45 protein-coding genes, 1 tRNA gene and 2 pseudogenes (2 of these 48 running past the window's edge) are annotated in these 56583 nt (G+C 72.9%); 27 read left to right on the top strand and 21 right to left on the bottom strand.

The window, feature by feature from the left end; all coding sequences use genetic code 11:
* The 5 genes from ACIP5M_RS06005 to ACIP5M_RS05985 all read left to right on the top strand — a co-directional run.
* Positions 1-65, top strand: partial view of a flavin reductase gene (locus ACIP5M_RS06005; RefSeq protein WP_401192463.1) — the final stretch only. It extends 1735 nt beyond the left edge of the window; 65 of the gene's 1800 nt are visible here — the last part of the coding sequence; the start codon falls outside the window, past its left edge; its stop codon occupies positions 63-65.
* Entirely contained in the window at positions 62-2182 is a 2121-nt protein-coding gene (locus ACIP5M_RS06000) for a prolyl oligopeptidase family protein (RefSeq protein WP_401192460.1), read from the top strand. Before ACIP5M_RS06005 ends, ACIP5M_RS06000 begins: the two co-directional genes overlap by 4 nt.
* A gap of 24 nt (positions 2183-2206) precedes the next feature.
* Positions 2207-3472, top strand: a complete 1266-nt coding sequence (locus tag ACIP5M_RS05995; RefSeq protein ID WP_401192457.1) for an ATP-grasp domain-containing protein — start codon at positions 2207-2209, stop codon at positions 3470-3472.
* 130 nt (positions 3473-3602) lie between these two features.
* Positions 3603-4490, top strand: a complete 888-nt coding sequence (locus ACIP5M_RS05990; protein WP_401192455.1) for a sigma-70 family RNA polymerase sigma factor — start codon at positions 3603-3605, stop codon at positions 4488-4490.
* A 70-nt stretch (positions 4491-4560) separates the two neighbouring features.
* Positions 4561-5085 carry a gluconokinase gene (locus ACIP5M_RS05985; protein ID WP_401193525.1) on the top strand — a complete coding sequence of 175 codons (525 nt, stop codon included), beginning with the start codon at positions 4561-4563 and terminating at the stop codon, positions 5083-5085.
* Between the two features lie 113 nt (positions 5086-5198).
* Here the strand turns inward: ACIP5M_RS05985 and ACIP5M_RS05980 are convergent, their stop codons facing one another.
* From ACIP5M_RS05980 to ACIP5M_RS05965, 4 genes are all read right to left on the bottom strand, one after another.
* Complete coding sequence (locus tag ACIP5M_RS05980) at positions 5199-6227, bottom strand: hypothetical protein (RefSeq protein ID WP_401192452.1); 1029 nt, start codon at positions 6225-6227, stop codon at positions 5199-5201.
* A 100-nt stretch (positions 6228-6327) separates the two neighbouring features.
* Complete coding sequence (locus ACIP5M_RS05975; RefSeq protein WP_401192450.1) at positions 6328-7659, bottom strand: cytochrome P450; 1332 nt, start codon at positions 7657-7659, stop codon at positions 6328-6330.
* Between the two features lie 250 nt (positions 7660-7909).
* Positions 7910-8761, bottom strand: coding sequence for a hypothetical protein (locus tag ACIP5M_RS05970; RefSeq protein ID WP_401192447.1), 852 nt, complete (start codon positions 8759-8761; stop codon positions 7910-7912).
* Positions 8762-8855: 94 nt separating this feature from the next.
* Positions 8856-12437 carry a S8 family serine peptidase gene (locus tag ACIP5M_RS05965; RefSeq protein WP_401192444.1) on the bottom strand — a complete coding sequence of 1194 codons (3582 nt, stop codon included), beginning with the start codon at positions 12435-12437 and terminating at the stop codon, positions 8856-8858.
* A gap of 193 nt (positions 12438-12630) precedes the next feature.
* Here ACIP5M_RS05965 and ACIP5M_RS05960 point away from each other — a divergent pair, with 193 nt between their 5' ends.
* The 3 genes from ACIP5M_RS05960 to ACIP5M_RS05950 all read left to right on the top strand — a co-directional run bounded on the left by ACIP5M_RS05960 (position 12631) and on the right by ACIP5M_RS05950 (position 16591).
* Positions 12631-14145 carry an MFS transporter gene (locus ACIP5M_RS05960; RefSeq protein ID WP_401192442.1) on the top strand — a complete coding sequence of 505 codons (1515 nt, stop codon included), beginning with the start codon at positions 12631-12633 and terminating at the stop codon, positions 14143-14145.
* Positions 14146-14211: 66 nt separating this feature from the next.
* Complete coding sequence (locus ACIP5M_RS05955) at positions 14212-14847, top strand: DUF6629 family protein (protein ID WP_401192439.1); 636 nt, start codon at positions 14212-14214, stop codon at positions 14845-14847.
* A gap of 91 nt (positions 14848-14938) precedes the next feature.
* On the top strand, positions 14939-16591 hold the full coding sequence (locus tag ACIP5M_RS05950; RefSeq protein WP_401192437.1) for a GMC oxidoreductase: 1653 nt from the start codon (positions 14939-14941) through the stop codon (positions 16589-16591).
* Between the two features lie 79 nt (positions 16592-16670).
* Here ACIP5M_RS05950 and ACIP5M_RS05945 read toward each other — a convergent pair whose 3' ends face one another.
* Genes ACIP5M_RS05945 through ACIP5M_RS05925 form a run of 5 tightly spaced genes read right to left on the bottom strand, consistent with a single transcriptional unit; the run spans position 16671 to position 20798 of the window.
* Positions 16671-17150, bottom strand: coding sequence for a carboxymuconolactone decarboxylase family protein (locus ACIP5M_RS05945; RefSeq protein ID WP_401192435.1), 480 nt, complete (start codon positions 17148-17150; stop codon positions 16671-16673).
* Positions 17147-18229 carry a dihydrodipicolinate reductase gene (locus ACIP5M_RS05940; RefSeq protein WP_401192433.1) on the bottom strand — a complete coding sequence of 361 codons (1083 nt, stop codon included), beginning with the start codon at positions 18227-18229 and terminating at the stop codon, positions 17147-17149. The genes ACIP5M_RS05945 and ACIP5M_RS05940 overlap by 4 nt, the downstream gene beginning before the upstream one ends.
* Before the next feature lie 56 nt (positions 18230-18285).
* The gene (locus ACIP5M_RS05935; protein WP_401192431.1) at positions 18286-18483 is read right to left on the bottom strand and encodes a DUF6126 family protein; all 198 of its coding nucleotides are present in this window, start codon (positions 18481-18483) and stop codon (positions 18286-18288) included.
* Positions 18484-18499: 16 nt separating this feature from the next.
* Positions 18500-19177, bottom strand: a complete 678-nt coding sequence (locus tag ACIP5M_RS05930) for a helix-turn-helix domain-containing protein (RefSeq protein ID WP_401192429.1) — start codon at positions 19175-19177, stop codon at positions 18500-18502.
* Positions 19178-19235: 58 nt separating this feature from the next.
* Positions 19236-20798 (bottom strand): ATP-dependent DNA ligase, encoded by a 1563-nt coding sequence (locus ACIP5M_RS05925; RefSeq protein ID WP_401192426.1) that lies wholly within the window; start codon positions 20796-20798, stop codon positions 19236-19238.
* Between the two features lie 171 nt (positions 20799-20969).
* Between ACIP5M_RS05925 and ACIP5M_RS05920 the strand changes: the two genes are divergently transcribed.
* A complete protein-coding gene (locus ACIP5M_RS05920) occupies positions 20970-23699 on the top strand; it encodes an alpha/beta fold hydrolase (protein ID WP_401192423.1) in 2730 nt (909 codons plus the stop codon).
* Complete coding sequence (locus tag ACIP5M_RS05915) at positions 23696-24568, top strand: ABC transporter permease (RefSeq protein ID WP_401192420.1); 873 nt, start codon at positions 23696-23698, stop codon at positions 24566-24568. Before ACIP5M_RS05920 ends, ACIP5M_RS05915 begins: the two co-directional genes overlap by 4 nt.
* 21 nt (positions 24569-24589) lie before the next feature.
* Here ACIP5M_RS05915 and ACIP5M_RS05910 read toward each other — a convergent pair whose 3' ends face one another.
* Complete coding sequence (locus ACIP5M_RS05910; protein ID WP_401192417.1) at positions 24590-25537, bottom strand: aldo/keto reductase; 948 nt, start codon at positions 25535-25537, stop codon at positions 24590-24592.
* Between the two features lie 111 nt (positions 25538-25648).
* Here ACIP5M_RS05910 and ACIP5M_RS05905 point away from each other — a divergent pair, with 111 nt between their 5' ends.
* Positions 25649-26158 (top strand): hypothetical protein, encoded by a 510-nt coding sequence (locus ACIP5M_RS05905; RefSeq protein ID WP_401192415.1) that lies wholly within the window; start codon positions 25649-25651, stop codon positions 26156-26158.
* Positions 26159-26174: 16 nt separating this feature from the next.
* Here ACIP5M_RS05905 and ACIP5M_RS05900 read toward each other — a convergent pair whose 3' ends face one another.
* Positions 26175-27992 (bottom strand): beta-galactosidase family protein, encoded by a 1818-nt coding sequence (locus tag ACIP5M_RS05900; protein WP_401192413.1) that lies wholly within the window; start codon positions 27990-27992, stop codon positions 26175-26177.
* Positions 27993-28186: 194 nt separating this feature from the next.
* On the opposite strand from ACIP5M_RS05900, the gene ACIP5M_RS05895 reads away from it, so the two are divergent.
* Positions 28187-29329, top strand: a complete 1143-nt coding sequence (locus ACIP5M_RS05895; protein WP_401192411.1) for a substrate-binding domain-containing protein — start codon at positions 28187-28189, stop codon at positions 29327-29329.
* A 102-nt stretch (positions 29330-29431) separates the two neighbouring features.
* On the opposite strand, the gene ACIP5M_RS05890 is transcribed toward ACIP5M_RS05895, so the two are convergent.
* Positions 29432-30241, bottom strand: coding sequence for a sugar phosphate isomerase/epimerase family protein (locus ACIP5M_RS05890; protein ID WP_401193522.1), 810 nt, complete (start codon positions 30239-30241; stop codon positions 29432-29434).
* Entirely contained in the window at positions 30238-31314 is a 1077-nt protein-coding gene (locus ACIP5M_RS05885; protein ID WP_401192409.1) for a LacI family DNA-binding transcriptional regulator, read from the bottom strand. Before ACIP5M_RS05885 ends, ACIP5M_RS05890 begins: the two co-directional genes overlap by 4 nt.
* 199 nt (positions 31315-31513) lie before the next feature.
* On the opposite strand from ACIP5M_RS05885, the gene ACIP5M_RS05880 reads away from it, so the two are divergent.
* The 5 genes and pseudogenes from ACIP5M_RS05880 (at position 31514) to ACIP5M_RS05860 (ending at position 36877) form a co-directional block, all read left to right on the top strand.
* Positions 31514-32665 (top strand): Gfo/Idh/MocA family protein, encoded by a 1152-nt coding sequence (locus tag ACIP5M_RS05880; protein WP_401192406.1) that lies wholly within the window; start codon positions 31514-31516, stop codon positions 32663-32665.
* Positions 32662-33819, top strand: coding sequence for a dihydrodipicolinate synthase family protein (locus ACIP5M_RS05875; RefSeq protein WP_401192403.1), 1158 nt, complete (start codon positions 32662-32664; stop codon positions 33817-33819). Before ACIP5M_RS05880 ends, ACIP5M_RS05875 begins: the two co-directional genes overlap by 4 nt.
* Complete coding sequence (locus ACIP5M_RS05870; RefSeq protein WP_401192401.1) at positions 33816-34661, top strand: sugar phosphate isomerase/epimerase family protein; 846 nt, start codon at positions 33816-33818, stop codon at positions 34659-34661. Before ACIP5M_RS05875 ends, ACIP5M_RS05870 begins: the two co-directional genes overlap by 4 nt.
* A 65-nt stretch (positions 34662-34726) precedes the next feature.
* Positions 34727-36337 (top strand): annotated as a pseudogene (locus ACIP5M_RS05865) (N,N-dimethylformamidase beta subunit family domain-containing protein).
* A 141-nt stretch (positions 36338-36478) separates the two neighbouring features.
* Positions 36479-36877: a VOC family protein gene (locus ACIP5M_RS05860; RefSeq protein WP_401192398.1), complete on the top strand. Its 399-nt coding sequence runs from the start codon at positions 36479-36481 to the stop codon at positions 36875-36877.
* Between the two features lie 751 nt (positions 36878-37628).
* Here the strand turns inward: ACIP5M_RS05860 and ACIP5M_RS05855 are convergent.
* On the bottom strand, positions 37629-38546 hold the full coding sequence (locus ACIP5M_RS05855) for an exonuclease domain-containing protein (RefSeq protein ID WP_401192395.1): 918 nt from the start codon (positions 38544-38546) through the stop codon (positions 37629-37631).
* Between the two features lie 591 nt (positions 38547-39137).
* A complete protein-coding gene (locus ACIP5M_RS05850) occupies positions 39138-39992 on the bottom strand; it encodes a DUF4231 domain-containing protein (protein WP_401192393.1) in 855 nt (284 codons plus the stop codon).
* A gap of 208 nt (positions 39993-40200) precedes the next feature.
* Here ACIP5M_RS05850 and ACIP5M_RS05845 point away from each other — a divergent pair.
* Both ACIP5M_RS05845 and ACIP5M_RS05840 read left to right on the top strand, forming a co-directional pair.
* Positions 40201-40968, top strand: a pseudogene (locus tag ACIP5M_RS05845) (restriction endonuclease fold toxin-2 domain-containing protein).
* A gap of 29 nt (positions 40969-40997) precedes the next feature.
* Positions 40998-41441, top strand: coding sequence for a hypothetical protein (locus ACIP5M_RS05840; protein ID WP_401192391.1), 444 nt, complete (start codon positions 40998-41000; stop codon positions 41439-41441).
* Between the two features lie 533 nt (positions 41442-41974).
* Here the strand turns inward: ACIP5M_RS05840 and ACIP5M_RS05835 are convergent.
* Positions 41975-42048: transfer RNA gene (locus ACIP5M_RS05835), tRNA-Trp, on the bottom strand.
* 459 nt (positions 42049-42507) lie between these two features.
* On the opposite strand from ACIP5M_RS05835, the gene ACIP5M_RS05830 reads away from it, so the two are divergent.
* Positions 42508-42945 carry a DUF4352 domain-containing protein gene (locus tag ACIP5M_RS05830; RefSeq protein WP_401192389.1) on the top strand — a complete coding sequence of 146 codons (438 nt, stop codon included), beginning with the start codon at positions 42508-42510 and terminating at the stop codon, positions 42943-42945.
* A gap of 24 nt (positions 42946-42969) precedes the next feature.
* Here the strand turns inward: ACIP5M_RS05830 and ACIP5M_RS05825 are convergent, their stop codons facing one another.
* On the bottom strand, positions 42970-43410 hold the full coding sequence (locus tag ACIP5M_RS05825) for a nuclear transport factor 2 family protein (RefSeq protein WP_401192386.1): 441 nt from the start codon (positions 43408-43410) through the stop codon (positions 42970-42972).
* A gap of 123 nt (positions 43411-43533) precedes the next feature.
* Between ACIP5M_RS05825 and ACIP5M_RS05820 the strand changes: the two genes are divergently transcribed.
* The 3 genes from ACIP5M_RS05820 to ACIP5M_RS05810 all read left to right on the top strand — a co-directional run bounded on the left by ACIP5M_RS05820 (position 43534) and on the right by ACIP5M_RS05810 (position 46763).
* Positions 43534-44106, top strand: coding sequence for a TetR/AcrR family transcriptional regulator (locus tag ACIP5M_RS05820; protein WP_401192384.1), 573 nt, complete (start codon positions 43534-43536; stop codon positions 44104-44106).
* A gap of 141 nt (positions 44107-44247) precedes the next feature.
* Positions 44248-45582, top strand: a complete 1335-nt coding sequence (locus ACIP5M_RS05815) for a glycoside hydrolase family 18 protein (protein ID WP_401192382.1) — start codon at positions 44248-44250, stop codon at positions 45580-45582.
* A 269-nt stretch (positions 45583-45851) separates the two neighbouring features.
* The gene (locus tag ACIP5M_RS05810) at positions 45852-46763 is read left to right on the top strand and encodes an aldo/keto reductase (RefSeq protein WP_401192379.1); all 912 of its coding nucleotides are present in this window, start codon (positions 45852-45854) and stop codon (positions 46761-46763) included.
* On the opposite strand, the gene ACIP5M_RS05805 is transcribed toward ACIP5M_RS05810, so the two are convergent.
* Positions 46750-47721, bottom strand: coding sequence for a PfkB family carbohydrate kinase (locus ACIP5M_RS05805; protein WP_401192377.1), 972 nt, complete (start codon positions 47719-47721; stop codon positions 46750-46752). The genes ACIP5M_RS05810 and ACIP5M_RS05805 overlap by 14 nt on opposite strands.
* On the bottom strand, positions 47718-48368 hold the full coding sequence (locus ACIP5M_RS05800) for a bifunctional 4-hydroxy-2-oxoglutarate aldolase/2-dehydro-3-deoxy-phosphogluconate aldolase (RefSeq protein ID WP_401192374.1): 651 nt from the start codon (positions 48366-48368) through the stop codon (positions 47718-47720). Before ACIP5M_RS05800 ends, ACIP5M_RS05805 begins: the two co-directional genes overlap by 4 nt.
* A 127-nt stretch (positions 48369-48495) precedes the next feature.
* Between ACIP5M_RS05800 and ACIP5M_RS05795 the strand changes: the two genes are divergently transcribed.
* Positions 48496-49299: an IclR family transcriptional regulator gene (locus ACIP5M_RS05795; RefSeq protein WP_401192371.1), complete on the top strand. Its 804-nt coding sequence runs from the start codon at positions 48496-48498 to the stop codon at positions 49297-49299.
* A gap of 187 nt (positions 49300-49486) precedes the next feature.
* Entirely contained in the window at positions 49487-51151 is a 1665-nt protein-coding gene (locus ACIP5M_RS05790; protein ID WP_401192368.1) for a sigma-70 family RNA polymerase sigma factor, read from the top strand.
* Between the two features lie 48 nt (positions 51152-51199).
* On the opposite strand, the gene ACIP5M_RS05785 is transcribed toward ACIP5M_RS05790, so the two are convergent.
* Together ACIP5M_RS05785 and ACIP5M_RS05780 are read right to left on the bottom strand one after the other, a co-directional pair.
* Positions 51200-52066 (bottom strand): RNA polymerase sigma-70 factor, encoded by an 867-nt coding sequence (locus ACIP5M_RS05785; protein WP_401192366.1) that lies wholly within the window; start codon positions 52064-52066, stop codon positions 51200-51202.
* Between the two features lie 32 nt (positions 52067-52098).
* Positions 52099-53025: an NAD-dependent epimerase/dehydratase family protein gene (locus tag ACIP5M_RS05780; RefSeq protein ID WP_401192363.1), complete on the bottom strand. Its 927-nt coding sequence runs from the start codon at positions 53023-53025 to the stop codon at positions 52099-52101.
* 159 nt (positions 53026-53184) lie between these two features.
* On the opposite strand from ACIP5M_RS05780, the gene ACIP5M_RS05775 reads away from it, so the two are divergent.
* Together ACIP5M_RS05775 and ACIP5M_RS05770 are read left to right on the top strand one after the other, a co-directional pair.
* Complete coding sequence (locus ACIP5M_RS05775) at positions 53185-54558, top strand: FAD-dependent oxidoreductase (RefSeq protein WP_401192360.1); 1374 nt, start codon at positions 53185-53187, stop codon at positions 54556-54558.
* 181 nt (positions 54559-54739) lie between these two features.
* Positions 54740-56583, top strand: partial view of a Helicase associated domain protein gene (locus ACIP5M_RS05770; RefSeq protein WP_401192358.1) — the 5' portion only. 592 nt of this gene lie beyond the right edge of the window; 1844 of the gene's 2436 nt are visible here — the first part of the coding sequence; its start codon is at positions 54740-54742; its stop codon lies off the right edge, out of view.

Raw genomic sequence — 56583 nt, 5'->3', positions numbered from 1 at the left:
GGTTCCACTCCCTCGGCCACGACGCCTCGGCCGCGCCGGGCGGACTCCAGAAGGCGGAGCAATGACCTCACCCCACCGGCTGCCCGACCCGCACACGCTCCCGCTCGCCTATCCCCCCGCGCCCCGCGACCCCCGGCAGGACAAACTCCACGGGCGCCTGGTCGAGGACCCGTACCGGTGGCTGGAGGACCCGGACGGCGAGGGGACCCGCCGGTGGTCGGCGGCGCAGCGCGAACTGTGCGACCGCGTCCTGGCCGGCCTGCCCGGCCGTGACGCGCTCCGCCGGCGCCTCACCGAACTGCTCGGCACCGGCAGCGTCGGCGCTCCCGTATGGCGTGGCGAGCGGCAGTTCTTCACCCGCCGCCTCCCCGGGCAGGAACGCGCCGTCCTGCTCACCGTGGAACCGGACGGTGCGGAACGCGTCCTGCTGGATCCGATGCGGCTGGACCCGACCGGCGACACCACCCTGGACGCGTGGCATCCGGACCAGGAGGGGCGCCGGATCGCGTACAAGATCTCCCGGGGCGGCACGGAGGAGTCGCTGCTCCACGTGCTGGACGTCGCGACGGGCGTGCTCCTGGAGGGCCCGATCCCGCGCGCCCGGCACTCGGCCGTCGCCTGGCTCCCGGGCGGCTCGGCCTACTACTACGTCCGCCACCTGCCCGGGCCCGCGGGAGAGGAGGACGGCGACGGTCCGGGGCGGCGCCGGGTCTGCCTCCACCGGGTGGGCAGCGACCCGGAGTCGGAGGACGTGGTGGTGTTCGGGGAGGGGCTCCCCGACTCGAACGACTACGGGATCCTGGTCAGCCGCGACGGCCGCTGGCTGAGCGTGGGGGCATCCCGGGGGACGGAGAACCGCAGCGACCTGTGGCTGGGCGATCTGTCGGCCGGCACGCCCGAGGCGCCGCTGTTCCAGCCGGTCCAGGTGGGCGTGGACGCCGACACCGGCCTGTACATGTGGCGCGACGGCCGGGCCTACCTGTTCACCGACCGGGACGCGCCGCGCTCGCGGCTCTGCGTGGCCTCCCCCGCCGATCTGGCGTACGGGTCCTGGCGCGACCTGATACCGGAGGACCCGGAGGCGGTGCTGACCGACTTCGCCATCCTGGACGGCCCCGAGCTGGACCGGCCGCTCCTGCTGGCCGGCTGGACGCGGCACGCGGTGGGCGAGTTCACGGTCCACGACCTGGAGACCGGCGAACGGCTCGGCACGGTGCCGACACCGGGCGCCGGTTCGCTCGGCGGGCTCTACGAACGCCCTGAGGGCGGCCACGAGGCGTGGTTCTCGTACACCGACGGCACCTCGCCGGGGTCGGTCCTGCGCTACGACGCCCGCCACGGCACCACCGGCGTCTGGGCGTCCGCCCCGGGCATGGTGGCCGTCCCGGAGGTGAAGAGCTCGCAGGTCGCCTATCGCTCCACCGACGGAACGACCGTGCGCATGCTCCTGGTCGAACCGCTCCACCGGACCGGGCCGCGCCCCGCGATCCTCTTCGGCTACGGGGGCTTCGGCTCCTCCCAGGTCCCCGCCTACGACCCCTCGGTGCTGGCCTGGGTGGAGGCCGGCGGCGTCTACGCCGTGGCCAACCTGCGCGGCGGCGGCGAGGAGGGCGAGGAATGGCACCGGGCCGGGATGCGGGAGAACAAGCAGCAGGTGTTCGACGACTTCCACAGCGCGGCCGAGGCGCTGATCGACGGCGGCTGGACCACGGCGGACCGGCTGGGGATCCACGGGGGCTCCAACGGGGGCCTGCTCGTCGGCGCCGCGCTGACCCAACGGCCCGATCTCTACCGGGCGGTGGTGTGCGAGGCGCCGCTGCTGGACATGGTCAGGTACGAGCGGTTCGGGCTGGGGCACCTGTGGTCCGCCGAGTACGGCTCGGCGCGGGACCCCGAGGAGCTGGGCTGGCTCCTGGGCTATTCGCCCTACCACCACGTCCGGGAGGCGGTGGAGTATCCGGCGGTGCTGTTCACGGTGTCGGAGAACGACGCGCGGGTGGATCCGATGCACGCCCGGAAGATGTGCGCCGCGCTCCAGCACGCCACCGGCGGGCGGGCACCGATCCTGCTGCGCAGCGAGGCGGAGGCCGGGCACAAGGGCCGCTCGACCACGAGGGCCGCCGCCCTGGCCGCCGACACGCTCGCGTTCCTCGCCTGGCAGACCGGCCTGGCTCTGCCGTGATGACCACCGATCCACGAGGTTGACATGAATGACAAGCCGACCCCGGCCGGCCGCCCGGTCGTGGCGATCGTCGACGCCTATTCCAGTGCCCGGTGCCTCGCGCCGCTCTTCCGGGAGCGGGGGTTCGACTGCGTGCACGTGCGGAGCGCCGCGACCGCGCATCCCGTGTACGAACGCAGCTTCCGGCCGGAGGACTTCGTCGCGGAGGTCGTGCACGGGGGCGATGCGGCGCGGACGGCCGCGGCCGTCGCCGCGCACGGCCCGGTGTGTCTGATGCCCGGCATCGAGAGCGGCGTGGAGCTGGCCGACGTACTGAGCGAGGCGCTGGGTCTGCGGACCAACGGAACGGCGCTGAGCACGGCCCGCCGGGACAAGTACCGGATGCTGGAGACGGTACGGGAGGCCGGTGTGCCCGCCGTGGGGCAGATCCTGGCCGCGGACCTCGGCACGCTGCTCGACTGGTACGCGAAGGCCGACGGCCGGGTGGTGCTGAAGCCGGTCAAGAGCGCGGGGAACGACGGCATCCACTTCTGCGACGACGCGGAGCAGGTCCGGGCGGCCTTCGCCGCGCTGATCGGCACCGACAGCGCGCTGGGCGCCCGCAACGGCGCGGTGCTCGCGCAGGAGTACCTGGTCGGCGGCGAGTACATCGTCAACACGGTGAGCCTGGACGGCAGGCACCACGTCACGGACATCTGGCGGATGCACCACATCAGCGCCAACGGGGTCCGTGACCTGGGCGTCAGCGCCGTACTGCTGCCGCGCCACGGCGCCGACCAGGATGCCCTGGCCGGATACACCTGCCGGGTCCTGGACGCGCTGGGGGTGCGCAACGGGCCCGCGCACAGCGAGCTGAAGCTGACCCCGCAGGGGCCGCGGCTGATCGAGACGGCCGCCCGGGCCTGCGGCGCCGACCTGCACGTGCCGGTGAAGGCGGCGATCGGGGAGAGCCAGCTGGACTGGACGGTGGACGCCTACGCGGACCCGGACCGCTTCCTCGCCCGCTGGGAGGAGGGCTACGAACTGGCCGGGCACGCGGGGCTCGTGAACATGGTCTCGCCCGCGGACGGCACGTTGCGCGGCTATCCGAGGATGGCGGAGCTGCGCGGGCTCGACAGCTTCCACGACATCGCCCTGAACGTCCGCCCGGGCGACCGGATCCACCGATCCGTGGACGACTGGACCTATCCCCTGCGCGTGTACCTCGTGCACGAGACGCCGAACACCGTGCTGCACGACATCCTGACCGCGCACTACCTGGACGGGGAGGGCTTCTACGACATCGTCTGACATCGTCTGGCCTCGTCCGTTCCCGGTCCGGCCCGGTCCGACCTCGCCCCGACGCCGTCAAGTCCCCCTCGCCGCAGCGGTTTTCCGATGATCTACCTTTGGGGTCCGCCGTGAGGAAGGAATGTGACGGGTGGACGAGAGCACGACCGGCCTGACCGAGCGCTTCGAAGAGCACCGCTCTCATCTGCGTTCGGTGTCCTACCGCATGCTCGGCTCGCTCAGCGAAGCCGAAGACGCCGTCCAGGAGACGTGGCTGCGCTTCCACCGCTCGGACACCGGCGACGTGGAGAACCTCGGCGGATGGCTCACCACGGTGGTGTCGCGCATCTGCCTGAACATGCTGCGCTCCCGCGCATCCCGCCGCGAGGAGGCGATGGAGGCGTATCCCACCGACCGGGTGGTCAGCCGGGAGGACACGGTCGACCCCGAACAGGAGGCGATGCTGGCCGACTCGGTCGGGCTGGCGCTGCTGGTGGTGCTCGACACGCTGACGCCGGCGGAGCGGCTCGCGTTCGTGCTGCACGACCTGTTCGCCGTGCCCTTCGACGAGATCGCCCCCATGATCGAGCGGACCCCGGCCGCGACCCGGCAGCTCGCGAGTCGCGCCCGCCGCCGGGTCAAGGGCGCTCCGGCCGTGCCGGACGCCGACCTGGCCCGTCAGCGGCGGGTGGTGGACGCCTTCCTGGCCGCCACCCGCGGCGGGAACTTCGACGCGCTGGTCGCGCTGCTCGATCCGGACGTGGCCCTGCGCGCCGACAAGGCGGTCGGACCCACCCCCCAGCCCGTCCTCGTCAGCGGCGCCGTCACGGTGGCCCGCGGTGCCATGGCCGCGATGCAACGGGCACAGTCCACGCAGCCCGCGCTGGTCAACGGCACGGTGGGCCTGGCGATGGCCCCGCTGGGCCGCCTGTTCCTGGTGCTCACCTTCGTCCTGAAGGACGGCCTGATCACCGAGATCGAGGTGATCGCGGAACCGGAACGGCTGCGCGAGCTCGACATCGCCGCGCTCGACGTCTGAGACGGACCGGCTTCATGGGCTTCACTGCTGTCTCACATGGACCGATGTCGACGAGGACAGCGAGGTGGACGTGAGCACCCAGCGCGTCATTGTGGTGATGGGCGTGGCCGGCACGGGCAAGACGACGGTGGGCGGCCTGCTCGCGGAGGCGCTGTCCCTGCCGTACGCGGAGGGCGATGCCTTCCACCCTCCGGCCAACGTCGCCAAGATGTCGGCCGGCACGCCCCTGCAGGACGCGGACCGGTGGCCGTGGCTCGACGCCATCGGTACGTGGATCCGCGAGCGGGCCGCGGCCGGCACCGGCGGAGTGGTCGCGTCCTCCGCGCTCAAGCGCGCCTACCGTGACCGGCTGCGCAGCGCCGCCCCGCAGGCGGTGTTCGTGCACCTGACCGGTGAGCGCCGGCTGATCGAGGAGCGGATGGCGGCCCGCACCGGCCACTTCATGCCCACCACCCTGCTGGACTCGCAGTTCGCCACGCTGGAGCCGCTCCAGGAGGACGAGTCGGGCATCGTCGTCGACGTGTCCGGATCCCCCGAAGAAATCACCGATCGGGCGCTGGCGGCCCTGCGCCGGCTCCCTACACCAGAGAACTGAGGAATCGGGCCTCTCCGTGATGCACGGGCTGCCCTCGGCCGGGGCAGCCGGCTTCACCCGGGCTGACCGGTGGGCCCGTCCGGCGAACGGCGGCCGGGCGCCGCAGGGCGCCTTCAGCGTTCGCCGAGTTGGGCTGCGGCGAGGGTGAAACCCTTCGCCGCGGCGGCGCAGCGGCCGGCGAGGACGTCGATCTCGGCGCGCAGGGCGCCGGCCTGGGGATCCCGCCGGGCCGGCGCCACCGCCGTCGCCCGCAGGCGCACCGCGTGGGTACGCAGCGCGGACGCGTGGCCGCGCAGGCTGTCGACGGCGCGCGGACGGGCGGCGGACGGGGGCGGCGGACCGGGGAACCGGGCACGCACCAGGGGGTGACCGGCGGCCCGGTCGGGCCGCGCCGGGTCTTGCGGGGCTTCGGGCCCGGCGGTCGCCTCACGCTCGCCGCCCGCTGCGTGCCGTGCGGGTACCGCGTCGTCGCCGGCGCCGTCGCGCACGCCCGGCCCGCGGTCGCAGAAGGCCCGGAAGGCGGCGCCCAGTCCGAGGAGCGGCTGGGCGGGCACGGCCCGGCCGGTGGCGACCTGCCAGCCGGCGTGGTCGTTGAAGGGGTTCGCGTCGGTCAGGGCGTCCCAGGCCAGGATGTCGGCGAAGGCCGGTGCCAGCAGCGTGAAGGCGTGCTCGGTGCCCCTCTCGCGCATGATGCGGCGGAACAGGCGGGCGGCCTCGGCCTGCCGGCCCTCCCCGACGGCCGCGAGGACCGCCGCCGCGCCCGGGTCCTCGAGGAGTTCGGGGCGGCTCGCTCCGACGGCCCGGATCCGGGTCCGGAGCCCGCAGACGGCGACGCTGATGGCGAGGCTCTCCCGGCCCGCGAGCAGCCCGGCGAGCCGGCCGGCGCGGGCCACGCCCCGGCCGCGCGGGGCCCAGCCGAGGCCCTCCGGGTCGGTGAGGGTGTGCAGCAGGGTCCGCCAGCCGAGCCGGCGCCCGCCGCCCCGGGCGAGGGCCACGGCGGGCAGGCGGGCCCCGAGGGCCAGCCCGGAGGCGTAGCGCGCGGCCTCGCCGACCGCGTCGGCGGCTTCGGCGAGTGCGCGGCACAGGTCGTCGAGCAGGTCGACGTCCGCGTCGGTGGACGCGGCGGTCGCGGCGTCGGGCATGGGGTCCTCGCGTGTTCGGCAGGGGTCGTCGGGTCGGGCCGGAGTCGTGTGGGGCGTACGGGCGTTGCGGCCCGGGGCGGTGGCGGGGGCAGGGCTCCGGTCAGCGGTGCGTGAGGGTGAGCCGGATGCCGTTCGGGTCGAGCGCGGTCGGCAGCGGTCCCACCGGGTCCAGGACCGGTCGGGTGGCCCCGATCCGGTGGCTGCGCAGCACCTCCGCGCAGAACGCGGCCGTCACCAGCAGGCCGAGTTCGTCGCCCGGGCAGCGGCCGCCGCCGTGCCCGAAGGGCGCCATCCGGGTGTCGTGGTCCGCGGCGGGGTTCTTCCACCGGCCGGGCACGAACACGTGCGCGGCCGGCACCCGTTCGGGGTCGCGCTGGTGGAACGCGACGGGCAGCAGGACGGTGGTGCCGGCCGGGCAGCGCACACCGCCCCAGTCCGTCTCGGCGCGGGTGACGCGGACCAGCTCAGGCACCACCGGGTAGAGCCGGAGGGATTCCCGTACGCAGGCCCGCAGCCGGGGCAGTTCGCCGCTCCCGGCAGCGCCCGCGGACGCTTCGGCGCAGGCCGCGTCCTGCTCGGCCGGGTGCGCGCCGAGCAGCAGGAGGGTGCGCAGCAGGGTGGCGGGGAGCGACTCCATGGCGAGTAGCCACTGGCGGGCCTGGCCGGCGGGGTCCTGGACGTCGGCCCGCGCCACGAGCGTGCCCGCGCCGGCCCGGCCCGCGTACTCCAGGATGCGGGAGCCGGCGAGGTCGTACGGGGAGCCCTTGCGCAGCCCCGGCCCCGGCCCGTCGGGGCGCGACCGTCTGAGCCAGGCGGCCAGCTCCTCGTCCTCGGCGGCGGCGTCGCCGAGGACGATCCGCCGGGAGGCGCGGCCCACGGCGTGGTGGGCGCGGTCGAGGTCGAGCGTGCCGGAGGCGGTCAGGTACCGGGCCTCCCCGGCCACGGCCGCGAGGACGCCGGCGGCCGGGGCCTCGGCGTCGATCCGGCGCCGCGGGGTCACGGGTTCGGCGTAGAACCGACACAGGTCGCGGGGGTCGAGGAGGACCAGGACCCGCTCGCCGGAGCGCGTGCGCAGGAGGACGGGTGCGTCGCCGTGGCGGGCGCGCAGGGCGCGCAACGCGGCGGAGGTGCGGGCGGGGCCGGACCGGGGCCGGCGCGCCCCGAGCAGGGCAGCGGTGCGCAGAAGGGATTCCCGTACGGATGTCCGCAGCCCGGGACCTCGCGCGCCCAGCGCCGGCACGGCCGTCGCGCGGTCCGCGAGCGGCGCCTCACCAAGGAACGCCCGACCGGCCACCCGGGACCCGTAGGCTGCCCACCGGTACCGTCCGGCGGGCGCGGCCGCGACCCCCCGCGCGGGCAGCCGGGTCCGGCCCGCGAGGGCCCTGACCCGGGCCCTGAGCCCGTCGAGGTCGACCCGTTGGAGCGTACGCATCCGTGGACCTCCGCAGCCGGAAACAACAACGGTCGGTGACATCGGGATCACCGTACGTCCGGCACGCGGGCTCCGCGCCCCGAGGCCCTTTCCCGGCGGGGTCGGTCCAGTAGTGACCGCCCATCCAGAGCCCGGGCACGATCTCGTCCCAGGGGGTGGGCGGGCCGGGTACCTCGCGGTCCCGCTGACGGGTCCGAGCCATGCGGCGCCACCTCCCGGATGCGGCCCTCAGGATGGCACGGTCAGCCCTTCAGCGGAGGCCGGTCGCGGGGAAGGCCCTGTCGCGGAAGGCCGTGCGGAGGCGGGGGTCCGGGGTGGTGGGGAGGAGGAGGGCCCAGCGGTGGTGCCGGGGGGAGATCCAGAGGGCCGGACCGGCGGGGGCCGGGGCGTGGTGGGACCAGGCCCCCTGGGGGGTGGGGTGCCAGAGCAGGCCGCGCGGCGGGGTGAGTTCACCGGTGCGGATGCGGAGGGACTCGGCCGTCCAGGCGCGGGTGATCCCGCCGGTGTCCGCCGGGGCGAGGAGGTGGCACAGGAAGCGGACGAGGTCGGCGAGCGGCGCGTGGAGGGTGCCGTCCGCGTAGCTGGTCCGGGTCATGCCCAGCGGGCGCCAGACGCGCGTGGCGGCCAGGTCGGCGAGGGAACTGCCGGAGAGGTGCTCGGCGAGGCGGGTGAGGGCGGCGGTCCCGTCGGCCCGGGTGAGGAGGTGGTGGGCGGTGGTGGTGCCGGGGACGCCCACCCCGTCGCCGCCGGAGGCGAGCGCGGCCGTGATTCCGGGGCCCTCCACCACGGCCGCCGCCCCGCAGGCGGAGGGCGGACCGGCGGTGCCGGCGGTGCCGGTCCCGCCCGCCCCGCCCGTGACCCCGTAGACGGCGAGGGGGGTGTGCAGCCGTAGCGCGCCCTCCTCCACGAGGGCGCCGATGGCGGGCCAGAGGGCGAGGACGGCGGCGAGCCCGCCGACGTCGAAGAGGGTGTCCCCGGCGGCCTCCGCGCCCGCGGACTGGGCCTGGATCCCCTCGGGTCCGCCGACCGCCCACACCGCTGCGGGGTCGGCGGACCCCATGAGGGCCCGGATGTCTTCGGCCTGGTCGCTCAGGAGCGTCATGGTCGCCCACGTTAATCAGGCGCCCACCGGTCCCCGGCGCGTCGGTGCGGAGTCGCCGCTCCGGCCACCCAAATGCGCCGGGGGACGGCACGAGCTAGCGCTGGTCGGGGCGGTCGGTCACCCGCAGGGTGTTCAGCTGCGGTTTGCCGGATCCGGCGTGCGTGACGAAACGGATGTTGAGCGTGCCGTCCGTCACCGTGACCGTGTAGGTGCGGGTCAGGGCCGTGTAGGTGCCTGCCTCCAGGGAGATGTCCAGGGAGGGGAGGACCTCCCTGCCTTCGGCCAGGACGTCGAAGACGCGCTTGTCCGGCTTCGTGGAGGAGAGCTCAGCGAAGCCCAGCTCCACCGTGTAGGTCCCGTTCGGCACGTTGTCGAAGCGGTACTCGTACATGCCCTCACGGGCGCTGCGGAACAGCTGCTGGTCGTCCGTGCCGGCGATGGTGCGGCCGGTGGACCGGGTGGTGCTGTTGCCCTGGTAGCCGTACGAGCCCGCCGTGTACTTGCGGTCCGGGGACCAGCCGTCGCCCAGGGAGTCCGTGCTCGCCGCACCGGAACCCGCGTCCAGGGCGACCTGGTACCGCGGGACGACGATCTTCACCGGGACGCTGAGGACCGGGGTCCGGCCGCTCGCCGAGCCGATCCTGAGTTCCGCGGTCAGGACCGTGCCCGGGGCGAGTCCGGCCGTGTCGACGGCGAGGGTGACCGGCTGCCTGGCCCCGGTCGGAAGGTTTCCGGCCGCCGGCGTGGCCGTCAGCCAGGCGGCGTCCTCGTTCACGGTGAAGGCCGTGTCCTTGCCGGGGTTGGTGAGCTCCAGGGTCCGGCTCCGCTTCTGGCCGGGCGGGAGGACGATCTCCACGGCCGGTGTGGACGCGGTCACCTTTCCGGTGCGCAGCGACTGCGTCAGGGGCGTCACGTCGGCGGCCTTGACCTCCAGGGCCGCGGTGACACCTTCGTAGTCGGCCGCCAGGAGGGAGATGGAGGTCGGGCCGGCCGGGCTCTGGACGACGTACCCGCCGTCCGCCGCCGTGGTCGCCGACACCACCGAGTCGCCCGTGCCGACGCTCACCGTGGCGCCCGCGATGCCGTTGCCGTCGTTCGCGTCGAGCACGCGGCCGGCCACGACACCGCTCTTGGTGGTGCGGAAGGCGATGGACAGCCCGTCCGTGATGACCGGAGTGTTGAAGGAGTACGCGAAGGCGTCGGTGCCGGTGGCGTTCTCCACGCCGACGGTGGCCGTGGAGCCGCCCTTGATCCCGGTGCCGCCCGTCCCCTTGTAGGAGTACGTGACGGTGCCGTCCTCGCCGATCGCCGCCGAGAAGGAGAACTTCTCGGCCTGCGCCGACCAGTGGGCCACCTCGCGCCACTCGATCACGTACCGGCGGTGCGGCGCGGTGCCGGTGACGGCCGTGAACACACCGGAGCCGCTGCCGGCGGCGCCGACGACCAGGTCGTCCCAGAAGGGGTAGAGGGCCGCGTTGGGCGTGGCCGTGCTCGGGATGTCCCCGTTGATGTCACCGGTGTGGTTGCCGCCGAAGCTGATGGTCCCGTTGGTCCCGATCCACGCCTGGCCGTACGTCTTCCCGTACAGCGGCAGCGGGAAGGGCAGCTCGACGCGCTCGGTGGTGTTGTCGCCGGTCAGGGCGAGCTGTCGGCTGCCCTCTTGGTACGGGCGGTCGCCGGTGGCGGAGCAGGCGTAGCCGTAGCCGTCCGTGCGCTCGGGCAGGTGCACCGTGACGGTGGTGTCCCCGGCGACGGTGGCCCGTGCGGTGCCGCCGGTGAGGCAGCGGGAGGGGTGGGTGGCGGTCACGTCGTAGGTGCCGTGCGGCAGGGTGACCTCGAAGCGGCCCTGCGCGTCGGTGGTCGCGGTCACGGGGGTGTCCGCGATGGTGACGGAGGCGCCCGCGGCGGGCCCGGCGGCCGAGGAGACCGTGCCGCTGAGCGTGCCGGAGGCCGCCCGGGTGAGGCTGAAGTCCCCGGTGGCGGTGGCGTTCTCGGTCACCGTGGCGGTGCTGGTCTGTGAGGCGTATCCGAACTTGGCGGCGGTCAGGGTGTACTCGCCCACCGAGAGGGAGGCGAAGCGGTACGTTCCGTCGGCCGCGGTGGTCGTCGTACGGTCGATCGGGCCGTCGGCGGTGACCTTGGCTCCGGCGACCGGTTCGCCGCCGGAGCGGACGGTGCCGGCGAGCGCGCCGATGGCGCCGCGCGGGGCGCCGTTCACCGCGGCGAGCGCGTCGAGCCTGCCTTCGCCGAAGACGTTGTTGTCGGCGGTGGTGCCCCCGCACTGGCTGCTGTCGGTGTCCTGCGCGGTGCCGTCCAGCAGGGCCTCGGTCTGCGCGAGGTCGCCTTCGAGGGCGGGCGCGGCCGACCAGAGCAGGGCCACGGTGGCCGCGGTGTGGGGGGAGGCCATGGAGGTGCCGGAGAAGGCCTCGTAACCGCCACCGGGGACGGAGGAGCGCACGTTCACGCCCGGGGCGGCGATGTTCGGCTTGACGGTGCCGCCGGGGCCCGCGCCGCGCGAGGAGAAGGAGGCGATGGCGTTGTTGATGTCGAAGGCGCCGGAGCTGTAGGAGCTCGCGTAGTCGCCGGGTGAGCCGCTGGTGGCACAGCCCGGGCCGGAGTTGCCGTTGGAGAAGGCGGGGAAGATGCCGGCGGCCCGCCATGCGTCGACGATCTGCTGGTACCAGTCGTCGTGCGTGGCGCTGCCCCAGGAGTTGTTGACGATGTGCGGGGCGAGGTCGGGGCGCGGGTTGCGGCCGTTCAGGTCGGTCGGGGCGAGGATCCACTGGCCGGAGGCGAGCAGGGAGGCCTCGGAGCAGGAGTTGGTCTCGCAGCCCTTGGCGGCGATCCACTTGGCGCCGGGCGCGACGCCGGTCTTGTTGGCGCCGCCGTCGTCGCCGACCATCGTGCCCATGGTGTGCGTGCCGTGGTCGTTGTTGTCGCAGGGGGCCGCGGTGGGGCAGACTCCGGCCGGATCGAACCAGTTGTAGTGGTGGTCGTAGGAGCCGTCCGCGCGCTTGCCGCGGTACTGGTTGCCGACGGCCGGGTGCGTGTAGTCCACGCCGCTGTCGATGTTGGCGACGACGATGCCCTCGCCGCGCACCCCCGTCTGTTCCCAGACCTGCGGGGCCTTGATGCGGTCGATGTTCCACTCGACGGCGTCGGCGGCGGCCTTCTCCCGGGTGCCGGCGGCGGGTTTGGGGAGGTCGACCTTGTCGTCGGCGGCGATGCGGGACACTTCGGGGCGCCGGGCGAGGGTTCCGGCGAGCTTCTCGGTGCCGACGACGCGGACGGCGTTCACGATCCAGTACGAGGTGTACTCGGCGCCGGCTCCTTCGAGGGCCTTGATCACGTCGGCCTGGGTGCGCGCGGCGTGGTCCTTCTTGGCCCGGTACACGGTCTCGGCCTTGGCGGCGCGGGTCTTCTGCCCGCCCGCGGCGGTGAGGTCGGCGGCGCTGTCGAGGTAGACCCAGAAGGCGGCCTTGGCCGACTCGGACGCGTCGAGCTGGGCGCGGAGCCTGGGTTCGATCTTGCGTTCGGCCGGGCTCGGGGAGGGGCCGCCACCGGGAGGATCCGCCGTCGGTGCGGCCGCGGCGGCGCCCGCGCCGATCGGCAGGAGCAGGACCGCGGTGAGGGCGGCGAGCGCCGCCCGTAAGGAACGCCTGTTGCGTGGAGCCACGTGTTGTCTCCTCGTACGCCGGGGGTGCGGGTTGTGCGGGAAGGGTGCGCGTGACGTGCGCGGGTCATGGTGAATGCGGGGTCATGTTCATTACAAGAGGGCCAATCGAGCCGAGGGCCAATCGAGCCGAGGGCCGCTCCGGGGCCGGCGGCCCCCGGTGGCCTTTCCCGGTCGGCCGGGCCAGCCTGAAGACATGACCGCGCCCCCCGAACCGCCCGTCACCCCCGCGGTCCCCATCGCGTCCGCGCAGGGCCGGTGGATCCTGCTGACCACCGTGCTCGGCTCGAGCATGGCCCTGCTGGACTCGACGGTGGTCAATGTCGCCCTCCCCCGCATCGGGCTGGATCTCGGCGCCGACCTGGCCGTGCTCCAGTGGACGGTCAACGCCTATCTGCTGACGCTGGCCGGGCTGATCCTGGTCGGCGGAGCGCTCGGCGACCGCTTCGGGCGGCGCCGGATCTTCGTCCTGGGCGTGGTGTGGTTCGCGGTGGGTTCGCTGCTGTGCGGGATCGCGCCGAACGCGGCGGTCCTGGTGGCCGCCCGCGCCCTCCAGGGCATCGGCGGCGCCCTGCTGACACCGGGCTCCCTCGCTCTGATCCAGGGCTCGATCCGCGCCGAGGACCGGGGGCGCGCCGTGGGCCTGTGGTCGGGGCTGGGCGGGGTGGGGGCGGCGGTGGGGCCGTTCCTCGGCGGCTGGCTCGTGGACGGGCCCGGCTGGCGCTGGGTGTTCCTGCTGAACGTGCCGCTGGCCGCGCTCTGCGTCCCGGTGGCGCTGCGCCACGTACCGGAATCACGGGACCCGCAGGCACGCGGGCGGTTCGACATCGCCGGGTCCGTACTGGGCGCGGCGGCGCTTGCGCTGCTCACGTACGCGCTGATCGAGGCACGGTCCGCCACGGCGCCGGTGATCGGCACGGCGGTGGGCGGCCTCCTGCTGGCCTGGGCGTTCGTCCGGCTCGAGCGGCGCCGGTCCGAGCCGATGATGCCGCCGGCGATCTTCGAGTCCAGGCTGTTCACCGCGGTCAACGTGGTCACCCTGTTCGTGTACGCGGCCCTCGGCGGATTCTTCTTCCTCGTCGTGCTCCAGCTCCAGGTGGTCTCCGGCTATTCGGCGCTGGCCGCCGGGGCGGCTCTGCTGCCGACCACCGCGCTGATGCTGCTGCTGTCGGCCCGGGCGGGCGAGCTCGGGGAGCGGATCGGGCCGCGGATCCCGCTGACCGTGGGACCGCTGCTGTGCGCGGCCGGGATGCTGCTGATGCTGCGGGTGGGGCCCGGGGCCTCGTACGTGCGGGACGTGCTGCCCGCGCTGGTGGTGATGGGCCTCGGCCTGGTGACGCTGGTGGCTCCACTGACGGCGACGGTGCTGGCCTCGGTGGATCCGGGCCGGGCCGGGCTGGCCAGCGGCATCAACAACGCCGCCGCCCGGGTAGCCGGGCTCCTCGCGGTGGCGGCGCTGCCGCTGCTGGCCGGAATGGGACCGGAGGCCTACCGTTCGGCGGCCGAGTTCGACGCCGCGTTCGGGCGGGCCATGCCCTGGTGTGCGGGGGCACTGGTGGCGGGCGCCGCCGTGGCCTGGGCGACCGTACGCACCCCCGCGCCGGGGGCCTGCCACCCGCAGTGCCAGACGCACTGCGCGGTGACCGCTCCGCCACTCGAACCCCCGCGCTCCCCTGACGCGCCCCCGTCGGGCTCGACGCGGAACGCCTGATGGGCGACGGGGCGACCCTGCGCTGGCCGCCGATGCGGCAGCCGGGCGCCGGGTAGCGGGGCCGGCATGTGCTGGAGCGCGGCGGCCGATCTGACGGCGGGCACGGCCATCGCCACCGCCGGACTCGTCTGCGTGGCCGGGGTGGTGCGCGCGCGGCGGCCGCGGGAGCTGCCCGTCGCCGCGCTGCCACTGCTGCTCGGCGCCCACCAGCTGGTGGAGGCCGCCGTCTGGAGTTCGGGCGGCGGCTGCTCCCCCGCCGCGACGGCGTGGGCCGTGATCGCCCTGCCGGTACTGCCCGTATGGGTGCCGTTCGGGGTGCTGGTCGCCGCCGCGCCGGAGGTCCGGCGCCGCCTGTGGGCGCCGGCGGCCGTCGGTCTGGCCACCGCCGCCGTGCTCGCGTACTGCCTCGCGACCCGGCCGGTGACCGCCGAGATCCGGGGCCACGCCCTCGGCTACGGCGTGAATGTTCCGTGGATGCCCGTGGTCCTGACGGGTTATCTCTTCGCCACGCTCGGCTCGCTGCTGCTCGCCGGGGACCGGTGGCTCCGGCTCCTGGGCGCCGTACTGGCCGCCGGGGCATTGGCCTGCTCAGCGCTGTGGCGGCTGGAATTCGCGTCCACCTGGTGCGCGTTCGCGGCGGTCGCCTCCCTGCTGGTCCTGGGCCGGGCCCGGCGCCCCGCGCCCGCTTCCCCTGTTACGTGATCGACCGAAAGTTACCTAGACGTATGTAGTGACTTCACGCGAGAGCGGCAGTAGAACTCGTTCCCATTCAGCCGAGAGTGAGGAACGTCACATGAGTGACACTGCCCTGCCCGGAAGAGATCCCAGCGGAGTTTCACGTCGGGGATTCATCGCTAGAACAAGTTCCATTCTGGGGGCGGTGGCCCTCGCGGGTCACATGGCCCCGGCCGCCCGTGCGCAGACCGCTTCCGCCGCTTCGCCCCCCATCGGGGACGGCGCCCACGTACCGGCCCTGGTCATCGGCACCGGCTACGGCGGCTCCGTCGCGGCCCTGCGCCTCGCCCAGGCGGGCGTCGCCGTGCAGATGATCGAGATGGGCATGTCCTGGGACACCCCGGGCCCGGACGGCAAGATCTTCCCGAAGGTGACCAGCCCGGACTACCGGTCGTTCTGGCTGCGCACCCGCACCAAGGCGCCGCTGAGCAATTTCCTCGGGTTCCCCATCGACAAGGACGTGCCGAAGTACACGGGCATCCTGGACGCCGAGGACTTCGCCGGCATCACGGTCTACCAGGGCCGCGGAGTCGGCGGCGGTTCGCTGGTCAACGGCGGCATGGCGGTCACGCCCAAGCGCGCGAACTTCAGCGCCGTCCTCCCGTCCGTGGACGCCGAGGAGATGTACGGGACCTACTACCCCCGGGCCAACGCCGGGCTCGGGGTGGGCATGATCGACCCGGCCTGGTTCGACACCGCCGAGTGTTACCAGTTCTCCCGCGTCGGCCGCAAGCACGCCCAGCGTTCCGGCTTCGCGTGGACCTTCGTTCCGGACGTGTACGACTGGGACTACATGAAGCAGGAGGCCGCCGGCAGCGCCACCAAGTCGGCCCTCGACGGCGAGATCCTCTACGGCAACAACCACGGCAAGAAGTCGCTGGTCAAGACCTACCTCGCCCAGGCGGCGGCCACCGGCAGGGTCACCATCTCGCCGCTCCACAAGGTCACTTCGGTCACCCCGGCGGCCGGCGGCGGCTACACGGTGACCATCGACCAGATCAACACCACCGGCGACACCGTGGCCACCAAGTCGGTGACCGCGGACCGGGTGTTCTTCGCGGCCGGCAGCGTCGGCACCAGCAAGCTCCTGGTCAAGCTCAAGGCCACCGGCGCGCTGCCGAACCTCAACGGCGAGGTCGGCAAGGGCTGGGGCGAGAACGGCAACGTCATGTGCGGCCGCGCCAACCACATGTGGGACCCGACCGGAAAGCTCCAGTCGACCATCCCCTGCTCCGGCATCGACAACTGGGACGCGGGCGGCGCGTTCGCCGAGGTCGCACCGCTCCCGACCGGCATCGAGACGTACGCCTCCTTCTACCTGTCGATCACCAAGAACCCGAACCGCGGCGAGTTCACCTGGAACGCCGCGACCGGCGCCGCCGAGCTGAACTGGCAGACGGCCTGGAAGCAGTCCTCCATCACGATGGCCAAGACCATCTTCGACAAGATCAACTCGAAGGAGGGCACGATCTACCGGACCGACCTGTTCGGCGGGAACAAGATCTGGAACGACACCCTCACCTACCACCCGCTCGGCGGGGCCGTCCTGAACAAGGCCACCGACAACTACGGGCGCCTGCACGGCTACACCGGCCTCTACGTGATCGACGGCGCGCTGATCCCCGGCAACACCAGCGTCAACCCGTTCGTCACGATCACGGCCCTCGCCGAACGCAACATCGAGAAGATCATCGCCACCGACCTCCGATAGGGCCGCGTCCTCCCCCCAGCGGCCGGGGCCGTTCGGATTCCCCGAACGGCCCCGCATCCACGAGCCTGCCGCCCGTCCCTCAGTGCCCCGGCAGCACGCAGACGCTGTCCAGGCCGAGCACGTGGTTGAGCCGGCCGAAGGCCAGCCAGGACCCGATGCTCATGGTCAGCTCCACGATCTCCAACTGGCTGTAGTGCGCGGTCATCCGCTCCCAGAACTCGTCGTCGAGACCGTGGTGGTCGAGGGTGTACCGCTCGGCGTACTCTGCCGCCAGCCGGGTGCGCTCGTCGAAGCGGTCCGTGGTGCGCCACTGCGTGACCGCGTCGGAGAACTCCTCCTCGACCTTCTCCCCGTCCCGGTCGGTACGCCAGTCCAGGCAGAAGACGCACCCGTTGATCTGCGCGACGCGCAGCCGGGCGGCCTCGAACTCCCGCAGGCCCAGGGTGGTGTGGGCGTACACCGAGAGGGAGAAGTTCGCGGCGGCCATCCCGATCCCGGGGACCATGTCGCCCCACACGTACTCGATCGGGTGCTGCCCTTCAGGGACGTCGATCCTCATGACTGTTTCCTTCCGAGTCTGCCGATGGCGGGACGCAACGGGATGTCGAGGGCGTCGTACAGTCCTGGTTTCGCCTCGGTGAGCCAGTCGATGGCGCTCACCAGGCGGCCGACGGCGGTGGCGTTGCCGCCCGCCGAGCGGTTCTCGCCCTCGTCGGTGGCCTCGATGGTGACCTCGATGCGCGGGCGGCCCTCGATGACGACCCGGTGGGCCCCGTCACCGCCGTCGGGCGGGGTGGGCCAGTCCGGCGCGCAGGAGGCGTGGATGCGGGTGACGTGCTCGATGACGATGCGGGGCTCGCCCCCGACGATGCCCTGCACCTCGAAGCGGATCGCTCCCTGGGTGCCGGCCTCGAACGCGCCCATCGTGCGGGTGGTCACCGTGGTGTCGAGCGCGCGCCGGTCCACCGTCTCGCGGATCTCGTCGAGTTCGACGCCGAGGGCCCGGGCCATCATGCGTATCTGACCGCCCCACACCATGGTCGGGATCGAGGGCATGAGCATCATCGGCTCGTACTCCATGGGGTGGCCCATGCCGACGAGGTGGCGGACGGAGTCCGGCTGGTCGTAGGTGGAGTAGTCGAAGATCTCCTGGCAGCGGATGGCGTCGATGGTGGTGCCCAGTCCGCTGAGCAGGAGCGGGAGCACGTCGTTGCCCCAGCCGGGGTCGACGCCGGACGCGAAGAGCGAGCCACTGCCCTCCGCGATGGCGGCCAGCACCGGATCGCGGAACTCCGGTGGTGCGCTGCGGTGGTCGTAGAGCGGGTAGAGCGCGGGGCTGACGACGACCGCGCCGGCCCGGATCGCCCGGGTGATGTCGGCGAGGGCCTCGTCGGGCCGGATGTCCCCGGAGGCGGCGTACACCACGGCCCGGGGGCGGGCGGCCAGTACGGCCTCGATGTCGTCGGTGGCGGCGACGCCCAAGGGGCGGTCGAGGCCGCCGAGTTCACCCGCGTCGCGGCCGACCTTGGCCGGATCGTGGACGATGACGGCGGAGAGTTTCAGCGCGGGATGGGCCTCGACGGCACGGATGGCCAAACGGCCGACGTTGCCGGTACCCCAGACAACCGTGGAAATCATGCGCGGAGGGTAGCGACAGGACCTGCATGTTTCCAGAGCCTGCCGGGACTCCTCGGCTACTGGTTCCGGGCGCCGAGGACGAAGAGGAGGTAGACGAAGAAGGCGAAGAGGTGACCGGCGAACAAGTAGGCGGTCAGCCGGATCACCAGACCGCGCGGAAACTTGGACTCGGGCTTGGACTCACGCTGGTACTCGGGCTCGGGATCGGCCTGCGGCGCGCCCTGGGAGTGGATCCGGGACTCGGTCGGGGACATGGCTACGGCTCCTCGCCTATCGGTGGTGCGTGGTGGTGGCGCCGCCGCCCAGGCACAGCCCGGCGAGGCTGCTCTGGAGCAGGGTGTGGACGAACAGCAGGTCGGCTCCGCCGGAGGCGGCGGCCGTGATGCGGTGCGGGGTGAGCGAGTCGAAGTGCGCGCTGTCCCCCGGCTCCAGCAGGTACTCGGCCTCCCCCAGGTGCAGCCGCAGCCGCCCGCCCAGGACGTACAGCCATTCCTCGCCGGGATGGACGCGGACCAGCTCGCCCGGGCCGCGGTCCTGCGGGACGTGCACGCGCAGGGCCTGCATCCCGCGCCCGGAGCCGCCCGCCTGCCAGTACGTCCACCCGTCGGCCTCGCGGGCTCCCGGTCCGCCGGCCCGTACGATGGGATCGGCGACGGCGGCGGTCTCGCCGAGCAGCTCGGAGACGGTCGTGCCGTAGGTGCGGGCGAGCGCGAGCAGCAGCGGCAGCGAGGGCTGGCGCCGGCCGGTCTCCAGGCGGGACAGGTGGGCGGGCGAGAGCCGGGCCCGTGCTGCGGCGGCCTCGAGGGTCAGTCCGGCGCGGCGGCGCAGGTCGCGCAGCTGCGGGGCCACGGTGGGCAGCTCGTCGACCGCGTCATCGGCGGCGGGAACGTCTCCGGGGCCGGGGGTGCCGGGGGCGTCCTCGGGGCCGGGGGCAGGACCGGGTGTCATGCCCCGATTGAGCCAGAGACTTGCCTGCCTGGCAATCCGTCTTGCCTCTGAGGCAAAATCAGGCGTCGTCCACGCCGGCTTCGGTGCCGCGACCGCCGTCCTGCCCCAGCACCGTCTCCACCGTGTCCGCCTGCTCGGCGCTCTTGTCCGGGCGGTGCCGGAGCACCCGCGCGAAGCGCAGGGCCACCCCGGCCGGGTAGCGCGGGGAGCGCTGCAGGCCGTCGTAGGCGATCTCCACCACCAGTTCCGGCCGTACCCGGACGGTGAAGCCGTCGTCCGAGACCGCCATCGCCCGGAGCGCCGCGGTCTGCCAGCGCAGCATCTCGTCGGTGAGCCCCTTGAAGGTCTTGCCGAGCATGGCGTACGTGCCGTCGGCGGCCCGGGCTCCCAGGTGCAGGTTCGACAGGAGTCCGGTGCGCCGCCCGTGGCCCCATTCGGCGGCGAGGATCACCAGGTCGAGGGTGTGTACCGGCTTCACCTTCAGCCAGTTGCGGCCGCGCCGCCCGGCCGCGTAGGCCGAGTCCAGCCCCTTCACCACGACGCCCTCGTGCCCGCTGCGCAGGGTCTCGGTCCAGAACGCCTCGGCTTCGGAGGCCTGCGCCTGCGGGTCCTCGACCGCCAGCCGGCGGACCCGGGCGTGCTCGGGGACGAGGGCGGCGAGCGCCTCGTACCGCCGGCGGACCGGAAGGTCGAGGAGCACCTCATCGCCGGCGGCCAGGACGTCGAAGAAGAAGGGGACGACCGGCAGCGTCCGCCGGGCGGCGTCGACGTCGATGCGCGAGCCGACCCGGCTCGCGATCTGCTGGAAGGGGACGGGGCGGCCGTCCGCCGAGCGGCCGATCACCTCCCCGTCCAGGATGAACCGCTCCCCTGGCAGCGAGCGGGCCAGCTCGGCCACTTCCGGCAGGCGCGCGGTGATCTCGTCGAGGGAGCGCGTGTAGATCCGTACGTCGTCCCCGTCCCGGTGCACCTGGACCCGGATCCCGTCGAGCTTCTCCTCCACCGCGCAGGGCCCGAGCGCGGCGAGGGCCTCGGCGACCGATGCGGCGGTGCCGGCCAGCATGGGCTGTACGGGCTGCCCGACGCGGAGGATGAAGCCGCCCAGCGCCGGCGCTCCGCCGGCCAGCACGGCCGCGGCGACCCGGGGCAGCGAACCGTCGAGCATCGCGGCGCGGCGCAGGTCCGCGGCCGGTACCCCGGCGGCCGCGGCCACGCCCTCCAGGGCCACCGCGTCCAGCGCGCCCTGACGCACCTCGCCGGACAGCAGACGGCGCAGGAACGCCTGTTCGTCCGCGGTGGCCTGGCCGAGCAGGCCGTCCAGCACCCGGCGCCGGCGGGCCTGCGATCCCGTACCGGCGACGGAGGCCAGTTCGGCCACCGCCTCGTCCACGGCGAGCACGGTCAGGGTGGGCCGGTCCGCCGGTTCGACCTCCTGCGCGAGCATCCGCCAGCCGATGCCGGGGCGGCCCTGGGGGAGGCGCCCGGCGAGGTAGGAGATCACCAGGGCGGCCTCCTCAGGGGCCGCCGCGGCGAAGAGCTCCGCGAGCAGGGCGGTCTTCCGGGACCGGGCGGAGGTGTCGGCGACCTCCCGGGACACGCGCGCGAGTTCGGCCAGCAGCATGCGCCCATCCTCCCGTGCCGCGGCGCGCGCCGCAGGTCGGCATCCCGTCGCCCTGCTCCGTGCCCGTACCGCAGGCGCGGTACACGGGGCCGCTCGCGTAATCCTCGGGAAGGTCATGACATCCGCCTGCGGGCGCTCCGGCGGCGGGTCACGGGCGTTTAGGGTTCCCGTATGAAGCTCCGACTGCCCAGGCGACGCCGGAACCGCCTCCTCGCCGGCGCCGCGGCGCTCGCGGTCGTCGCGGGAGCCGGGACGTGGACGGCCTCGGCCGCCGCGGGCGACGCGCCGGCCGTGCACCGCCAGGACGCCGTGCTGGACATGCCCGACGCCGGGATCGACACCTCGTACTTCACGGCCGGCGAGGGGGACGGCGGAGGGCGGAAACGTCCCGCCGTGCTCCTCGGCCACGGTTTCGGCGGCAGCAAGGAGGACGTGCGCGAGCAGGCCGAACAACTGGCCCGCGACGGGTACGCCGTCCTGACCTGGTCGGCGCGCGGCTTCGGCCGCTCCGGCGGCCGGATCGGGCTGAACGATCCCGAGTACGAGGTCAAGGACGTCTCCCGGCTCATCGACTGGCTCGCGACCCGCCCCGAGGTACGGCTCGACGGGGACGGCGATCCGCGCGTCGGCGTGTCCGGCGCCTCCTACGGCGGGGCGGTCTCGCTGCTCGCCGCCGGATACGACCGCCGTGTGGACGCGATCGCCCCGCAGATCACCTACTGGAACCTCGCGGACTCCCTCTTCCCCAACGGCGTCTTCAAGAAGCTGTGGTCCGGCATCTTCTTCACCACCGGCTCCGCCGGCGGGATGCAGGCGGCACCGGCGCAGCAGGGCCCCGGCCCCCAGGCGCCGGATCCTGGCGCCGCGCCCGGCTGCGGGCGGTTCCAGCCGGAGCTCTGCTCCATGTACGAGCGGGTCGCGGTGGCCGGGAAGCCCGACCCCGAGGCCCGGGCGCTGCTGGAGCAGCGCAGCCCCTCCGCCGTCGGTGCCAAGATCAAGGTGCCGGCCCTCATCGTGCAGGGCCAGGACGACTCCCTCTTCCCGCTGGACCAAGCCGACGCCATGGCCAAGGCCATCGCGGCGAACGGCGCGCCCGTCTCCGTCGACTGGGCGTCCGGCGGGCACGACGGCGGCATGCGGGAGGCCGCCCGGGTCGAGGCCCGGGTGACGGCCTGGTTCGACCGCTATCTCAAGGGGGACGAGGGAGCCGACACCGGTCCGGCGTTCCGCGTCTCGCGCTCCGGCGGGATCGACTCCACCGACGGGCAGGTCCAGCTGCGCGGCGCGAGCAGCGAGCGGTACCCGGGGCTGGCGTCCGGACCGCAGGAGTTCGCCCTGAGCGGGCGGGAGCAGAGCTTCGCCAATCCGGCGGGCGGCGCTCCCCCGGCCCTGTCCTCGCTGCCCGGCATCGGCGGACAGCTCGCCGCCTTCGGAGCGGGGCTCTCGCTGGACTTCCCCGGGCAGAACGCCCGGTTCGAGTCGCAGCCGCTGACCCGGGAGCTCCGGATCACCGGGACCCCGACGGTCACCCTGACCGTGAGGTCGACGGCCCCGGACGGTTCGGCCGTGCTGTTCGGCAAGGTGTACGACGTGGGGCCCGACGGCCGCGGACAGGTCCTGCCCCGTCAACTGGTCGCTCCCGTGCGGGTGGAGGACGCCCGGCAGGGCGCGACCGTCACGCTGCGGCTTCCCGCGATCGACCACGCCGTGGAGGCCGGGCACCGGTTGCGGCTGGTGGTCGCCGCCACCGACCTCGGCTACGCCACGCCGGCCGCGCCCGCCACCTACACGGTGTCGGCGCAGGGCCCGCTGGCCGTCCCCGTCGCCCCGCAGGTGCGGACCGCCGCGGCGGCCCTGCCCGCCTGGACCTGGGGGCTCCCGCTCGGGGCGGCGGCGCTGGCCGCGGCGCTGCTCGGGATCCGGCGGACCGGCCGGGGGACCGCGGGGGCGCGGGCCGGCGTACCGGAGCCGGAGGCCGCCCTGGCCGACGTACCGCTGGAAATCACCGGACTGACGAAGAAGTACGCGAAGGCGCAGGACCGGTACGCCGTACGGGACCTGTCGTTCCGGGTGGAGAAGGGGCAGGTGCTGGGGCTCCTCGGGCCGAACGGCGCGGGCAAGACCACCACCCTGCGCATGCTGATGGGGCTGATCGCGCCGGACGCCGGGGAGATCCGGGTGTTCGGGCACGCCGTACGGGCCGGAGCTCCGGTGCTGTCGCGGGTCGGGGCTTTCGTGGAGGGGGCGGGATTCCTGCCGCACCTGACGGGCCGGGCCAACCTGGAGCTGTACTGGCAGGCCACCGGCCGCCCGGCCGAGGACTCGTACATGGAGGAAGCCCTCGAGATCGCCGGGCTCGGCGACGCGCTGGAGCGGGCGGTGCGCACGTACTCGCAGGGCATGCGGCAGCGGCTCGCGATCGCGCAGGCCATGCTGGGGATGCCGGATCTGCTGATCCTCGACGAGCCGACGAACGGTCTGGACCCGCCGCAGATCCGGGAGATGCGGGACGTGATGATCCGCTACGCCGCCGGCGGGCGCACGGTCATCGTCTCGAGCCACCTGCTGTCGGAGGTGGAGCAGTCCTGTACGCACCTGGTGGTCATGGACCGCGGCCGGCTGGTGCAGGCGGGCGAGGTCGCCGAGATCACGGGCGGCGGGGACACCCTGCTGGTGACGCTGGCAGCGCCGGTGGACGCGGTGGCCGTCGAGAAGGTTGCGGCGCTGGAGGGGGTGGGGGCCGTGACGGCCGCCGATGACGGGCTGCTGGTTCGGCTCGACGGCGCGACGGCCGCCGGGCTGATCGCCGAACTCGTACGGCTGGAGGTGCCGGTGAGCGCTGTGGGGCCGCACCGTCGGCTGGAGGACGCGTTCCTCACCCTGATCGGAGGTACGGCATGAGCAAGGTGGAGGTCTTGCGGGAGGTGGCCCCCGGCTATCGGCCGGGCCGTACGCTGCCGCTGCGCGTGGAGGCGTTGCGGCAGTGGCGCCGGCGGCGGACGCTGGTGATGGGCGGGGTGCTGGCCGCGCTCCCCTTCATCATGATCATCGCGTTCGCGGTGGGCGGCGGGCCGGACGGCCCCGGCGGCGGCAACGACCGGATCACCCTGATCGACACGGCCACCGCGTCGGGGGCGAACTTCGCCGCCACGTGCCTGTTCGTCTCGGCGGGCTTCCTGCTGGTGGTGCCGGTGGCGCTGTTCTGCGGGGACACGGTGGCCTCGGAGGCGAGCTGGTCCTCGCTGCGCTATCTGCTGGCCTCACCGGTGCCGCGGGCCCGGCTGCTGTGGAGCAAGCTGGTGGTGGCTCTCGGCTTCAGCCTGGCGGCGATGGTGCTGCTGCCGGTGGTGGCGCTGGCGGCGGGCACGGCCGCGTACGGCTGGGGGCCGTTGAAGCTCCCGACCGGGGGGTCGCTGGCGGCCGGGGACACCGTGCCGCGGCTCGCGCTGGTGGTGGCCTTCATCTTCGTGTCGCAGCTCGTGACGGCGGGTCTGGCGTTCTGGCTGTCCACGCGGACCGACGCACCGCTGGGCGCGGTGGGCGGCGCGGTCGGGCTGACGATCGTCGGCAACGTGCTGGACGCGGTGACGGCGCTCGGGTCGTGGCGCGACTTCCTGCCGGCGCACTGGCAGTTCGCCTGGGCGGACGCGCTCCAGCCGCACCTGGAGTGGGGCGGGATGGTGAAGGGGGCTGCGGTGTCGGTGTCGTACGCGCTGGTGCTGTTCGCCCTCGCCTTCCGGGGGTTCTCCCGCAAGGACATCACGTCCTGAGCGGGAGGACCCCCGGGGGCGTCAGCTCACGGGCGGGGCGACGGCGTCGATCTCGGCGAGCAGCTCGGCCTCCAGGGGGCGGTCGGCGACGGCCGCGTTGGCGCGTACCTGCTCGGCTGACGTGGCTCCCGCGATGACGGAGGCGCAGCCGGGCTGGGCGGAGAGCCAGCCGATGGCGAGTTCGAGGACGCTGCGGCCGTACTTCTCGGCGAGGGCGGCCAGCGCTTCGACGACATCGAGCCGCTGTTCGGTGAGGTAGGCGTCGCGGCCTTCGAGGCGGGAGCCCGCCGGGACGGGTGCGCCCCGGCGGATCTTCCCGGTGAGGAGGCCGTTGGCGAGCGGGAAGTACGGGAGCACCCCGACACCGTAGTGGAGCGCCGCGGGCACGAGTTCGCGCTCGGCCGACCGCTCCAGCAGCGACCACTGGTTCTGCGCGGACACGAAGGGTGCGGCGCCGGTTTCGCGGGCGGTGTGGGCGGCTTCGGCAAGCTGCCAGCCTGTGAGGTTGGAGTGGCCGATGTAGCGGACCTTGCCCTCGGCGACGAGCTCGGTGAGCGCGGCCAGGGTCTCGGCGATCGGGGTGGCCGGGTCGGGGCTGTGCAGCTGGTAGAGGTCGATGTGGTCGGTGCCGAGGCGGCGCAGGGACTCCTCGACGGCCCGGCGGATGTAGGCGCGGCCGCCGCGGGCTCCGGCGGCGGGACCGTACTTCATGTCCATGCCGTCGTAGCCGAACTTGGTGGCGAGGACGACCTGGTCCCTGCGGCCCTTGAGGGCCTGGCCCAGGTGGCTCTCGGAGCCGCCGAGGCCGCCGTAGATGTCGGCGGTGTCGAGCAGGGTGATGCCGGCGTCGAGTGCGGCGTCGACGACGGCGCGGGTGGCCCGGGCGTCGAGGCGGCCGCCGAAGTTGTTGCACCCGAGCCCGACGGCGGAGACCTGCAGACCTGAACTGCCCAGGGGGAGATGGCGCATGCGTTTCGTTCCTCCGCGTTCGTCCGGCACGTGATCGGCCAAGTGGCCGGCCAGTCTAGGCCGAAGGGTTCCCGGGCATCAGACCGTCCCGCGGGCGGGCATGATGGGCCCGTGGGGAACATCTTTCACGGCAGCGGCGGTCATGACCTGGACCTCACGAACGGCGGCACCGAGGTCTTCGTCGAGGTGCTCATGCTCGCCGTGTCCGAGCTCGCCCGGGAGCCCTGGGATTTCCGGTTCGCCGCCCTGCTCACGCTGCAGGACCAGCACGTGATGGGGCGGGGTGTCGTCGGCTTCGGCCTGGCGGAGCTCGACTGGGGCGCCACGCGGCAGGCGCGGGCAGCGGCCAAGGGGTTCGTGCTGCGCGTCCTCGATCTCTCGCTGACGCGCCACCGCTGGGAGGAGCTGGGATACGAGCCGGCCCGGGTGGAGGAGTACCTGCGGACGTACCGGTCCATGGTCGAGGAGTTCGACCCGGAGGGCGCGGCGGATGGCGCGGGCCCGCCATCCGGGGTGCTGCCCGGTCTGCACGAGGCCGCCATGGCCTCGTGCGTACGGCACCGGGTGCTGGCCGGGCTGCCGTTCTGGGCGGCCTGCGTGTTCTGCACGGCCGGGCGCTGACCGGCCCTTCCCCCGCTCACTGAACGGTGACGACCGTGGGACGGCCCAGGTCGGGCCGGTCGCGGAGCGGCAGTTCGGGGCCGGGGCGTTCCGGTGCCGGTTCCGGTTCCAGTTCCAGTTCCAGTTCCAGGACGATGATCTCGTTCTCCCCGGTGTTCCACAGGGGTGCGGGGGCGTAGAGGGTGCGCTGGGGGCCGCGCGGTGTGTCGTAGTGGCCGAGGAGGAAGCCGTTCAGCCAGACCAGGCCCGTCCCCCAGCCGGACAGGTCCGGGAAACCGTCGGCCGGTGCGTCCGTGAGCACGTGGGTGAAGCGGTGGAAGGCCGGGCCAGGCACCGTGCCGGCTTCCGCCGTCCAGTCGAGGCCGGTCAGGTCGGTGAGCGGCAGCGGGCGCATCTCCCAGGCGAACAGCCGCTGGTGGCCGTGGCGCACGCCGCGCCGGATGCCCTTGCGGTCGTCGATCAGCGGGCCGTAGTTCACCCGGCCCTGCGCGCGGACGAGGATGTCCAGCACCACACCCGCTTCCCCGACCGCCAGCTCCAGGCCCTCGTCGGGGGCGTTGCGGTCCAGTACGCCGAGCGGCACTCCGTCGGCGAAGACGTACGCGCGGTCGCCGAGGCCGTCGATCCTGACGGGCATCGCGGGGCGCGGGCCGGTGACGGTCGTCCGGTAGTGGACCAGCCCGTGGCTCTGGCCCAGCGCCTCCATGGGCTCGGGTGCGGGACGCGATACCGGTTCGCCGCCCAGGAGATCGAGGCAGGACAGCAGGGCCGCCGTGCCCGCGGGGGTCGCGAGGGCGGGGGTGATGCGCGGCAGCGGCTCGGGCGGCGGGCCGGCGGGAAGCGGCACGTACTTGCCGATGACCTCGCGGAACGCGTGGAACTTCGGGGTGAGTTCGCCGGCCTCGCCGATCGGGGCGTCGTAGTCGTAGCTGGTGACCGTGGGCTCGTAGCCGGGCTCCTCCGGGCGGGAGCCGGTGTGGTTCGCGCCCGCCCAGAAGCCGAAGTTGGTACCCCCGTGAGCCATGTAGAGGCTCACGGACGCGCCGGTGGCCAGGAGTTCGTCGAGCGAGCCGGCCACTTCCTCGACGGCCCGGACGTGGTGGTCCTCGCCCCAGTGGTCGAACCAGCCGATCCAGAACTCCATCGCCATCAGCGGGCCGGTCTTCTGGTAGCGGCGCAGCAGGCCGAGGCGCTCGGCCGGACGCGCGCCGAAGGTGGCGGTGGCGAGCCGGCCGGGCACCGTCCCGCCCTGCTGCATGGCGTGCTCGGCGCCGTCGGCGGTGAACAGCAGGCAGTCCACGCCGCGCCGCAGCAGGCCCTGTTCGAGGTGGCGCAGATAGTGCGTGTCGTTGCCGTACGAGCCGTACTCGTTCTCGATCTGCACGGCGACCACCGGCCCGCCCGCGCCGGCCAGCAGCGGCAGCAACTCGGGTACGACCTGGTCGAACCAGCCGTCCACCTCGGTCAGGAACCGGGGGTCGGAACAGCGCGGCCTCAGCGTGCCGTCGGCCAGCAGCCGCGCCGGCAGACCGCCGAAGTCCCACTCGGCGCATATGTAGGGGCCGGGACGCACGATCGCGTCGAGACCCAGACGCTGTGCCAGGCGCAGGAACCGGCCCAGGTCCCGCCACCCCGTGAAATCGTCCTTGCCCGGGGCGGTCTCGTGGAAGTTCCACGGCACGTAGGTGTCCACCGTGTTCACACCCATGGCGCGCAACCGGGAGAGGCGGTCCTCCCACAGGTCCGGATGGACCCGGAAGTAGTGCAGCGCCCCGGAGACGATGCGGTGGGGGCGGCCTGCGCGCCGGAATCCGTCCTGGTCGAGCGTGAGCATGCGGTGACTCCCGGGAGCGAGGTCGAGATGCCATGAGGTGCCGGACGCGGCCGAATATATGAACGCACCGAGCGCCCGTCAATGACCAGTTGAACGGATTCGATCGAATCGATCGGTTCGATTCCCTATGATGGGACGGGCACGTCACCACCTACCTCACCGCACCGCACCGCACCGCACCTCAGGGGGACGCTTTGAGACCACATGTGAACCAACGCCAGGCACAGGTACTCGCACTCGTCCGCGAGCGGGGCAGCGTGCGCGTGGCGGAGCTGGCCCGGGAGCTCGGCATCTCCCCGGTCACCTTGCGGCGGGACATCGAGGCGATGGCCGCGCGGGGCGAGATCCAGCGGATGCACGGGGTGATCAGCAGGGTGCAGCCGGGGTCGGCTTCCGTCCTCGCCGCCCGGGCCGGCGCGGCGCGCGCCGCCGCCGGGGCCGCGGGCGGTCCGGGCGGTTCAGGCGGTTCGGCGGGCGGCGGGGCCGGCGAGGGGCTGGTGATCGGGATGGTGGTGCCCACGACCGAGTACTACTACGCCGAGGTCGTCCAGGGGGCCCGCGCGGCGGTGGAGGCGCGCGGTGCACGGCTCACCGTGGGGCTGACGCGCTATCTGCCCGGTGAGGACCGGACCCAGGCGGACCGGCTGGTCTCCACGGGGGCGCACGGGCTGCTGCTGACTCCGAACTGGGAGGCCGGGTCGCCGGGACCCGGGGAGGGCGCGTGGGCGGCGGAACTCCCGGTTCCGACGGTGCTGGTGGAACGGTGGGCGCCGCCGGGACATCCGGCGGCCGCACTGGACAGGGTGGCCTCCGACCACGCGCACGGCGCGGCCCGGGCGGTGCAGCACCTGGCGGAGCTGGGGCACAAGCGGATCGCGCTCGCCAGCCGGTCCACTCCGACCTCGACGCGGCTGCGCGCAGGGTACGAGGCCGCCGTGTCCGCGCTCGGTCTGGAGCCCGCGCCGCCGTGGCCGCCGTACGCGCCGGGGCCGGTCTCCGATGCGGACCTGTTCTCCCGGATGCTGGATTACCTGTGTGACGCGGTGACGACGGGCGGGGTCGGCGCTGCCCTGATCCACAGTGACACCGACGCGATCATGCTGATCCCCCGGCTTCAGGCGCGGGGTGTGCGGGTGCCCGAGGACCTGGCCGTGATCACGTACGACGACGAGGTGGCCGGGATGGCCGACGTGCCGCTGTCGGCGGTGGCGCCGGCCAAGCGGGAGGTGGGCGCCCGGGCGGCGGGGCTGCTGCTGGACCGGCTGACCGGGGTGGAGCCCGAGGAGGGCCCCCGGCAGCACCTGGACCTGCTCCCGCACCTGACCATCCGGCCCTGAGGAGCGGGGCGGCCGGCGCGTTGAGGCGATCACTTCGATCGGGTCGCGCGTCGTGACGCCACCACTGCCGTTGCCTCTGCCGCTGCCGGCCGAAGCGGGTGCCTACCGGGCGGCGCCCGGACCGTTCGGCGCCCCGGCGACCAGCCGCTCCAGGTGCTCCCTGCCGCGCGTGAGCCGGCCGGGCAGTTCGGCCGCCTCGGGGTACCAGCGCTTCTCGTACTCCCAGCAGAGCCACCCGTCCGGCGGTACGGCCGCCACCGCCTCCGCCAGGGGCAGCACTCCGGCGCCGAGCCCGAGCGGTACGAGCTCGCGCGCCGAGGCCACGTCCTTGACCTGTACGTAACCCAGGTGCGCGGCCAGGGCACGCCACGTCTCGGCCGGCGACTCCCCGCCGAGCCAGGTGTGCAGTACGTCCCACAGCGCCCCGGCGCCGGGATGCGCGACCCGGTCCAGGACCCGGGCGGCCGCCGCCCCCGTGCGGTGGGAGTCATGGGTCTCCAGCAGGATCCTTACCCCGTGCCGCTCCGCGAACGGGGCGGCGGCCCGCAGCCTGCGTACGGCGAGGGCATCGGCGGCCGGCCCGGCCAGGTCTCCGCCGCCCGGGAAGACCCGTACATGAGGCGCTTCCAGGTCGGCGGCGAGCCGGACCAGGGCGCGCAGTTCGGCGAGGACCGGTTCGTCCGGCCCGGCGGCGGCCACGCGCGCGTAGCCCGCGACGCACAGGGCGGTGACCCCTGCGCCGGTGAGGGCGCGCAGTCCGGCGACCCGGTCGGCCGTCGGACTGGCCGGATGCAGGGGCTCCTCGGGGTGGGCGCGCAGCTCCAGGCCGTCGAAACCGTGGGCGGCCGCCAGGGCGGCGCTGCGCTCGAGCGGTGTGCCGGGCAGGCCGAGCGTCGAGAAGGCGTATTTCAGCTCGGCCTCCCTTCGGCCGGGGGCGGGGCCGTCGAGGCGCGCACCATCAGCTCGGTGGGCAGGGTGGTGATGCCGCCCGGGGGCAGGGGTCGGCGGCCGGTGACGAGTTGGGCGGCGAGTGCGCCCGCCTCGCGCAGCGGCACCCGGACGGTGGTCAGGGCCGGGGCGGTGTCCGCGCAGAACGGCAGGTCGTCGAAGCCGGCCACGGAGACGTCCTCGGGGATGCGTATCCCCGCCTCGCGCAGCGCGGCGCCGACCCCGGTGGCGACGGTGTCGTTTGCCGCGGCGACCGCGGTGAAGGGTGCTCCGCGACGCAGCAGTTCGCGGGTGGCGTCGTAGCCCGCGGAGCGCTCGAAGCCGGCGTGCACGGTGAGGTCGGCGCAGGCGTCGGGGAGGCCGGGGTCGTGCCGCAGCAGGGCGGCCCGGTGTCCGGCGAGGCGTTCGCGGGTGGTGCTCAGCCCGGGCGGCCCGGCGACGTAGGCGATGCGCCGGTGGCCGAGGGCCAGCAGGTGCTCGGCGAGCCGGAAGGCGCCTCCGTGGTCGTCGAACATGACGGTGGCGACGGGCAGTTCGGCGGGCAGGGGCAGCGGTGGCCGCCCGCACAGGACGACGGGTGCGCCGGCGGCGGCCATCCGCGCGATGCGGGAGGCGAGCGTGGTCGTGTGATCCGGGTCTTCTGCGGCGCCGCCGGTGAGGACGACTCCGCCGGCCCGCTGGCCCTCCAGCAGGGCGAGGTAGGCCAGTTCCGCCGCGGGCCGCCCTTCGGTGTTGCAGACGACGGCGAGGCGGCGCGCGTCACCCGGGCCGCTCGGTGCGAGGGCGCTCTGCAGGGAGCCGGCGAGGATCCCGAAGAAGCTGTCGGCAACGTCGTGGACGAGGACGCCCACGAGGTCGGAGGTGGCGGCCGCGAGCGCGCGGGCGGGCCCGTTGGCGATGTAGCCGAGCTCCTCGACGGCCTGCTCAACCCGGGTCCGGGTGCCGCCGGCCACCGGGTAGCCGCCGTTGAGCACGCGCGAGACGGTGGCGGGCGACACGCCCGCGTGCGCCGCGACCTCGGCGAGAGTCACCGCCATGATGCACCCCTCCTCTTCTGATCCGGGTCATCGTCTCATCCGGTGTGGACCTCCATAGTGCCTGAGAGAGAAAGCGCTTTCCATCACTCGTTCGAGTCTTGCGGTGCGGATGTCTTCGACTCTAGCCTGAACGCAGTGAAAGCGCTTTCTATCGAGGGCGAGCGGGAGACGCCATCGGAACCGGAGGAGGGGGAGCGTCATGGAGCGCAGGACGATCAAGATCGCCATGAACGGCGTGACGGGGCGCATGGGATACCGGCAGCATCTGGTGCGGTCCCTGCTCGCGCTGCGCGAGCAGGGCGGGCTGGACCTGGGTGACGGCACGGCGCTGTGGCCGGAGCCGGTGCTCGTGGGCCGCCGGGAGCCAGCCCTGCGGGCCATCGCGGAGCGGCACGGGCTGGAGCACGTGAGCACCGACCTGGAGGCGGTGCTGGCGGACTACGAGGTCGGGATCTACTTCGACGCCCAGGTCACCGGTGCCCGCGAGGCGGCGCTCCGTCAGGCGATAGCGGCGGGCAAACACGTCTACTGCGAGAAGCCGACCGCGCTGACCTTCGCGTCCTCGCTGGATCTGGCCCGGCGGGCCGCGGCAGCGGGCATCAAGCACGGCGTGGTCCAGGACAAGCTGTTCCTGCCGGGGCTGCGGAAACTGAAGCGGCTGATCGACGGCGGCTTCTTCGGCGAGATCCTGTCCGTGCGCGGCGAGTTCGGCTACTGGGTCTTCGAGGGCGACTGGCAGCCCGCCCAGCGGCCCTCGTGGAACTACCGCGCGCAGGACGGCGGAGGCATCGTCGCCGACATGTTCCCGCACTGGGAGTACCTGCTCCACGAGCTGTTCGGCCCGGTCCGCACGGTGCAGGCCCTCACGCGCACGCACGTCGGTCGCCGCTGGGACGAGGAGGGCAAGCCGTACGAGGCGACGGCCGACGACGCCGCGTACGGGATCTTCGAACTGGAGGGCGGCGCTGTCGCGCAGATCAACTCCTCCTGGGCCGTGCGGGTCCACCGTGACGAACTGGTGGAGTTCCAGGTGGACGGCACGCACGGGTCGGCCGTCGCCGGGCTGCGCGGCTGCCGTATCCAGCACCGCGGGGCGACTCCGAAGCCGGTGTGGAATCCGGATGTGCCGCAGACCGAGGCCTTCCGCTCGCAGTGGCAGGAGGTGCCCGACAACGACCCCGCCGACAACGGCTTCAAGGCGCAGTGGGAGCTCTTCCTGCGGCATGTCGTACTCGATGAACCCTGGCGGTGGGACCTGCTCGCCGGGGCGCGGGGGGTACAGCTCGCCGATCTCGGGCTGCGCTCCTCGGCCGAGGGCCGGCGGCTGCCGGTGCCGGAGGTGACGCTGTGAGCATCCGGCTCCCGACGGCGGACGGCGGATCGCGCCTGTACCGGCCGAACAGCGCACCACTGCCACCGCTCAAGTGCGGTCCCGCCCGTAGCCGCGTCTTCTACTCCGCGGCGCACGTGGTCGCCGATGCGGCGGCTCCGTCGGCGGCGGGGCCGGTGATCGACTGGGAGTCGACGCTGGCCTTCCGCCGCGGGTTGTGGGCGCAGGGCCTCGGGGTCGCCGAGGCCATGGACACCGCACAGCGCGGGATGGGCCTGGACTGGCCCGCCGCCGCGGAGCTGATCCGGCGTTCGGCGGCGGAGGCCGCGACGGTGGGCGGCCGGATCGTCTGCGGTGCGGGCACCGACCAGCTCTCTTCCGCCGGGCCTCCTCACTCCCTCGCCGCGATCACCGCCGCCTACGAGGAGCAGCTCGCGCACGTCGAGGCATGCGGGTCGGGGGCCGTCCTGATGGCCTCGCGGGCGCTGGCCGCCGCGGCCCGCGGCCCCGAGGACTACCTGGAGGTGTACGGCGCGCTGATCCGGCAGAGCGCGCGACCCGTCGTACTGCACTGGCTCGGGCCGATGTTCGATCCGGCGCTGGCCGGCTACTGGGGCCACCACGACCCGGACGCGGCCACGGAGGTTTTCCTGAAGATCGTCGGCGACTGCCCGCAGAAGGTGGACGGCGTCAAGGTCTCGCTGCTGGACGCGGAACGGGAGGTGGACATCCGAAGGCGCCTTCCGGCGGGCGTGCGCTGCTACACGGGCGACGACTACCACTATCCGGAGCTGATCGCCGGGGACGGGGAGTCGACCGGCGACGCGCTGCTCGGCATCTTCGACCCGATCGCCCCGATCGCGGCGCGGGCCGCGCTCGCCCTCGACCGGGACGACCTCGCGGGCTTCCACGAGCTGCTCGATCCGACGGTCCCGCTGTCGAGACATCTCTTCGCCCCTCCGACCCGCTTCTACAAGACGGGGGTGGTGCTGCTGGCCTGGCTCGCCGGGCACCAGGAGCACTTCACGATGCTCGGCGGTCTGGAGTCGGCGCGGCCGCTGCCCCATCTGGCGACCGCGTACGAACTGGCGGACGGGCTGGGGCTGTTCCCGGATCCGGAGCGGGCCGAGGACCGGATGCGCGGGCTGCTCGCTCTGCACGGGGTGACGTCGTGAGCGCGGCGGCGGAGCCGGCCCCGCCGCGGCTCAGCCTGAACCAGGAGACCGTCCGCCAGTGGTCGCTGCCCGAGCTGGTCGCCGGGTGTGCGGCGGCCGGGGTGGGCGCCGTCGGGCTCTGGCGCGATCCGGTCCGCGCCTTCGGGGTGCGGAAGGCCGCGAAACTCGTCGCCGGGGCCGGGCTGCGCGTCAGCTCGCTCTGCCGGGGCGGCTTCTTCACCGCCGCCGATCCGGTCGGCCGGGCGGCCGCGCTGGAGGCCAACCGCCGGGCCGTGGAGGAGGCGGCCGAACTGGGCGCCGGCACACTGGTCCTGGTCTCGGGCGGGCTGCCCGGCGGTGAGCGGGACCTGGTGGGGGCCCGGTCGCGGATCGCGGACGTGCTGGGCGAGCTGGCTCCGTGGGCCGCCGCGCACGGGGTTCGGCTGGGCATCGAACCGCTGCATCCGATGTACGCCTCGGACCGCTGTGTGGTGTCCACCCTGGGCCAGGCGCTGGACCTCGCCGAGCAGTTCCCGGAGGAGCAGGTGGGGGTGGTGGCCGACTCGTACCACCTGTGGTGGGACGAGCGGCTGCCCGTCGACCTGCGCCGCGCCGGCGAGGGCGGGCGCATCGTGTCCGTCCAGGTCGCCGACTGGGTGACCCCGCTTCCCGCAGGAGTCCTGCTGGGGCGCGGCCAGTTGGGCGACGGCTCCATCGACCTACGGGGATTCCGGAAGCTCGCCGACGCGGCCGGTTACCGGGGCCCGGTGGAGGTGGAGATATTCCATCCCGGGCTGTGGGCCCGGGACGGCGCGGAGGTGCTGCGCGAGGTGATCGACCGGTACCGCGAACACGTCGAGTGAGCAGGCCGGCCGTTGGCGGAGGGGTGGTGGAAGGGGGGTTCGAACAGTGACATAACGTGCCCTGCATGGATCACGAGCACATAGCCGGGGACGGCGAAGGCGCAGGCAGGCGGCGGTTCCTCGCGATCGCGACGGGCGCGGCCACGGCGGCGGGGCTCGGGGCCGTGGCCGGCTGTGGGAAAGGCGCCGACGGAGAGGGCGGGGAACGGGCGGGAGGCTCCCCCGCGCCGAGCGGGAAGCCGTCGGGTGCGGGGCCGGGCGGTTTCGACGTCAAGGCCGAGAACGCCCGGCCGGGGAACGCCGACTGGCCAGTGACCAAGCCCGGGGCGGCCCGGGCCATCGAGGGCTTCGCGGACCGGGTCAGCGTCCTGCCCGGCGAGTCCTTCGGTCTGCACGTGTCCACCACGGCGCCCCGGTTCACCGTGTCCGCCTACCGGATGGGCTGGTACGGCGGGGCCCGGGCCCGCCTGGTGTGGCGTTCCGAAGCGCTGCCCGGGGCACGGCAGCCCGAGCACACGGTGGACCCCGGGACCCGCATGGTCCGCACCCGGTGGTCCCGTACCACGACGATCGACACCAAGGGCTGGCCCGAGGGCTGCTACCTGCTCCGGCTGGACGCGCAGGGGGGCGAGGGCGGCCGTTACGTGCCGGTCACCGTCCGGTCGGCGTCCACGGCCGGACGGACCGTCGTGGTCAACGCGGTCGCGACCTAGCAGGCCTACAACCGCTGGGGTGGCTACGGCAGTTACGACGGCCCCAACGGTGGCTACGCGTCCCGCTCGCTCGCCGTGAGCTTCGACCGGCCGTACGAGTACGACGACGGCGCAGGGCTGTTCCTCGTCTACGAGGCCCCACTGATCGCGCTCGCCGAGCGGCTCGGCATCCCCCTGGCGTATGCGACGACCACCGACGTGGCGCGCGAGAAGCGGCTGCTGGAGGGGGCCGCGGCGGTGCTCTCGCTCGGACACGACGAGTACTGGTCGCCGGAGCAGCGGGCGCACTTCACCGCCGCCCGGGACGCGGGCACCAACATAGCGATCCTCGGTGCGAACTGCTGCTACCGCCGGATCCGGCTGGAGCCCTCCGACCTGGGACCGGACCGTATGCTGGTCTGCTACAAGTCCTCCTACGACCAGGACCCCGGCTTCAAGCGGGGCCATCCGGCGACCGTGGACTTCCGTTCGGCGCCCGGCGCGGACCCGGAGAGCGCGCTGCTCGGCGTCATCTACGACGGCTACCCGGTGGACGCCCCGTACGTGGTGACCCACCCCGGCCACTGGCTCTTCGAGGGCACCGGCGTGAAGGCCGGCGACCGCTTCGAGCACCTGGTGGGCGTGGAGTACGACAAGGTCAACACCGGTTTTCCGACGCCCCGGCCGATCGAGATAGTGGCGCACTCCCCCGTGGTCTGCGAGGGCCGCCCCAGTCACCAGGACACCGCGTACTACACGGTCCCGAGCGGGGCGGGAGTCTTCGCGACCGGCACGATGCGGTGGGTGGAGGCCCTGGACGCGACGGGCGACGGCCGGGGCGGCAGGAACCACGGCCTGGACGCGCGGTCCGGGGCGCTGACCACCCGCGTGACGGAGAACCTGCTGCGGGTGTTCTCGGCGGGCCCGGCCGGACGCACGCACCCGGCGCAGGACAACGTGAAGACGGTGTACGGGGGATCCTGAGAGGTGGTTCGCGCTCGCCCTGAAAACGGTGGACTTCACCCGGAAGGTCTGTTTAGCATCGTGATCACGGCATCGCGTGTCGGTCACCGGCTGGGTGAGGCATGGAGGTGTCCGTGACATGCCTTTCGGAGGCATTCGCTCATGTCAGCAGAACTGAACCACACGATCGTCCACTCCCGTGACAACCGGGAGTCCGCCGCATTCCTCGCGCACATCCTCGACCTCGAGGTCGGGATCGAATGGGGCCCGTTCGTCCCGGTGGAGTTGAGCAACGGGGTCACCCTGGACTTCGCCACCGCCCCGGCCGGGCCCATCGCCGCACAGCACTATGCGTTCCTCATCTCGGAGGCGGAGTTCGACGCGGCGTTCGAGAAGATCAAGGCGGCGGGGATCACCTACTGGGCCGACCCACACCAGCGGCACCCGGGCGAGATCAACCACAACGACGGCGGCCGCGGCGTCTACTTCCCGGACCCCTCCGGTCACGGAATGGAACTCATCACCCGCCCGTACGGCTACCAGGAGCCGGGCACCGCGTAGCCCCTCCCGCCCCGGCCGACCGAGGCCGCAGGCAAGCCCGGCATCACCACGCGGTACGCAGCCGCAGAACGACCTCGGGCCCGTCTCCCCAGTGCGGGAAGACGGGCCCGAGGCGTCGTGAACGAGCGAAGGTCGCGCTGTCGAGAGTGACGGTTCGCTTGCTGGCCCGGCTCTTGGTGGTCTCGGTGCGGCCTGGGGATGTCCACACCGCCGCACCGGCTCGTGGTGATGATCTTGTCAGTCTTGACTGCCTGCGTGAGCGCACCGAACAGCATGTTGAGCAGGTTGCGCTGTCGGGCCGGGCCCGGTGATTCTGGCGGGCCGACCCAGGGCCGTCTTGAGTTGGGTCTTCGCGTGGTCCCTGGCGTGCCGCAGTTCCGGCGGGCGCGGTCGGGGGACGCGCTCACACTCGTCATGAGCAGCCTCGCAGGCAGTTCGGGCATAGTCGGCAGCCCTCTGGTTCTGCCTCTTGGCCTCGTTGAGGACCCAAATCCGCCCGTCACCGGTGGGGGCGGCCGCCCAACCATGTCCGGTCACAAGCACCTGTCGTCTGACATGCAGGGAACTTTCCGTCGAGTCCACGGCACCAGACGAGGGGGCAGTATGCCTCTGCTCATGCTTGGCAATCCTGCGGCTCGCGATGGGGCGGGTGGAACTCGAACCCGCGGCCGACGAAATAAGTCCAAGCGGGCAATAGCTCCAGCCGAGATGTCAGGCCGAGGCCAGGGGGTCCAAGAGGCCGGGCCGGGAGTCAAGAGCCCAGGCGGCGCAGAAACTCGTCCTCATCCAGGACCTCGACGTCCTGCCCGGCTTCAAGCAGGACCTGCGCCTTCTTGGCTTTGCCGCTCAGCGTGTCGCCAGGCTTGAGCTGGGTCTGGGAAGCAGAGACCAGAATGTTGGTTTTCTTGGTCACGTTCTCCGCCGGCTGTGCACCAGCCGCGGCAAGCCGCGCGAACGCTTCGTCTCTCGTCATCGATGTGAGGGTGCCCGTGATGCACACCGTGAGCCCGAACAGCTCCCCGTCGGCGTCTGCGTTCGGGTCCGCCCCCGGCACGGGCTTCCGCTCACCCTCACCCTGGTACTGGCTGCCCCGCCACCGTCCATCGGGGGTCATGGAACCCCAGCGGATCTGATGCTTCGCCAGGAGCTCATCCAGAGACGCCGCCCCCGCCTCACGCATCGCGGCGAGCATGACCTCAGCCGCGGCACGGGCATCTGCCTCGGCGTTGTGGTGATCAGCGCAGGACAGGCCGGCAGCATCCATGCAGAAGGCGAGCCCGTAGCTCAACAGCTTCCAGGTACGTCGGGCAACGACCTGCGAACAGGTGTACCGAACCTCAGGCCAGGCGATCCCCTCGGCATCACATGCGGCTCGGATCACGCTCATGTCGAACCCAGAGTTGTGAGCCACGAGTGGACGGCCCTCAGCGAAGGTCAGGATGTCACGCAACGCAGCGCCCCACTCGGGCGCCGCTGCCACGTCACCGGCGGAGATGCCATGGATCCCCACGTTGTACGGATTGAAGTGCCTATGCGCCACCGGCGGCTGAATGAGGGCCGACCAGGTGTCCACCACGCGTCCGCCATCCACGGCCGCCAGTCCGACGGAGCAGGGGCTCGCCCTGTGTTCGTTGGCCGTCTCAAAGTCGATCGCTACCCATGAAGACATGACGCAAGTGTCATGAGGCAGCCTTTGGTGCAACAGCGTCGAAATCGCCATCCCATGGCTGGGAATCACGCATTCGGTTCGCCCCCCTCCGAACTCTCCACAGAGTTGGGGCGGCTCTGCGCGACGATGGAGGCAGCATCCCGGCCGGGAGGAAGCCCCCACTCAACGACCCGGAGGCCAGCCGATTCGATGATCTCCTCCGGGACTCCCAACCGATGTAAAGGGGTCGCCCCGTACTTGTCGAGCCAGGCTCTGCGTCTGGCTTGCTCATCCGGCCCCAGCACCGTCCAACAGTCCAGAGCCACCCCTGGCGTACCGCCCATCTCGATCGAGTGCTGGGCGGCTACATGCCGAACGAAAAGGACGTTTCCAGGGTCCTGAGCGAGAGCGACGAGGCACCAGGCCGTCGTGCTCGACAGGGATGCTCCGTGCGCGTCCCTGAGGCGCCAGGCCCTCCACTGCCAACGCGGCGCCAGCAGCCAACGGATCACATGTGGCTTCATATTCTGCATCGGGACGCGAGCTGGCCCCCGGTGCATGACCTGCGCAAGGGGCGGTGTCGCGCTCCACATTCGCTGACGGCTGTCGCGATCAACCCGCACGCTCCTCGCTCGACGAGCTTGACTGCTCGAGCTGCAGTTCGCGCTTCCTCTGCTCTTCCTTCAGCCGTTCAACAAATCCTGCATACTTCCGAAGACGTTCATCTTCAGGAAGGGGGACATCACCATGGCCTGCATAATCATCGAGCATGAACTGAGACGCGTTGTAATGCTTCTCGATCTCATCCGCCGTCGACTGAAGGTTGTAACCACGCTCGCGGAACTTGAAATACCCCGTTACACCAGCTGAGATGCCGACGAGCGCGCTCAGAGCAGACGTGATGAGCCGAAGAACCAGACTACTGCCCTCATTCATCGCGGTCAGCGTCGAAGTGACGATCGATCCGGTGATGATGATCAGCTGGAAGAAATTGTGGATACGCCGGTTGGTGTTGGCCGACTTCCGATACTGGGCGATGAGGTCCTGTGAGGCCTCCCGGTAGATCCGAAGACCGGAAGGCGAGTCAAGGGGCAGGTCGGCTGCCGCCGTCTGTCGGTCCTGGAGCGCGTTACGCAGCGCACCCGTACGGTCAACGATCTTCCTGCGGTTCTTCAGGAGCAGCCAGCCCATTGCCACCCAAAGGCAAGTGACGACGACTAGGCCTGCGTAACGAGCAAATACCGGCTTGGTCTGCCAGAGCCCCACGATGACCGTGTAACCCAGCAGGACGGCAAGCGTGATCGCGCCCGCCAAGCACAGCCAGTAGATGCGCTGGAAGGTGCGAGACGCCTTGAGATCTGCCTCGATCTCATCGAACTCCTTGACCTGCCTCCGGTAAACCTCCTGCAGACGCCGCTCATCCTCTTCCGACAGGAACGAACCCGACCCCTCAACCCCAGCTGTCACCGCTCCCCCAAACTTCCCAGCGACACAAGTTCGCGAGAATAGAGAAGGTCCAACGGGGGCAGCAAGAGTTGACCACCAGCCAAAGTCGCCTAGGAAATCAGGCCAAGATCTATATGACCGGAACACACCCACCCGAGCAGGCGAATCTCCCACAGGCGGGCGATTGAGCCGTGATCAGGTGATCCCGTAGGGCTCCAGTCGAACGCAAGTGCCGGCATCAGTCGACCCTCCCGGCCGGGCAACCGAGCGGCATGAATGCCGTCAAACCCAAAACGCGTTGCAACGGAGCAGCGCGGCGCCCACCCTCTCGGCAACGCATCGACGAAGACGAGTAGCCGAAGATCATGTGAGCAGCGAGAGCCGCCGGCAGCTGGAAAAGCGGACTCGCACCCGAGGTGAAGACCCTCCTGCCGTGCCCCTTCTCGTCCCGGTCGGGTATCGAGCGCCCAACGGACCCCGTGTCCAGCCAGTACCGCCACCGACTCCGCCGAATCCTCGATTCCCGCCCCTGACCGGGCCGGAGCAGCAGAAGTTCCAGACCTGGCTCAACTCCCTCAGGGCGGGTGATGTCTCGGGTGGCAAGGGAGGAGCCGTCGCCTACCAGTTGCGGGTTTCCGGCTATCCGGAGTACGAAGTCCCCATCCCTCCGGGCATCAGTGCCAACAGCACACTGATGGTGGACGGCTTCCGTGACAGCGACGGCATGGCAGTCGAGGCGAAGTACGTCAACAAGCCCGACAAACCGTGTTACCGGTCATTGGATGAACTCCGTGCCAGTCACCAGACCGGCAAGAGGGACTTCCTCTACCTCAGGGACCGCGAAGAGCTGACCAAGTAGGCAGCGGCGCTTCGCGACCCTCGCAACACGGAGATGCGCGGGGTGGAGGTCGCCACGAACAACAGCGACTCCGTCGCCTACTGGCGCGTGATGATGGCCGCCTACGGCGTCAAGGGCTACGCCCGCCATGTCCCCTGATCCACCTCACTACGTCCAGGAGCATTTGCGTGAACCCATCCGACCTTGCCGAACTCCGCACCATGTACGTCTTCAGCCCTGTCGACGGGGAGAGTTGGGAACTCACCTTCGAAGGTTTCAGGTCTCGCCTGCTGGCCCGAAATCCGGGCGAGTTCCTGCGAGTCGACGAAGGAAAGGCCGGCCCCGTCCGTGGCTCTACGCTGCACTTCGGCATCACCTTCGGTGACGAGGTTCTGGAGGGCTTCGTAGCCTTGGCTCCGGAGGGAGTGGCGATCACGGACTGCACCGCGCTCGAGGCCGCAAACTTCCTCGTCTGGCTCCGAAACGAGGTTGTACCGCAGGACAAGGCCATCACCTTCAACACCGAGTGGGGCATTGAAAGCCAGGTCCAGGACGCCACGGTCCCCGAGGTCACGCGTCCTCGGCTCGTCACAGCTTTCCTTGCCCACCTCGAGGCCACAGGTCTGGAGTGACGGCTGCCACGCGACCCTCTGCGTTGCCCCTGCCACAAGGACGTCGCTCAGCACCCCCTTCCAGCACGCTCCCGTGTTTGTCGGATCAGCTTCGGCGAAGAGCGATGGCGGGCGCTGAGGAAATCGACCCATCTGCTCACGCCGGCTCTGAGTCCGCCCGCTCCCGTTCGGCCCGCGCACTCACCCCGCCCCGTGCAGGAGACTGCCACCCTCCTCACTCCGGCTGAGGCGGGGGCGTTCGAGCAGCGCAAGAGGCCAGTGGTGACCATCGTCGCGATTCACCGCGAATTCCACGGCTCTTCTGGCCAGCCGCTGCACCGAGAGCGTCTCCGCGATGGCCATTCCGACGCCTTAGAGGGAGGGCCCGTTCAGAGGCTTTCGTTTCGCCCGCGCAGCATGCGATGGCCCCCCTGCGGACGCGATCGAGCCAACAGGGTTCGGGAGGCTCCGGCGCAGTCCGAGGAGACGACGAACGCCCAGGCGGGAGAAGGGCTCCCACCTGGGCGTTGCTGCGTTCTAGTTGCTCATGCTTGCAGGGGTGGCAGGATTCGAACCTACGACATCTGGTTTTGGAGACCAGCGCTCTGACCAGCTGAGCTACACCCCTTCGGTGGGTCCAACCATGGCATGGGACGGGCCGAAGATCCACTGATTTCGTGGATCAAGTGGGAGGGGATTCGGAGCGGGTGTGTGTGCCGAGGGTCGGGAGCCGGTCGTCGGCAAGGCTGTTTTCGCTGGTCAGGGCCCTGTGTGGTGGGGTTTGCGCGTCGAGGGCGATTCGGTGGCGTCCATGGGCTGAGACAGCAGTAGCCGCACCGTGAGCAGTTGACCCCTCGGCATCGCCGGATCCGAAGAGCCGCCCGGGGGGTGGCGCGCGCCGTGGTCGGGGAGGATCGTGGGCAGGGTGATCCGTGGATCAGGCGGTTTCGGCATGTGCTGCCGTGTCCGCCGGGTACGACATACCCCGGAGGTTTCTCAGCGGCATGGCCCGCGGCTCCCCCGGGCGCCGCGGTGCCGGGAGACCCGTCGGCGGGCGTTCATCGCCGCGCTCGCGCTCCTCGTCCCCGTGCTGCTGGGCGCGGCCCCGGGCGGGGCCGGCGAGACCGTCTCGCTCTCCGGGACCGAGCCCGGCCAGCGGCTCGACGTGACCCTGGTGCGCGTGGTCGACCCGGCCGCTCCGGCCGGCGCCGAGGGCCCGGCGCCCGATGCCTCGACCCGGCTGGTCGCGGTGCAGTTCAGCCTGGAGAACACCGGCACCGCCGTGTACAAGGACTCCCCCGCCCCGGCCGCGCACTTGCTGAACACCTCCGGGCAGCGGTTCGCCGGTCTCAACACCGCCACCACGGCCGGAGACCCCTTCCCCGATACCGTCACCCTCGACCCCGGCGGCACCGCCGACGGCCACGTCGCCTTCCGGCTCCCCGAGGACGCCGTACCGGAAGCGGTCCAGTTCGCCCTGAACGGCGGACTCGCCGACGACGTCGGCCAGTGGAGCCTCCTCTGAACGCGCTGCCGACTGCGCTGCGCGCTACTTGTCTTCCAGCGCCGCCACCAACTGGGGCAGGTTGCCGGCGGCCACGATGAGGGCCAGGTGGTCGTGGAAGTCCCGGCTGCCGACGATCAGGCCGTCGCGGACCCGCAGCACCTGGAGGTTGGCCGTCTCGAACGTCCGCCCGGTGGCCCTGTGGCGCACGTGGTAGTCGAACTCGGCGACGATCACCTCCGGGTCGTCGGTCTCCCGGACCACCACGTTCGCCGCGGTCAGCTCCACGGGCCGGAGCGCGGCGACCTGTGCGAACCGCTCCTCGAGTGCGGCCCGCCCTTCGAACCTGCGCGGCCCGACCGGTTCGAAGACGGTCTCTACCACGGCGTCCTCGGCATAGAGCCCGGCGAGTTCCGTGAACCGTCCCGCGCAGATGCCGTCGAGCAGCTTCTGGAAGACCTCGCGGGGTAACAGCGTTTCGGACATGATCAACCTCCGGAGCGTACGGGCCGCTAGAATCGGACTGGCGACTCCGTTTTCGACGATACGGACTGGGGACTCCGGTTGTCCAGTGCATCGCTCTGCCATCTGCCGGGAGGAACAAGGGACATGAGTGGCGGTCAGGAACGCCCGCTGCGCGCGGACGCGGCCCGCAACCGGGCCAGGCTGCTGGACATCGCCACCGAGGTGTTCACCACCCGCGGTGTCGGCGTCCCGACCGAGGAGATCGCCCGGGCCGCCGGTGTCGGTGTCGGCACGCTCTTCCGGCACTTCCCCACCAAGGAGGCGCTGCTCGAGGCGGTGATGGTGCTCAGGCTGAAGACGATCGCGGCACTGACGGAGCGGCTGGCCGCCGAGGCCGAGCCCGCCGAGGCCTTCTTCGCCTGCTTCCGCCTGGTGATCGACCAGTCCGCGGGCAAGAACGAGTTCGCCCAGGCGCTCACCGCCGCCGGGGTGGACGTGCACGCTTCCCTGCGGGAGCCGAGCGAGGAGATCCAGGCCCGGCTCGCCGAACTCCTGGCCGGCGCCCAGCAGGCCGGAGCGGTCCGCCCGGAGCTGGGGCTGCCGGAACTGATCGCCCTGCTGGTCGGCACGAGCACGACGATGGAGCAGCTCAGTACGGACCCGGCGGCCCGCGAGCGCGTCTTCGAGGTGCTCTTCGACGGACTGCGGCCGCGCTGAGCCGTCCGCGTCACCGGCCGGCGCCAAGACCGCCGGCCGACTTTGCGGTCGCCCCCTTGACCAGCCTGGTCCAGACCAATAGTTTCCGGCATGCACCGCGCACGCGCTCACGCCCCGCTCCCGCCTCCGCAAAGGAAGCCCATGCGCCGCAGCATGCTCGGCAGGCTGGCCGTCGCCGCCGCCTGCTCCCTCTCCCTGCTGACCGCTTTCGCGCCCGCCGCCGGCGCGGCGCACGCCGACACGTCCGGCGGCCACGACCGCTCGTACAAGAAGGTCGGCTACTTCACCCAATGGGGTGTCTACGGCCGGGACTTCCAGGTGCAGGACCTCGACGCGAACGGCTCCGCCGGCAAGCTCACCCACATCAACTACGCCTTCGGCAACGTCAGTCCGGAGGGCAAGTGCTTCACCGGCAACGTGCCGGGCGAAGCCGACGCCTGGGCCGACTACGTTCGCCCGCTGGACGCCGAGAACTCCGTCGACGGGGTCGCCGACACCTGGGACCAGCCGCTCGCCGGCAACTTCAACCAGCTGCGCGAGCTCAAGGCCAAGCGCCCCGGCCTCAAGGTGCTGATCTCCCTGGGTGGCTGGAGCTGGTCCACGCACTTCTCGGACGCCGCCCTCACCCCCGCTTCCCGCAAGGCCTTCGTCGAGTCCTGCATCGACCTCTACATCAAGGGCAACCTGCCGCAGGACGGCACCCGGGGCGGAGCGGGGGCGGCCGCGGGCCTGTTCGACGGGATCGACCTCGACTGGGAATGGCCCGGCTCGGCCGGTGACGGCGACACGAAGTTCCGGCCGGAGGACAGGCGCAACTTCACCGAGCTCGTCAAGGAGTTCCGCACCCAGCTCGACGCGTACGCGCGCACGCAGCAGCGGACCAGGTACGAGCTGACGGCCTTCGTCCCGACCGCCCCCGCGAAGATCGACGCGGGCTTCGACGTCCGCCGGATCATGCGCGACCTGGACTTCGTAACCCTCCAGGGCTACGACTTCCACGTCTCGGGCGAGCCCACCACCGCCCAGCAGTCCGCGCTCTACGCCCGGGGCGACTTCAGCGTCGACGGCACCGTGGACGCCTGGAAGCGGCGGGGCGCGCCCGCGCACAAGCTGGTGATGGGCATGCCGTTCTACGGGCAGGGCTGGACGGGCGTCAGCGGCGGCGGGGACGGCATGGGGCAGCCCGCGGCGGGCCCGGCGCCCGCCACCTGGTCCGCCGGGTACGAGGACTACAAGGCGCTGAAGAAGCTGGCCGACTCCGGGGCGTACCAGGTCCACCGCGACCGGCGGGGCGGGCACGCCTGGCTCTTCGACGGCACCACCCTGTGGACGTACGACGACCCTCAGGTGCTGCGCGCCAAGACCGGCTACATCCGCGAACACGGCCTGGGCGGGGCCATGTTCTGGTCGCTGGACGCGGACACCGCCGACGGCGAGCTGATGACGGCCGTCGACCGGGGCCTGCGCGGCCGCTGACCGGCCGCCCGGGCCCTGGCCGGCCTCCGGCCCGCTCCTCCGACCGGCGCCGCCGGGCCGCGGAAACATCCGGCCCGGCGGCGTCTCACCCCCGGACTCGGTCCGTCCCCGGACACCTCCAACGCTGTGACGGTGGGGTCCGGCCGAGCCCGGGCCACCCGCACACCGTCCGGCGAGCGGGTGGTGCGGAGAGCCACCGCACGGTGCGCCCCGCCGAGCCCTTGAGCCCTGGCCGCCGGCCGGGTCGCCGCGCCGGGTACGGTCCCGGGATGACCTCACACACGATCACCGCTGCCACGGCGGCCGCCGCCGGCACCTGGACGCTCGGCGACCTGACCGTCAACCGGATGGGTTTCGGCGCGATGCGCCTGCCGCAGAGCAGCGGGTCCGCGTTCGCCGCCGACGCGGCCGCGAGCGATCGCGGCCGGGCGATCGGCGTGCTGCGGCGGGCCGTCGAGCTCGGCGTGAACCACATCGACACCGCCTCCTTCTACTTCTCCCCGCTGCGCTCCGCCAACGAGCTGATCAACAGTGCGCTCGCCCCCTACGCCGACGACCTCGTGATCACCACCAAGGTCGGCCCGGGCCGCGATCCGTCCGGTGAGTTCCACTGGGCCGCTCCGGAGCAGCTGCGCGGGCAGGTCGAGGAGAACCTGCGCCAGCTGGGCCGGGACCACCTCGACGTGGTCAACCTGCGCCTTCCCTCCTCGGCGGCCGGTACGTCGCTCGCCGAGCACTTCGGGGCGCTCGCCGAGCTCCGCACGGCCGGGCTCATCCGCCACCTCGGAATCTCCAACGTCGCCGCCCACCACCTCGCGGAGGCGCAGGCCATCGCGCCGGTGGTGTGCGTGCAGAACCCGTACGGGGTCGGCTCGCCGGCCGAGGAGCACGCCTTCGTCGACGCGTGCGGGGAGCAGGGTGTCGCGTTCGTCCCCTTCTTCGCCATCGCGGGCGCGGGCAAGGAGTCGGGTGCGGCCGGGCAGGAGAGCGAACGCCTGCGGGCCCTCGCCGAGGCCCGCGGGGTGTCCGTCGCCCAGTTGCGCCTGGCGTGGACACTGAACCGCGGTCCGCACGTCCTGGCGATCCCCGGCACGGGGAACCCGGACCACCTCGACGAGAACATCGCCGCCGGGGCCCTGCGGCTGACCCCGGAGGAGATCGCGCAGCTCAGCTCCCTGTAGCCCGACGGTGTGCGGCGGCCAGGGCCGCCGTCTCCGCGAAGGCGGGGACGTGACCGGTGCCACCGCGACCGGAGACGGAGAGGGAGGCGGCCGCCGTGCCGAGGGCCACGGCGTCCGTCAGGCTGTCGCCCAGAGCCAGCCGGGCGGTGGCCGTGCCGGTGAAGCAGTCGCCCGCCCCGGTCGCGTCGACGGGGGCGGGGTTGGCGGGCACGGGGTGGTAGGCCGCCCGCGCCCCGTCGTCGAGCAGCAGCCGGCCCGCCCCCGCGGTGACCGCGACCGTACGGGCTCCGAGTGCCCGGCAGCGGGCGGCGGCGGTGGCCGGGTCGTCGGTGTCCACCAGGGCCAGGGCGTCGGCGGGGCAGGAGGTCTTGAGCAGCCCGGTCAGGGGCGCGATCTCGGCCAGCAGCCCGCGGGCCGCCGCCCGGCCGGTCAGCCGCGGGCGGAAGTTGGCGTCGTACGAGAGGTGCCCGCCGGCCCCGTGGACGAGGCGGGCGGCGGCCACCACGGCCTCCCGGCTGCTCGGCGACAGGGCGCCGGTGATGCCGCTGGTGATGAGCGCGGCGGAGCCCGTCAGGAGCGCGCACCAGGACTCGACGTGCCGGGGGGCGAGGGTGGAACCGGCGCTGCGGGTCCGCCAGTAGACGAACTCCCGCTCTCCGTCGGGGTCGGCGGAGAGCAGGTAGGCACCGTTGGGGTGCGGAGCGCGGCGCACGTGGGAGACGTCGACGCCCAACTCGGTGGCGCGCCGCAGCAGCGGGACGCTGAGGTCGTCGTCTCCGACGACGGCGAGCAGGGCGGTGCGGGCTCCGGCGGCCGCAGCGGCGGCGGCCGCGTTCAGGGCGTCCCCGGAGTAGGAGAGACGGGCCGGTGTGCCGTCGGCGGCTTCGCGCAGGGCGGCGTCGGCGTGTATCTCGACGAGTACCTCCCCGAGGACGAGGACGTCGTACCCTCCGCTCACCGCGGGTCCCGTGCCGAGGCGCCGGTACACCGGGCGCAGCACGGCAGGGCCAACCCGGCGAACAGGGCGGTCAGTTCGGCCGGGTCGGCCGGGAGTCCGCTGCCGACGCCGACGGCGGCCGCCCCGGCGGCGAGCCATTCGCCGACCTCCCCGGGCCGAATGCCGCCGGTGGGGACGAGGAGGGCTTCGGGCAGGACGGCCTTGAGGGAGCGGATGAAGCGGGGCCCGGCGGCGTGGGCGGGGAAGACCTTGGCGGCGCCGGCCGAGCGGACCGCGGCCGCGATCTCGCCGGGGGTGAACCCGCCCTCGATGAAGACGGCTTCGCGGCGCTCGGCGACTTCGCGGACCTCGGGGGCCGGGTACGGGGAGATCAGGAAGCCGGCGCCCGCGTCCAGGGCGGTCCGGGCCTGGGCCGCGGTGGTCACCGTGCCGACGCCGATGAGGGCGGGGCGGCCGTGCGCGTCGGCGAGCGGGACGGTCCGGGCGAGGGCGTCGGCCCAGTCCGGGGTGGAGGTGGTCAGCTCCACCGCACGGCAGCCGGCGGCGAGCAGGTCGGTGGTCCGGCGGACGGCTCCGTCGGCGTCGGCCTCACGCAGCACCGGCAGCAGGCGCTGGGCGGCCATCACCGCGTACGGGTGGCAGGACAAGGGGAACCTCCCGTTTGTTCCACGTAGTGGAACGCAGTAGCGTGTGGCGGAACCACATGCACCGACCCTACACAGGCGGGGAGTTGTCGTGTCAACGGACGGAACGCGCGGAGGAACGGCCGCGGGAATGCCTGCGGGAACGGCCGCGGGAAGAGGGAGTGAAACGGCCGGCGGCACACGCGGCGGCCGGACCTCGGCCGCCGGATCCGCGCTGGAGAAGTCCCTGCGCATCCTGGAGGCGGTGGCGGCGCCGGGCGGACCGCACCGGCTCGCCGAGGTGACGGCGGCCGCGGCCGTGCCCAAGTCCAGCACCTTCCGCATTCTCGCCTCGCTGATCGACCAGGGCTTCGTACGCCAGGAGAAGGACGGCCGGTACGGGGTGGGTCCCCGGCTGCGCGGGCTGTCGGCCCTGGTCAGCGGCGGGGAGCCGGCGAGCGTCGAGGGCATCCTCGGGGAGCTGCGCGAGACGACCGGTCAGACGGTCCATCTCGCCCTGCACAGCGGTGAGACCATCACCTACATCCGGAAGCTGGAGAGTGACCAGCCCTTCCGGACGGCTTCCCGGGTCGGCATGCGGATGCCCCTGCACTCGACGGCGATCGGCAAGAGCGTCCTGGCCCACCTGCCGGCCGAGGAGGTGCGGGACCTGATCGCCGCGGCCGGTCTGCCGGCGCGGACACCCCGGACGCTCACCGCCCCGGAGGCGCTGCGCGCCCAGCTGGCGGAGATCCGGGAGCGGGGCTTCGCCGTGGACGACGAGGAGAACGAGCCCACCATCCGCTGCATCGGCGCCGCGGTCCTGGACACGGACGGCCGCCCGGTCGGCGGGGTCAGCGTCACCACCGTCACCTTCCTGGTCTCCCGCGAGGAGATCGAGGCGTACGCGCCGGCCCTGCGCGCGGCCACGGCGGCCCTGGCGCCCCTGATGTGAAACCGGGACCTCCGCGTTCGGGCCGAAGCCCGACCCCGAAGCCCGACCCCGAAGCCCGGCACCACCCGCCCGGCCGACCCACCGGATGCCGGAAAAGCGACTTCCGGATAAGTGTTATCCAGGCCCCGCTCGACGGTCTCCCAGTCATCGGGCATCATCGACCGCCGGTACGGACAGGGATCATCACATGAGTACTCAGCACACGGCAGAGCTGGTGGCAGCGGCCCGCGCGGGCGATCCCCGCGCGCAGGACGAGCTCGTCGCCACCCATCTGCCGCTGGTCTACAACATCGTCGGGCGGGCCCTGAACGGGTCCTGCGACGTGGACGACGTGGTGCAGGACACGATGCTGCGCGCGCTCGACGGACTGGGCGGGCTGCGTGCGGACGACAGCTTCCGGTCCTGGCTGGTCGCGATCGCGATGAACCGGGTCCGGGCGCACTGGCAGTCCCGTCAGAACGGCCCCGGCGAGAGCACCCTGGAGGCGGCCGGCGATGTCGCCGACCCGGGGGCCGACTTCGTCGACCTGACCGTCGTACGCCTCAACCTGGCGGGCCAGCGGCGCGAGACGGCCCGCGCCACGCGCTGGCTGGAGCCGGACGACCGGGCGCTGCTGTCGCTGTGGTGGCTGGAGTGCGCCGGGGAGCTCACCCGGGCGGAGGTGGCCGCCGCACTGGAACTCTCCCCGCAGCACGCGGCCGTACGGGTGCAGCGGATGAAGGCGCAGCTGGAATCGGCGCGGGTGGTGGAGCGGGCCCTGGACGCGCAGCCGGGCTGCGAGGGACTGCGGACGGTGGTGGCGGGCTGGGACGGCCGCCCCTCGGCTCTGTGGCGCAAGCGAATAGCCCGCCATGCGCGTGAGTGCGTACGGTGCTCCGGCCTGTGGAGCGGCCTGGTTCCGGCGGAAGGGCTGCTGGCCGGGCTGGCCCTCGTACCGGTCTCGGCGGCCCTGCTGGCAGGGGCGCGCACGGCCGGTGCGGCCGGCTTCGCCCCCGCGGCCTCGGCCTTCGCCGAAGGCACCACCGGCGCCGAGTCCACCGGAGCCGGCCACACCGGCGGCACCGGCGCCGGGCCGGACGTCGCCGAAGCCTCGCACCGGATCGAGGCGGGCCCGCAGGGCGGCCGCGGCGCCCTGCGCAGGCGCCGCCAGAACCGCCGCCGGGCGATCGGCGGCGCGGTGCTGGCGGCCTGCGTCGCGGGCGGCGCTCTGGTGTACCTCGGCTCGCTCCCCGGTGCCGGCGGCCCGGACGGCGGCGGTGCGGCTCCGGCGGCTCCGGCGGCCGCGCTCTCGGCGACCGAGTCGGCGCTCCCCTCCCCGTCGGCCTCGCCCTCGGGGTCCCCCTCCACCTCGCCGTCGCCCTCGGCCTCCGCCTCCGCCTCACCGAGTCCCTCCGGGAGTCCGACCCCCGCCCGGACCCGCAGTACGCCGCCGACCCCGCGGGCCTCGGCCCCGGCGCCCGCGCCCGCCCCGCAGGGCGCCGCGGGGCAGGTCATCGCCCTGGTCAACGCCGAGCGGGCGGCGGCCGGCTGCGGTCCGCTCAAGGAGGACGCGCAGCTGCGTACGGCCGCCCAGCGGCATTCCGACGACATGGCGAACCGGAACTTCTTCTCGCACACCAATCCCGACGGCGCGGATCCGGGCCGCCGGACGACCGCCGCCGGGTACGAGTGGTCCACGTACGGGGAGAACATCGCGCAGGGCCAGCAGACCCCGCAGTCGGTCATGGACAGCTGGATGAAGAGCCCGGGCCACCGCGCGAACATCCTCAACTGCTCCTTCAAGGACATCGGCGTCGGCATCCACCAGGGCGCGGGCGGCCCCTGGTGGACGCAGAACTTCGGGGCGCGGTGACCTCACGGCGGGTGCGCTTCAGGGCCCGATGTGCCGGATCCGCTGGACTCACTGGACGCCTTGGATGCCGCGCAGCTTCTGCGGGTTGACGGTGAGCCGCAGCGCGGTGATCCGTCCGTCGACCGCCTCGAAGGTGAGGGCGCCCGCGTTCACCCCGCCGGACACCAGGAGCAGGCCCGGCTCGCCGTTGATGTCGGCGGGGCGCATCTCGACGCCCCGCACCCGGGGCTTGGCGAGCACCCCGAGGAACCAGCGGGCCACGTGGTCGGGCCCGTACAGCGGACGGCGGGCGGCGGTGACGACCCCGCCGCCGTCCGACCAGGAGACGACGTCGGGGGCGAGGAGGGCGAGCACGGCGGCCAGGTCCCCGCCCGCGCAGGCCTCGCGGAACTTCTCGGCGATCTCGCGCTGTTCGGCGGGCCCGGCGGTGAAGCGCGGGCGGCGGGCCCGCACGTGCTCGCGGGCGCGGTGCGCGCACTGCCGGACGCTCGCCTCGGACCTGCCGAGGGTCTCGGCGATCTCCGCGTAGGAGTAGCCGAAGACCTCGCGGAGCATGAACACCGCTCGTTCGGTCGGGGTCAGGGTCTCCAGCACCACCAGGACCGCCATCGAGACGGTATCGGCCCGTTCGGCCTCCTCCGCGATGTCGGGCGAGGTGAGGAGGGGCTCGGGGAGCCACGGTCCGACGTACGCCTCGCGAACGGCCTGGGCCGATGTGAGCCGGTTCAGGCTCAGATTGGTGACGGTGCGCACCAGGTACGCCTTGGGATGCTCGACGGCCGCCCGGTCCGTCCGGTTCCAGGAGAGCCAGGCGTCCTGGACGACGTCCTCGGCGTCGGCGACGCTGCCCAGCATCCGGTAGGCGGTACCGAAGAGGAGCCGCCGGTGTTCCTCGAAGGCATCGGTGTCGGTCATGAGGCTCACCGTCGCATCCGCCGGCTGGATGATCAAGGACGGGCTCGGCGTGCGGCCAGGGCGCGCAGTCCGTCGAGGCAGCTCGCATGGGTCGGGGTCCAGCCCAGTTCCGCCTTCGCCTTGGCGTTGGACACGCGCATGCTCGTCGTCGCCATCGTGTGGGCGTAGGAGAAGGGGCGCATCATCCAGGCGGGTGCGCTCACCGGCTTCGGGGCACCGAACACCTCGGCCACCGCCCGCACATGTGCGCCGAAGCCCATCGGGCTGTCGTCGACGATGTTGTACGCCTTCCCGGGCCGGCCGCCCTCCACCGCGAGCGCGACGGCCCGGCCCGCGTCGGCCAGGTCCACCCAGGGCAGGACCCGTCCGCGGTCGGCGACCGCCGGAAGCTTCCTCTTCCGCAGCATCTCCACGAGTGCCTCGGTGCCTCCGGCGCCGTAGAAGAGGCCGAAGCGCAGCGCGACGCCCTCGATGCCGCCGGCGCCCAGCACCAGCCGCTCCTTGACCCGCATGCCTTCGAGGTGGCGCTCCACGGCGGGTCCCCCGGCCGGCCCGAACGGGTCGGTGTCCTCGGTGATGACGTGGTCGCCGAAGTCCCCGTAGCCGTAGCCAAAGACCATCGACTCGGCGATGACGCGCCGTGCGCCGACGGCGCGGGCGGCTTCCATCAGGTGCCGGGTCCCGATGGTGCGCAGGTCGTCGGTGGCGAACATGTCCTTGTGCCTCATGGGCGCCTCGCGCAGGGCGGTGGCCGCGTGCACGACCGTGTCGACCTCTAGTCCGTCGACCGCGCGGAGCAGCTGGTCGCGGTCCATCAGGTCGGCCCTCACGTCGGCTCCGGCGCCGCGCCCGAGGCCGATCACGGAGTATCCGGTGCGGGTGAGCGCTGCGGCGATGTGGCGTCCCAGGACTCCGCTCGCCCCTGCCAGCAGCACGTTCTTGGTGTCGGTCATGCCCATGGGACAGGCCACCTCCCCGGAACGTGACACCGTCCGCATGTGACCTGCATCACATGCAGGGTTCTTGTCTCGGGCTTGCCGCGACCGGCGTCGCCCGGTCGCCATGGCCAAGATCACCGACCGGTAGGCTCGTACCGCAACACGACGCGAAGGGGAGACATGGCGCGGGTTGCGGTGATCGGTGGGGGTATCAGCGGGCTGGGGACGGCCCTCATGCTCGGCCGGCGGGGCCACAGGGTCACATTGTTCGAGCGGGACACACGGCAGGCCGGAGAGGACCTGGACCGGGACTTCTTCCACTGGGACAGGCCCCGGACACCGCAGGCCGTCCAGCCCCACTCGTTCCTCGCGCCCGTGCGCACCGTGTTGCGCGCCGAGACCCCCGATGTGTACGCGGACCTGCTGGCGCGCGGAGCCCGGGAATACCACGACTTCGACTGGTTCGGTGAGCATCCGCCCTACCGGGCCGGCGATGAGGAGCTGGTGACCCTGCGCACCCGCCGCATCGTGCTGGAGGCCGCCTTGACCGCGGCCGTGCGGCGGGAACCTGGCGTTGAGGTGCGGCGGGGCTGCCGGGTGAGCGCCCTCGTCTTCGAGGCGGGCCGCCCCGCCCGGGTGACCGGTGTGCGGGTGGGCACGCAATCGCACCCGGCGGACCTCGTCGTCGATGCGGCGGGGCGTCGTTCGCCGGTTCCCGCCTGGCTCGCCGCGGCCGGCTGCCGTCCGCCGGTCGTCGAGAGCCACCGCACCGGGATCGCCTATCTGTGCCGCTGGTACCGCCTGCGGGCCGGCGGCCCGCGCGACCCCGGGCGGGTGAAGACCGGCTCGGCCGCGCCGTACGCGCTCGCCGGGGTCTTCCCTTCGGACAACGACGTCTTCGCGGTGCACCTGGTGCTCTCCACGGATGATCCGACCCGCGGCGCGCTCACCGACCCCGCCGTGTTCGAGGCCGCCGCCCGCCGCTTCCCCGCCACCGCCGCCTGGCTGGGCCTGGCCCCCGAACCGCGGTCGGCCGTCCTGGCGATGGCCGGCCTGGACAACCGCTGGACCGCTTTCGCCGACGATGAGGGACCCGTCGTCACCGGTCTGGTCAATGCCGGGGACAGCCTCGTCCACACCAACCCCACCTTGGGCCATGGCGTGGCCCTCGGCCTGCGCGCCGCCCAGCACCTCGCCACCCACGCCGACCGGATCGCCGAGGACCCCGTCGGCTACCACGACTGGACGACCCGGGCCATCCGCCCCTGGTTCGACGCGCAGGTGACGGCCGACCGCGCCAACGAACAACGCCTCGCCGAGAGTTCACCGCCCCCGGATCGGCGGGCCGCCGCCCTGGCCGCCTGTGCCTTCGACGACCCCGTCGTCATGAGGGCCCGGGCCCAGGTACGCCATCTCGTGCGGCCGGCCGACGACGCCTACGGCACCGACGAAGTGGACCGGCACGTCACCGCGTGGCTGGCCGCCCACCCGGACTTCTCACCTCGGTACGACGGCCCGACCCGCGACCAGTGGGACGCGCTCGTCGCGGGCTGAGCGCCCGCCCCGCACACGACCCCGGGGAGGCAGGTCGTGTGGCGGGGGCTTCGGCTCGAGGCCGGGCGGAAGGTTTCTCGGAGGCGGCCGGAGGCGCACGGCGGTCCGGGCCACTTTTGCGCCGGAAGCGAGGCAGGATGGGAGCCGGAGGCGAAAGGGCTGATCACCGGGGGTAGCGAGCATGCGTAAGGGGAGGAAGGAACTCCGGCCGCATCAGCGCGAGGCGGTCGACGCCGTGGTGCGGGCGCTGGACCTGCCCCCCGACGGCCGGGTGCCCGAGGCCGGGCTGCGCACGCAGGTGATCATGGCCACGGGTTCCGGGAAGTCCCTCGTGGCCGTGCACGCCGCCGAGGAGCTGCGGGCCGGCCGGGTGCTGGTGCTGGTGCCCTCGCTGGACCTGCTGGTGCAGACGGTGACGGCCTGGCGGGAGGGCGGGCGCACCGGCCGGTCCCTCGGCGTCTGCTCGCTGCGCGGAGCGGACGCGGGCGTGCCCACGACCACCGATCCGGCCGAACTGGCCCGCTGGGCCGGGCCGTCGGTGGACCGGGTGACGGTGTTCGCCACGTACGCCTCGCTCGGCCTGGGCACCCTGGAGCGCGCGCATCTGGCCGGGCTCCCCGGCTGGGACCTGATCGTGGTCGACGAGGCGCACCGCACCTCCGGGAGGATCGGCAAGCCCTGGGCGGTCGTGCACGACAACACGCGGATCCCGTCCCTGCGGCGGCTCTACATGACGGCCACGCCCCGGGTCTGGCAGGACGGCGAGGAGGAGCGCGGCGAAGGCCGCGAGGAAGCGGCGCGCGGGCGGGGCGAGCTGGTGGCCTCCATGGAGGACGATCCGCAGGGGACCTTCGGGGCCCGCTGCTACACGCTGCCCCTGTCGGAGGCGATCGACCGCGGGATCTGCGCCCCGTACCGGGTGGTGTGCGTGGACGTCACCGATCCGGACTTCCGGGCGGCCGTGCTGCTGGGCGCGGACGGGCGCTCCGACGCGGTGCGCGGGGCGCGGCTGGCGGCCCTGCAGACGGCGCTGGTGAAGGCGGCCGCGCACGAGGGGTTCCGGCGCACGCTCGTCTTCCACCACCTGACGAAGGAGGCGGAGGCCTTCGCGGCCGGGTTGCCGGCGGTGGCGAAGCGGCTGCGGCTCACCAGCCGCAGCCGCTTCCCGGAGTATCCGCGCACCGTCTGGGCGGACTGGCTGTCCGGGCAGCACCCGGCGGCCCACCGGCGGCGGGTGCTGGGCGCGTTCGCGGACGACCGGATCGCCGAGAAGGCCTTCCTCGGCAGCGTCCGGGTGCTGGGCGAGGGCGTGGACACCAAGGAGTGCGACTCCGTCTACTGGGCCGACGTACGGGGTTCCATGCCCGACCTGGTCCAGGCCGTCGGGCGGGCGCTGCGGATCCGGCCCGGGGAGGGGAAGGTCGCCTCGCTGGTGGTGCCGGTGCTGCTGGGGCCCGGCGAGACGCCCGAGTCGATGCTGACCTCGCGGGCGTACGGGGACCTCGCCCGGCTGCTGGAGGCGTTGCGGGCGCACGACTCCCGGCTGGTCGAGTCCCTGGCCCAGCCGCAGGCACCGAGTCGGACGGCCCCGGAGAAGGCGCCGGCGGCCTCCGGTGTGCGGGCCGGCGCGCAGGCGCTGCTGAGTTTCTCCACTCCGCGGGATCCGGCGCTGCTGGCCGCCTTCGTCCGGTTGCGCGTCCTGCATCCGGAGCGTGAGAACTGGCGGCGCGGGATCGAGGCCGCCCGGATCTACGCCGCCGGCGCCGGGGACCTCAAGGTGCCGTTCGGCTTCAGGGTGCCGGCGGCCGGCGGGGAGTGGCCGCCGGGACTGGCGGGGTTCCCGCTCGGGCAGTGGATCGCGGATGCGCGGCGCACGTACCGCCGCGGCGCGCTCGGCCGGGAGCGGGTGGCCCAGCTCGACGAACTCGGCATGGTGTGGAGCCACTTCGACGTGGCCTTCGAGGAGGGCCTGGCGGCGGCCCGCGCGTGGGCGGCCGAACACGGCCATCTGCTGCCGCCGGCGGA

Source organism: Streptomyces sp. NPDC088762, from assembly GCF_044750905.1.
Lineage (GTDB): Bacteria > Actinomycetota > Actinomycetes > Streptomycetales > Streptomycetaceae > Streptomyces.
This window is presented reverse-complemented; position numbering and strand designations above follow the sequence as displayed.

Coding starts and splice junctions, on each gene's coding strand:
- ACIP5M_RS05940 (WP_401192433.1), bottom strand. CDS start 18,229: ATGATTTCCACGGTTGTCTGGGGTACCGGCAACGTCGGCCGTTTGGCC.
- ACIP5M_RS05885 (WP_401192409.1), bottom strand. CDS start 31,314: ATGGCGGTGACTCTCGCCGAGGTCGCGGCGCACGCGGGCGTGTCGCCC.
- ACIP5M_RS05945 (WP_401192435.1), bottom strand. CDS start 17,150: ATGAGGATCGACGTCCCTGAAGGGCAGCACCCGATCGAGTACGTGTGG.
- ACIP5M_RS05860 (WP_401192398.1), top strand. CDS start 36,479: ATGTCAGCAGAACTGAACCACACGATCGTCCACTCCCGTGACAACCGG.
- ACIP5M_RS05825 (WP_401192386.1), bottom strand. CDS start 43,410: ATGTCCGAAACGCTGTTACCCCGCGAGGTCTTCCAGAAGCTGCTCGAC.
- ACIP5M_RS05810 (WP_401192379.1), top strand. CDS start 45,852: ATGACCTCACACACGATCACCGCTGCCACGGCGGCCGCCGCCGGCACC.
- ACIP5M_RS05785 (WP_401192366.1), bottom strand. CDS start 52,066: ATGACCGACACCGATGCCTTCGAGGAACACCGGCGGCTCCTCTTCGGT.
- ACIP5M_RS05925 (WP_401192426.1), bottom strand. CDS start 20,798: ATGCTGCTGGCCGAACTCGCGCGCGTGTCCCGGGAGGTCGCCGACACC.
- ACIP5M_RS05780 (WP_401192363.1), bottom strand. CDS start 53,025: ATGGGCATGACCGACACCAAGAACGTGCTGCTGGCAGGGGCGAGCGGA.
- ACIP5M_RS06000 (WP_401192460.1), top strand. CDS start 62: ATGACCTCACCCCACCGGCTGCCCGACCCGCACACGCTCCCGCTCGCC.
- ACIP5M_RS05815 (WP_401192382.1), top strand. CDS start 44,248: ATGCGCCGCAGCATGCTCGGCAGGCTGGCCGTCGCCGCCGCCTGCTCC.
- ACIP5M_RS05790 (WP_401192368.1), top strand. CDS start 49,487: ATGAGTACTCAGCACACGGCAGAGCTGGTGGCAGCGGCCCGCGCGGGC.
- ACIP5M_RS05910 (WP_401192417.1), bottom strand. CDS start 25,537: ATGCGCCATCTCCCCCTGGGCAGTTCAGGTCTGCAGGTCTCCGCCGTC.
- ACIP5M_RS05975 (WP_401192450.1), bottom strand. CDS start 7,659: ATGCGTACGCTCCAACGGGTCGACCTCGACGGGCTCAGGGCCCGGGTC.
- ACIP5M_RS05820 (WP_401192384.1), top strand. CDS start 43,534: ATGAGTGGCGGTCAGGAACGCCCGCTGCGCGCGGACGCGGCCCGCAAC.
- ACIP5M_RS05960 (WP_401192442.1), top strand. CDS start 12,631: ATGACCGCGCCCCCCGAACCGCCCGTCACCCCCGCGGTCCCCATCGCG.
- ACIP5M_RS05855 (WP_401192395.1), bottom strand. CDS start 38,546: ATGTCTTCATGGGTAGCGATCGACTTTGAGACGGCCAACGAACACAGG.
- ACIP5M_RS05980 (WP_401192452.1), bottom strand. CDS start 6,227: ATGCCCGACGCCGCGACCGCCGCGTCCACCGACGCGGACGTCGACCTG.
- ACIP5M_RS05955 (WP_401192439.1), top strand. CDS start 14,212: ATGTGCTGGAGCGCGGCGGCCGATCTGACGGCGGGCACGGCCATCGCC.
- ACIP5M_RS05970 (WP_401192447.1), bottom strand. CDS start 8,761: ATGACGCTCCTGAGCGACCAGGCCGAAGACATCCGGGCCCTCATGGGG.
- ACIP5M_RS05775 (WP_401192360.1), top strand. CDS start 53,185: ATGGCGCGGGTTGCGGTGATCGGTGGGGGTATCAGCGGGCTGGGGACG.
- ACIP5M_RS05880 (WP_401192406.1), top strand. CDS start 31,514: ATGGAGCGCAGGACGATCAAGATCGCCATGAACGGCGTGACGGGGCGC.
- ACIP5M_RS05900 (WP_401192413.1), bottom strand. CDS start 27,992: ATGCTCACGCTCGACCAGGACGGATTCCGGCGCGCAGGCCGCCCCCAC.
- ACIP5M_RS05795 (WP_401192371.1), top strand. CDS start 48,496: ATGCCTGCGGGAACGGCCGCGGGAAGAGGGAGTGAAACGGCCGGCGGC.
- ACIP5M_RS05930 (WP_401192429.1), bottom strand. CDS start 19,177: ATGACACCCGGTCCTGCCCCCGGCCCCGAGGACGCCCCCGGCACCCCC.
- ACIP5M_RS05950 (WP_401192437.1), top strand. CDS start 14,939: ATGAGTGACACTGCCCTGCCCGGAAGAGATCCCAGCGGAGTTTCACGT.
- ACIP5M_RS05920 (WP_401192423.1), top strand. CDS start 20,970: ATGAAGCTCCGACTGCCCAGGCGACGCCGGAACCGCCTCCTCGCCGGC.
- ACIP5M_RS05935 (WP_401192431.1), bottom strand. CDS start 18,483: ATGTCCCCGACCGAGTCCCGGATCCACTCCCAGGGCGCGCCGCAGGCC.
- ACIP5M_RS05915 (WP_401192420.1), top strand. CDS start 23,696: ATGAGCAAGGTGGAGGTCTTGCGGGAGGTGGCCCCCGGCTATCGGCCG.
- ACIP5M_RS05995 (WP_401192457.1), top strand. CDS start 2,207: ATGAATGACAAGCCGACCCCGGCCGGCCGCCCGGTCGTGGCGATCGTC.